The organism is Pseudomonas sp. HMSC063H08 (assembly GCF_001813645.1).
GTDB lineage: Bacteria > Pseudomonadota > Gammaproteobacteria > Pseudomonadales > Pseudomonadaceae > Pseudomonas > Pseudomonas aeruginosa.
In genome coordinates this window covers 176,864-231,267 of the sequence record NZ_KV813429.1, presented here as the reverse complement: position 1 = coordinate 231,267, position 54,404 = coordinate 176,864, and the positions used below count along the sequence as shown (strand labels likewise).

The 54,404-nt window shown below is 65.0% G+C and carries 60 protein-coding genes (1 of these 60 cut by a window edge); 44 read left to right on the top strand and 16 right to left on the bottom strand.

Features of this window, described 5'->3' with window-relative positions:
* The 8 genes from HMPREF2924_RS13165 to sthA all read left to right on the top strand — a co-directional run.
* Nucleotides 1–869, top strand: partial view of an NADH:ubiquinone reductase (Na(+)-transporting) subunit B gene (locus tag HMPREF2924_RS13165; protein ID WP_003109478.1) — the 3' portion only. The gene continues 343 nt to the left of window position 1, outside the view; the window shows 869 of its 1,212 coding nt (coding positions 344–1,212); its start codon lies beyond the left edge, outside the window; its stop codon occupies nt 867–869.
* Nucleotides 862–1,647: a Na(+)-translocating NADH-quinone reductase subunit C gene (locus tag HMPREF2924_RS13160; protein WP_003091184.1), complete on the top strand. Its 786-nt coding sequence runs from the start codon at nt 862–864 to the stop codon at nt 1,645–1,647. Before HMPREF2924_RS13165 ends, HMPREF2924_RS13160 begins: the two co-directional genes overlap by 8 nt.
* Nucleotides 1,644–2,318, top strand: coding sequence for an NADH:ubiquinone reductase (Na(+)-transporting) subunit D (gene nqrD / locus HMPREF2924_RS13155; RefSeq protein WP_003119802.1), 675 nt, complete (start codon nt 1,644–1,646; stop codon nt 2,316–2,318). The genes HMPREF2924_RS13160 and nqrD overlap by 4 nt, the downstream gene beginning before the upstream one ends.
* Nucleotides 2,318–2,926: an NADH:ubiquinone reductase (Na(+)-transporting) subunit E gene (gene nqrE / locus HMPREF2924_RS13150; RefSeq protein ID WP_003091182.1), complete on the top strand. Its 609-nt coding sequence runs from the start codon at nt 2,318–2,320 to the stop codon at nt 2,924–2,926. Before nqrD ends, nqrE begins: the two co-directional genes overlap by 1 nt.
* Before the next feature lie 10 nt (nt 2,927–2,936).
* Nucleotides 2,937–4,160 (top strand): NADH:ubiquinone reductase (Na(+)-transporting) subunit F, encoded by a 1,224-nt coding sequence (gene nqrF, locus HMPREF2924_RS13145; RefSeq protein WP_003091181.1) that lies wholly within the window; start codon nt 2,937–2,939, stop codon nt 4,158–4,160.
* Nucleotides 4,153–5,181, top strand: a complete 1,029-nt coding sequence (locus HMPREF2924_RS13140) for an FAD:protein FMN transferase (protein WP_003130678.1) — start codon at nt 4,153–4,155, stop codon at nt 5,179–5,181. Before nqrF ends, HMPREF2924_RS13140 begins: the two co-directional genes overlap by 8 nt.
* Complete coding sequence (gene nqrM, locus HMPREF2924_RS13135) at nt 5,178–5,405, top strand: (Na+)-NQR maturation NqrM (protein WP_003091178.1); 228 nt, start codon at nt 5,178–5,180, stop codon at nt 5,403–5,405. The genes HMPREF2924_RS13140 and nqrM overlap by 4 nt, the downstream gene beginning before the upstream one ends.
* A 178-nt stretch (nt 5,406–5,583) precedes the next feature.
* Nucleotides 5,584–6,978: a Si-specific NAD(P)(+) transhydrogenase gene (gene sthA / locus HMPREF2924_RS13130; RefSeq protein WP_003130681.1), complete on the top strand. Its 1,395-nt coding sequence runs from the start codon at nt 5,584–5,586 to the stop codon at nt 6,976–6,978.
* Between the two features lie 42 nt (nt 6,979–7,020).
* Here the strand turns inward: sthA and HMPREF2924_RS13125 are convergent, their stop codons facing one another.
* The 3 genes from HMPREF2924_RS13125 to HMPREF2924_RS13115 are packed head-to-tail and all read right to left on the bottom strand — an operon-like array spanning nt 7,021 to nt 8,657.
* Nucleotides 7,021–7,743, bottom strand: a complete 723-nt coding sequence (locus HMPREF2924_RS13125) for a glycerophosphodiester phosphodiesterase (RefSeq protein WP_003130683.1) — start codon at nt 7,741–7,743, stop codon at nt 7,021–7,023.
* Entirely contained in the window at nt 7,740–8,048 is a 309-nt protein-coding gene (locus HMPREF2924_RS13120; protein ID WP_003091175.1) for a hypothetical protein, read from the bottom strand. Before HMPREF2924_RS13120 ends, HMPREF2924_RS13125 begins: the two co-directional genes overlap by 4 nt.
* A 9-nt stretch (nt 8,049–8,057) precedes the next feature.
* A complete protein-coding gene (locus HMPREF2924_RS13115) occupies nt 8,058–8,657 on the bottom strand; it encodes a PilZ domain-containing protein (RefSeq protein ID WP_003091172.1) in 600 nt (199 codons plus the stop codon).
* A gap of 102 nt (nt 8,658–8,759) precedes the next feature.
* Here HMPREF2924_RS13115 and HMPREF2924_RS13110 point away from each other — a divergent pair, with 102 nt between their 5' ends.
* From HMPREF2924_RS13110 to HMPREF2924_RS13100, 3 genes are all read left to right on the top strand, one after another.
* Nucleotides 8,760–10,010 (top strand): lipoprotein-releasing ABC transporter permease subunit, encoded by a 1,251-nt coding sequence (locus HMPREF2924_RS13110; protein ID WP_003091170.1) that lies wholly within the window; start codon nt 8,760–8,762, stop codon nt 10,008–10,010.
* Nucleotides 10,003–10,686 (top strand): lipoprotein-releasing ABC transporter ATP-binding protein LolD, encoded by a 684-nt coding sequence (gene lolD / locus HMPREF2924_RS13105; RefSeq protein ID WP_003091168.1) that lies wholly within the window; start codon nt 10,003–10,005, stop codon nt 10,684–10,686. Before HMPREF2924_RS13110 ends, lolD begins: the two co-directional genes overlap by 8 nt.
* Nucleotides 10,687–10,755: 69 nt before the next feature.
* Nucleotides 10,756–12,000 carry a lipoprotein-releasing ABC transporter permease subunit gene (locus tag HMPREF2924_RS13100; RefSeq protein ID WP_003105198.1) on the top strand — a complete coding sequence of 415 codons (1,245 nt, stop codon included), beginning with the start codon at nt 10,756–10,758 and terminating at the stop codon, nt 11,998–12,000.
* An 87-nt stretch (nt 12,001–12,087) separates the two neighbouring features.
* Here the strand turns inward: HMPREF2924_RS13100 and HMPREF2924_RS13095 are convergent, their stop codons facing one another.
* The gene (locus HMPREF2924_RS13095) at nt 12,088–12,621 is read right to left on the bottom strand and encodes a DUF2062 domain-containing protein (protein ID WP_003091165.1); all 534 of its coding nucleotides are present in this window, start codon (nt 12,619–12,621) and stop codon (nt 12,088–12,090) included.
* A 130-nt stretch (nt 12,622–12,751) separates the two neighbouring features.
* On the opposite strand from HMPREF2924_RS13095, the gene HMPREF2924_RS13090 reads away from it, so the two are divergent.
* The 8 genes from HMPREF2924_RS13090 (at nt 12,752) to murB (ending at nt 19,587) form a co-directional block, all read left to right on the top strand.
* A complete protein-coding gene (locus tag HMPREF2924_RS13090; protein WP_003130690.1) occupies nt 12,752–14,977 on the top strand; it encodes a DNA internalization-related competence protein ComEC/Rec2 in 2,226 nt (741 codons plus the stop codon).
* A 72-nt stretch (nt 14,978–15,049) separates the two neighbouring features.
* Nucleotides 15,050–15,685, top strand: coding sequence for a MotA/TolQ/ExbB proton channel family protein (locus tag HMPREF2924_RS13085; protein WP_003091163.1), 636 nt, complete (start codon nt 15,050–15,052; stop codon nt 15,683–15,685).
* Nucleotides 15,682–16,122 (top strand): ExbD/TolR family protein, encoded by a 441-nt coding sequence (locus HMPREF2924_RS13080; protein ID WP_003091161.1) that lies wholly within the window; start codon nt 15,682–15,684, stop codon nt 16,120–16,122. The genes HMPREF2924_RS13085 and HMPREF2924_RS13080 overlap by 4 nt, the downstream gene beginning before the upstream one ends.
* Entirely contained in the window at nt 16,122–17,120 is a 999-nt protein-coding gene (gene lpxK, locus HMPREF2924_RS13075) for a tetraacyldisaccharide 4'-kinase (protein WP_003130692.1), read from the top strand. The genes HMPREF2924_RS13080 and lpxK overlap by 1 nt, the downstream gene beginning before the upstream one ends.
* 37 nt (nt 17,121–17,157) lie before the next feature.
* The gene (locus tag HMPREF2924_RS13070) at nt 17,158–17,343 is read left to right on the top strand and encodes a Trm112 family protein (protein WP_003091157.1); all 186 of its coding nucleotides are present in this window, start codon (nt 17,158–17,160) and stop codon (nt 17,341–17,343) included.
* Nucleotides 17,343–18,107: a 3-deoxy-manno-octulosonate cytidylyltransferase gene (gene kdsB / locus HMPREF2924_RS13065; RefSeq protein ID WP_003130694.1), complete on the top strand. Its 765-nt coding sequence runs from the start codon at nt 17,343–17,345 to the stop codon at nt 18,105–18,107. Before HMPREF2924_RS13070 ends, kdsB begins: the two co-directional genes overlap by 1 nt.
* On the top strand, nt 18,107–18,571 hold the full coding sequence (locus HMPREF2924_RS13060; protein ID WP_003091154.1) for a low molecular weight protein-tyrosine-phosphatase: 465 nt from the start codon (nt 18,107–18,109) through the stop codon (nt 18,569–18,571). Before kdsB ends, HMPREF2924_RS13060 begins: the two co-directional genes overlap by 1 nt.
* On the top strand, nt 18,568–19,587 hold the full coding sequence (murB, locus tag HMPREF2924_RS13055) for a UDP-N-acetylmuramate dehydrogenase (protein WP_003124431.1): 1,020 nt from the start codon (nt 18,568–18,570) through the stop codon (nt 19,585–19,587). The genes HMPREF2924_RS13060 and murB overlap by 4 nt, the downstream gene beginning before the upstream one ends.
* 157 nt (nt 19,588–19,744) lie before the next feature.
* Here the strand turns inward: murB and rne are convergent, their stop codons facing one another.
* The gene (rne, locus tag HMPREF2924_RS13050) at nt 19,745–22,918 is read right to left on the bottom strand and encodes a ribonuclease E (protein WP_003130697.1); all 3,174 of its coding nucleotides are present in this window, start codon (nt 22,916–22,918) and stop codon (nt 19,745–19,747) included.
* 576 nt (nt 22,919–23,494) lie between these two features.
* Between rne and rluC the strand changes: the two genes are divergently transcribed.
* The 3 genes from rluC to sppA are packed head-to-tail and all read left to right on the top strand — an operon-like array spanning nt 23,495 to nt 26,109.
* Nucleotides 23,495–24,451, top strand: a complete 957-nt coding sequence (gene rluC, locus HMPREF2924_RS13045; RefSeq protein WP_003104143.1) for a 23S rRNA pseudouridine(955/2504/2580) synthase RluC — start codon at nt 23,495–23,497, stop codon at nt 24,449–24,451.
* Complete coding sequence (locus HMPREF2924_RS13040; protein ID WP_003130699.1) at nt 24,444–25,136, top strand: HAD-IA family hydrolase; 693 nt, start codon at nt 24,444–24,446, stop codon at nt 25,134–25,136. The genes rluC and HMPREF2924_RS13040 overlap by 8 nt, the downstream gene beginning before the upstream one ends.
* A complete protein-coding gene (gene sppA / locus HMPREF2924_RS13035; protein WP_003091146.1) occupies nt 25,129–26,109 on the top strand; it encodes a signal peptide peptidase SppA in 981 nt (326 codons plus the stop codon). The genes HMPREF2924_RS13040 and sppA overlap by 8 nt, the downstream gene beginning before the upstream one ends.
* Before the next feature lie 97 nt (nt 26,110–26,206).
* On the opposite strand, the gene HMPREF2924_RS13030 is transcribed toward sppA, so the two are convergent.
* Nucleotides 26,207–26,785, bottom strand: coding sequence for a Maf family protein (locus HMPREF2924_RS13030; RefSeq protein WP_003130701.1), 579 nt, complete (start codon nt 26,783–26,785; stop codon nt 26,207–26,209).
* Nucleotides 26,786–26,894: 109 nt separating this feature from the next.
* Between HMPREF2924_RS13030 and HMPREF2924_RS13025 the strand changes: the two genes are divergently transcribed.
* The 13 genes from HMPREF2924_RS13025 to HMPREF2924_RS12965 all read left to right on the top strand — a co-directional run bounded on the left by HMPREF2924_RS13025 (nt 26,895) and on the right by HMPREF2924_RS12965 (nt 36,947).
* Nucleotides 26,895–27,431 (top strand): YceD family protein, encoded by a 537-nt coding sequence (locus tag HMPREF2924_RS13025; protein WP_003091144.1) that lies wholly within the window; start codon nt 26,895–26,897, stop codon nt 27,429–27,431.
* Between the two features lie 13 nt (nt 27,432–27,444).
* Nucleotides 27,445–27,627, top strand: a complete 183-nt coding sequence (gene rpmF, locus HMPREF2924_RS13020; protein ID WP_003091143.1) for a 50S ribosomal protein L32 — start codon at nt 27,445–27,447, stop codon at nt 27,625–27,627.
* A gap of 3 nt (nt 27,628–27,630) precedes the next feature.
* Nucleotides 27,631–28,641, top strand: coding sequence for a phosphate acyltransferase PlsX (plsX, locus tag HMPREF2924_RS13015; RefSeq protein WP_071533934.1), 1,011 nt, complete (start codon nt 27,631–27,633; stop codon nt 28,639–28,641).
* Between the two features lie 105 nt (nt 28,642–28,746).
* The gene (gene fabD, locus HMPREF2924_RS13010) at nt 28,747–29,685 is read left to right on the top strand and encodes an ACP S-malonyltransferase (protein WP_003104134.1); all 939 of its coding nucleotides are present in this window, start codon (nt 28,747–28,749) and stop codon (nt 29,683–29,685) included.
* Between the two features lie 22 nt (nt 29,686–29,707).
* Nucleotides 29,708–30,451, top strand: coding sequence for a 3-oxoacyl-ACP reductase FabG (gene fabG, locus HMPREF2924_RS13005; protein WP_003091137.1), 744 nt, complete (start codon nt 29,708–29,710; stop codon nt 30,449–30,451).
* 195 nt (nt 30,452–30,646) lie between these two features.
* Entirely contained in the window at nt 30,647–30,883 is a 237-nt protein-coding gene (gene acpP, locus HMPREF2924_RS13000; protein ID WP_003091135.1) for an acyl carrier protein, read from the top strand.
* A gap of 128 nt (nt 30,884–31,011) precedes the next feature.
* Nucleotides 31,012–32,256 (top strand): beta-ketoacyl-ACP synthase II, encoded by a 1,245-nt coding sequence (fabF, locus tag HMPREF2924_RS12995; RefSeq protein ID WP_003104132.1) that lies wholly within the window; start codon nt 31,012–31,014, stop codon nt 32,254–32,256.
* Nucleotides 32,256–33,071, top strand: coding sequence for an aminodeoxychorismate lyase (gene pabC, locus HMPREF2924_RS12990; RefSeq protein WP_003110198.1), 816 nt, complete (start codon nt 32,256–32,258; stop codon nt 33,069–33,071). Before fabF ends, pabC begins: the two co-directional genes overlap by 1 nt.
* Before the next feature lie 5 nt (nt 33,072–33,076).
* Nucleotides 33,077–34,126 carry an endolytic transglycosylase MltG gene (mltG, locus tag HMPREF2924_RS12985; protein WP_023124678.1) on the top strand — a complete coding sequence of 350 codons (1,050 nt, stop codon included), beginning with the start codon at nt 33,077–33,079 and terminating at the stop codon, nt 34,124–34,126.
* A 28-nt stretch (nt 34,127–34,154) separates the two neighbouring features.
* On the top strand, nt 34,155–34,787 hold the full coding sequence (gene tmk, locus HMPREF2924_RS12980; protein ID WP_003091125.1) for a dTMP kinase: 633 nt from the start codon (nt 34,155–34,157) through the stop codon (nt 34,785–34,787).
* Nucleotides 34,780–35,766, top strand: coding sequence for a DNA polymerase III subunit delta' (locus tag HMPREF2924_RS12975; protein ID WP_003110200.1), 987 nt, complete (start codon nt 34,780–34,782; stop codon nt 35,764–35,766). The genes tmk and HMPREF2924_RS12975 overlap by 8 nt, the downstream gene beginning before the upstream one ends.
* Nucleotides 35,767–35,799: 33 nt before the next feature.
* Nucleotides 35,800–36,156 (top strand): PilZ domain-containing protein, encoded by a 357-nt coding sequence (locus HMPREF2924_RS12970; protein ID WP_003091119.1) that lies wholly within the window; start codon nt 35,800–35,802, stop codon nt 36,154–36,156.
* Nucleotides 36,157–36,170: 14 nt separating this feature from the next.
* Nucleotides 36,171–36,947: a TatD family hydrolase gene (locus HMPREF2924_RS12965; protein WP_003091117.1), complete on the top strand. Its 777-nt coding sequence runs from the start codon at nt 36,171–36,173 to the stop codon at nt 36,945–36,947.
* 225 nt (nt 36,948–37,172) lie between these two features.
* Here the strand turns inward: HMPREF2924_RS12965 and HMPREF2924_RS12960 are convergent, their stop codons facing one another.
* Complete coding sequence (locus tag HMPREF2924_RS12960) at nt 37,173–38,306, bottom strand: aminotransferase class V-fold PLP-dependent enzyme (protein WP_003110201.1); 1,134 nt, start codon at nt 38,304–38,306, stop codon at nt 37,173–37,175.
* An 85-nt stretch (nt 38,307–38,391) separates the two neighbouring features.
* On the opposite strand from HMPREF2924_RS12960, the gene HMPREF2924_RS12955 reads away from it, so the two are divergent.
* The 4 genes from HMPREF2924_RS12955 to HMPREF2924_RS12940 all read left to right on the top strand — a co-directional run bounded on the left by HMPREF2924_RS12955 (nt 38,392) and on the right by HMPREF2924_RS12940 (nt 41,352).
* A complete protein-coding gene (locus HMPREF2924_RS12955; RefSeq protein ID WP_003091114.1) occupies nt 38,392–39,030 on the top strand; it encodes a TetR/AcrR family transcriptional regulator in 639 nt (212 codons plus the stop codon).
* 166 nt (nt 39,031–39,196) lie between these two features.
* Entirely contained in the window at nt 39,197–40,093 is an 897-nt protein-coding gene (locus HMPREF2924_RS12950) for a radical SAM protein (protein WP_003091113.1), read from the top strand.
* Between the two features lie 64 nt (nt 40,094–40,157).
* Nucleotides 40,158–40,790, top strand: a complete 633-nt coding sequence (locus tag HMPREF2924_RS12945) for a DUF4823 domain-containing protein (RefSeq protein ID WP_003130722.1) — start codon at nt 40,158–40,160, stop codon at nt 40,788–40,790.
* Complete coding sequence (locus HMPREF2924_RS12940) at nt 40,783–41,352, top strand: DUF1285 domain-containing protein (protein WP_003091111.1); 570 nt, start codon at nt 40,783–40,785, stop codon at nt 41,350–41,352. The genes HMPREF2924_RS12945 and HMPREF2924_RS12940 overlap by 8 nt, the downstream gene beginning before the upstream one ends.
* A 49-nt stretch (nt 41,353–41,401) precedes the next feature.
* On the opposite strand, the gene HMPREF2924_RS12935 is transcribed toward HMPREF2924_RS12940, so the two are convergent.
* On the bottom strand, nt 41,402–43,057 hold the full coding sequence (locus tag HMPREF2924_RS12935) for an electron transfer flavoprotein-ubiquinone oxidoreductase (protein WP_003091109.1): 1,656 nt from the start codon (nt 43,055–43,057) through the stop codon (nt 41,402–41,404).
* A 320-nt stretch (nt 43,058–43,377) separates the two neighbouring features.
* On the opposite strand from HMPREF2924_RS12935, the gene HMPREF2924_RS12930 reads away from it, so the two are divergent.
* The 5 genes from HMPREF2924_RS12930 to radC all read left to right on the top strand — a co-directional run bounded on the left by HMPREF2924_RS12930 (nt 43,378) and on the right by radC (nt 48,394).
* A complete protein-coding gene (locus HMPREF2924_RS12930) occupies nt 43,378–44,127 on the top strand; it encodes an electron transfer flavoprotein subunit beta/FixA family protein (RefSeq protein ID WP_003091107.1) in 750 nt (249 codons plus the stop codon).
* Nucleotides 44,127–45,056 carry an electron transfer flavoprotein subunit alpha/FixB family protein gene (locus tag HMPREF2924_RS12925; RefSeq protein ID WP_003091099.1) on the top strand — a complete coding sequence of 310 codons (930 nt, stop codon included), beginning with the start codon at nt 44,127–44,129 and terminating at the stop codon, nt 45,054–45,056. Before HMPREF2924_RS12930 ends, HMPREF2924_RS12925 begins: the two co-directional genes overlap by 1 nt.
* Before the next feature lie 224 nt (nt 45,057–45,280).
* On the top strand, nt 45,281–46,483 hold the full coding sequence (locus tag HMPREF2924_RS12920) for a tyrosine-type recombinase/integrase (RefSeq protein ID WP_008643195.1): 1,203 nt from the start codon (nt 45,281–45,283) through the stop codon (nt 46,481–46,483).
* Complete coding sequence (locus tag HMPREF2924_RS12915; protein ID WP_008643197.1) at nt 46,480–47,544, top strand: PDDEXK nuclease domain-containing protein; 1,065 nt, start codon at nt 46,480–46,482, stop codon at nt 47,542–47,544. Before HMPREF2924_RS12920 ends, HMPREF2924_RS12915 begins: the two co-directional genes overlap by 4 nt.
* A 340-nt stretch (nt 47,545–47,884) precedes the next feature.
* Nucleotides 47,885–48,394, top strand: a complete 510-nt coding sequence (gene radC, locus HMPREF2924_RS12910) for a RadC family protein (RefSeq protein WP_008643200.1) — start codon at nt 47,885–47,887, stop codon at nt 48,392–48,394.
* Between the two features lie 41 nt (nt 48,395–48,435).
* On the opposite strand, the gene arsH is transcribed toward radC, so the two are convergent.
* From arsH to HMPREF2924_RS12870, 8 genes are read right to left on the bottom strand one after another with little or no spacing between them, the layout of a single operon-like run.
* Nucleotides 48,436–49,158, bottom strand: coding sequence for an arsenical resistance protein ArsH (gene arsH / locus HMPREF2924_RS12905; protein ID WP_008643201.1), 723 nt, complete (start codon nt 49,156–49,158; stop codon nt 48,436–48,438).
* A complete protein-coding gene (gene arsC, locus HMPREF2924_RS12900) occupies nt 49,151–49,573 on the bottom strand; it encodes an arsenate reductase (glutaredoxin) (protein ID WP_020203139.1) in 423 nt (140 codons plus the stop codon). Before arsC ends, arsH begins: the two co-directional genes overlap by 8 nt.
* A 14-nt stretch (nt 49,574–49,587) precedes the next feature.
* The gene (gene arsB / locus HMPREF2924_RS12895) at nt 49,588–50,667 is read right to left on the bottom strand and encodes an ACR3 family arsenite efflux transporter (RefSeq protein ID WP_021204056.1); all 1,080 of its coding nucleotides are present in this window, start codon (nt 50,665–50,667) and stop codon (nt 49,588–49,590) included.
* A 29-nt stretch (nt 50,668–50,696) separates the two neighbouring features.
* On the bottom strand, nt 50,697–52,463 hold the full coding sequence (gene arsA / locus HMPREF2924_RS12890) for an arsenical pump-driving ATPase (RefSeq protein WP_023124803.1): 1,767 nt from the start codon (nt 52,461–52,463) through the stop codon (nt 50,697–50,699).
* 13 nt (nt 52,464–52,476) lie between these two features.
* On the bottom strand, nt 52,477–52,836 hold the full coding sequence (gene arsD, locus HMPREF2924_RS12885; protein ID WP_008643208.1) for an arsenite efflux transporter metallochaperone ArsD: 360 nt from the start codon (nt 52,834–52,836) through the stop codon (nt 52,477–52,479).
* Nucleotides 52,837–52,877: 41 nt separating this feature from the next.
* Nucleotides 52,878–53,375, bottom strand: a complete 498-nt coding sequence (locus tag HMPREF2924_RS12880) for an arsenate reductase ArsC (RefSeq protein WP_008643209.1) — start codon at nt 53,373–53,375, stop codon at nt 52,878–52,880.
* An 11-nt stretch (nt 53,376–53,386) separates the two neighbouring features.
* Nucleotides 53,387–53,833 (bottom strand): ArsI/CadI family heavy metal resistance metalloenzyme, encoded by a 447-nt coding sequence (locus HMPREF2924_RS12875; protein ID WP_023124804.1) that lies wholly within the window; start codon nt 53,831–53,833, stop codon nt 53,387–53,389.
* A 12-nt stretch (nt 53,834–53,845) separates the two neighbouring features.
* Nucleotides 53,846–54,175: an ArsR/SmtB family transcription factor gene (locus HMPREF2924_RS12870; RefSeq protein WP_008643211.1), complete on the bottom strand. Its 330-nt coding sequence runs from the start codon at nt 54,173–54,175 to the stop codon at nt 53,846–53,848.
* Nucleotides 54,176–54,404 lie beyond the last annotated feature (229 nt).

Below are 54,404 nucleotides of genomic sequence, written 5' to 3'. Positions count from 1 at the left end.
GCCTGGTCCAGGGCGCCGCGTACTTCCTGCCGGTGTACCTGACCACCTTCATCGTCGGCGGTTTCTGGGAGGTGCTGTTCGCCAGCATCCGCCGCCACGAGGTCAACGAAGGCTTCTTCGTCACCTCGGTGCTGTTCGCCCTGACCCTGCCGCCGTCCGTCCCGCTGTGGCAGGTAGCCCTGGGGATCAGCTTCGGCGTGGTGCTGGGCAAGGAAGTGTTCGGCGGCACCGGGAAGAACTTCCTCAATCCGGCACTGGTCGGCCGGGCCTTCCTGTTCTTCGCCTACCCGGCGCAGATGTCCGGCGACGCGGTATGGACCTCGGTGGACGGCTTCGCCGGCGCCACCTCGCTGAGCCTGGCCGCCGCCGGCGGGGTGGACAACATCCTCGGCCACGGCCTGACCTGGATGGATGCCTTCCTCGGCCACATGCAGGGGTCGATGGGCGAGACCAGCACCCTGGCGATCTTCATCGGCGGCGCCGTGCTGCTGCTGACCCGCATCGCCTCCTGGCGCATCGTCGCCGGGGTGATGCTGGGGATGGTCGCCATGAGCTACCTGTTCAACGCCATCGGCTCGGCCAGCAACCCGATGTTCGCCATGCCCTGGTATTGGCACCTGGTCACCGGCGGCTTCGCCTTCGGCATGATCTTCATGGCCACCGACCCGGTCTCGGCGTCCATGACCGATACCGGCAAGTGGCTGTTCGGCGCCCTGATCGGAGTGATGGTCATGCTGATCCGGGTGGTCAACCCGGCGTTCCCGGAAGGCATGATGCTGGCGATCCTGTTCGCCAACCTGTTCGCACCGCTGATCGACCATTTCGTCGTTCAGGCCAACATCAAGCGGAGGCTGGCGCGCAATGGCTAATCAAGAATCCACCACCCGCACACTGCTGGTAGCCCTGGTGGTGTGCCTGGTCAGCTCGGTGTTCGTCGCCGGCGCGGCGGTGGCGCTGAAGCCGACCCAGGCGGAAAACCGCCTGCTCGACAAGCAGCGCAGCATCCTCGCCATCGCCGGTCTCGGCGAGCCGGGCATGTCCGGCAAAGAGGTCAAGGCGCTGTTCGACAGTCGCATCACCGCCAAGGTGGTCGACCTGCAGAGCGGCACCTTCAGCGATGCCCAGGACCCGCTCGGCTACGACCCGCTGAAAGCGGCCAAGGACCCGGCGCTGTCGGAGGCGCTGCCCGCCGCCGAGGACATCGCCTCGATCAAGCGCCGCGAGCGCTACACCACGGTCTACCTGGTGGAGACCGACGGCAAGCTCGACACCCTGATCCTGCCGGTGCGCGGCTACGGTCTGTGGTCGACCCTGTACGGCTTCCTGGCGCTCAAGGGCGACCTCAATACGGTCGCCGGCTTCGGCTTCTACCAGCATGGCGAGACCCCCGGTCTCGGCGGTGAGGTCGACAATCCGAAATGGAAGGCGCTGTGGGTCGGCAAGACCCTCTACGACGCCCAGGGCGATCTTGCCGTACAGATCATCAAGGGCTCGGTGGACCCGCAGTCGGCGAAGGCGACCCACCAGGTCGACGGCCTGGCCGGCGCCACCCTGACCAGCAAGGGTGTCGACAACCTGCTGCATTTCTGGCTCGGCAAGGACGGTTTCGACGCCTTCCTCGCCAATCTGCGCAAAGGGGAGGCGTGATGGCTGCTCAACCCACGATCCGCGAAGTCCTGTTCAATCCGGTCTTCCAGAACAATCCGATCGGCCTGCAGATCCTCGGGATCTGCTCGGCGCTGGCGGTAACCTCGAACCTGAAGACCGCTACCGTCATGGCCATCGCCCTGACCCTGGTGACCGGCTTCTCCAACCTGTTCATCTCGATGATCCGCCGGCAGATTCCCAGCTCGATCCGGATGATCGTGCAGATGGTGATCATCGCCTCGCTGGTGATCGTCGTCGACCAGGTGCTCAAGGCCTATGCCTATAGCCTGAGCAAGCAGCTCTCGGTGTTCGTCGGGCTGATCATCACCAACTGCATCGTGATGGGCCGCGCCGAAGCCTTCGCCATGGCCAACCCGCCGCTCGTGTCGTTCTTCGACGGCATCGGCAACGGTCTCGGCTACAGCGCCATGCTGCTGGTGCTGGGCTTCGTCCGCGAGCTGTTCGGCGCCGGCAAGCTTTACGGCATCAGCGTGTTGCCGACGGTCAACGATGGCGGCTGGTACCAGCCGAACGGCCTGCTCCTGCTGCCGCCTTCGGCGTTCTTCCTGATCGGCCTGATCATCTGGGCCCTGCGGACCTGGAAGAAAGACCAGGTCGAGGCCCCGACCTACAAGATGGCCCCGCAGGTATCCAGCAAGGAGGCTTACTGATGGAGCACTACATCAGCCTGTTCGTGAAGGCCGTGTTCGTCGAGAACATGGCGCTGGCGTTCTTCCTCGGCATGTGTACCTTCATCGCCATCTCGAAGAAGGTGGAGACCGCCATCGGCCTGGGTATCGCGGTGATCGTGGTGCAGACCATCACCGTGCCGGCCAACAACCTGATCTACACCTACCTGCTCAAGGACGGCGCGCTGGCCTGGGCCGGGCTGCCCGAGGTGGACCTGAGCTTCCTCGGCCTGCTCAGCTACATCGGGGTGATCGCCGCCATCGTGCAGATCCTCGAGATGCTCCTCGACAAGTACGTACCCAGTCTCTACAACGCGCTGGGCGTGTTCCTGCCCCTGATCACGGTGAACTGCGCGATCATGGCCGGCTCGCTGTTCATGGTCGAGCGCGACTACAACCTTGCCGAGAGCACGGTGTACGGCGTCGGCTCGGGCTTTTCCTGGGCGCTGGCGATCGCCGCGCTGGCGGGTATCCGCGAGAAGCTCAAGTACAGCGACGTCCCCGAGGGCCTGCAGGGCCTGGGGATCACCTTCATCACCATCGGCCTGATGTCGTTGGGCTTCATGTCGTTCTCCGGCGTGCAGTTGTAAGGAGAGGCCCGTGATCGGATTCGAGATTTTCCTGGCCATCGGCATGTTCACCGCCATCGTCCTGGGCCTGGTGGCGATCATCCTGGTCGCCCGCGCCAAGCTGGTGTCGAGTGGCGACGTGACCATCCAGATCAACGGCGAGCACAGCCTGACCGTGCCGGCCGGCGGCAAGCTGCTGCAAACCCTGGCGACGAACAACGTGTTCCTGTCTTCCGCCTGCGGCGGCGGCGGCACCTGCGCGCAGTGCAAGTGCGTGGTGGTCGAGGGCGGCGGCGAGATGCTGCCCACCGAGGAGTCGCACTTCACCCGGCGCCAGGCGAAGGAGGGCTGGCGCCTGTCGTGCCAGACCCCGGTCAAGCAGGACATGCAGATCCGCGTGCCTGAAGAGGTCTTCGGGGTGAAGAAGTGGGAATGCACGGTGGAGTCCAACCCCAACGTCGCCACCTTCATCAAGGAACTCACCCTGCGCCTGCCGGACGGCGAGAGCGTGGATTTCCGCGCCGGCGGCTACGTGCAGCTGGAATGCCCGCCGCACGTGGTCGAGTACAAGGACTTCGATATCCAGCCGGAATATCGCGGCGACTGGGACAAGTTCAACATGTGGCGCTACGTGTCGAAGGTCGACGAGACGGTGATCCGCGCCTACTCGATGGCCAACTACCCGGAAGAGCAGGGCGTGGTCAAGTTCAACATCCGCATCGCCTCGCCACCGCCGGGCAGCGACCTGCCGCCGGGGCAGATGTCGTCCTGGGTGTTCAACCTCAAGCCGGGCGACAAGGTCACCGTGTACGGGCCGTTCGGCGAGTTCTTCGCCAAGGACACCGAGGCCGAGATGGTCTTCATCGGCGGCGGCGCCGGCATGGCGCCGATGCGTTCGCACATCTTCGACCAGTTGCGCCGGCTCAAGTCGAACCGCAAGATCAGCTTCTGGTACGGCGCGCGCTCGCTACGCGAGGCCTTCTATACCGAGGAGTACGACCAGCTGCAGGCGGAGAACCCCAACTTCCAGTGGCACCTGGCGCTGTCCGACCCGCAGCCGGAGGACAACTGGACCGGCCTGACCGGCTTCATCCACAACGTGCTGTTCGAGAACTACCTGAAGGACCACCCGGCGCCCGAGGACTGCGAGTTCTACATGTGCGGCCCGCCGATGATGAATGCCGCGGTGATCAAGATGCTCACCGACCTGGGCGTGGAGCGCGAGAATATCCTGCTGGACGATTTCGGTGGCTGAGCCTTTCCGTCCGCTTGCCAAGGCCGGACTGGCAGCGCTGGCGCTGGTCCTGGCCGGTTGCGGCGACACCCTGGAAAGCTTCGGCGGCCCGACCATGGGCAGCACCTATTCGATCAAGTACGTGCGCGGCGCCTCGGCGCCCGACGTCCAGACGGCGAAAGCCGCGGTGGAAGCGATCCTCGCCGAGGTCGACCGGCAGATGTCCACCTACCGCGACGACTCCCTGGTCTCGCGTTTCAATGCGCTGCCGGCGCAGTCCTGCATGGAGCTGCCGCCACCGATGCTGGAGTTGCTGCGCTACGGCGGCGAGTTGTCGGAACAGAGCCAGGGCGCCTTCGACATGACCGTCGAGCCGCTGATGAACCTCTGGGGCTTCGGTCCGCAGGCGCGGGTGGAGAAGGTTCCCAGCGCCGAGCAGATCGCCGCGGCGCGCCGTGACGTCGGCCATCGACACCTGCGCATCGACGGCCAGCGCCTGTGCAAGGACGCCGCCGTACAGCTGGACTTCGACAGCATCGCCGCTGGCTATACGGTGGACGCGGTAGGCGAACGCCTGAAGGAGCTTGGCGTGCGCAGCTACCTGGCGGAAATCACCGGCGAGTTGAAAGCCGAAGGGCGCAAGCCGGACGGCACGCCCTGGCGCATCGCTATCGAAGCGCCGCGCGAGGGCCAGCGGGTCGCCCAGCAGGTGCTGGCGCTGGACGGCTACGGCGTCTCGACCTCGGGCGATTACCGCAACTATTTCGAAGAGAACGGCCAGCGCTATTCGCACACCTTCGACCCGCGCACCGGCGCGCCGATCGACCATCACCTGGCTTCGGTCACGGTGCTCGATCCGTCGACGCGCAACGCCGACGGCCTGTCGACCCTGCTGATGGTGCTCGGTCCGGAAGAGGGCTACCGTTTCGCCGAGAAGCACCGACTGGCGGCGCTGTTCGTCAGTCGCCAGGGCAACGGTTTCGACAGCCGCACCACGCCACGCTACGAGCAACTGTTCGGCAACCAAGGAGAACGTCCATGACCTGGCTACTGGTCTTCGTCATCATGCTGCTGGTGGTCTTCGGCATGTCCATCGGGGTCATCATGGGCCGCAAGCCGATCGCCGGTTCCTGCGGCGGCATCGCCAACCTGGGGATCGAGAAGGAATGCTCGATCTGCGGCGGCGACCGGCAGAAATGCGAGGAAGCCAACCGCGACGAATCTGTAGTGCCCGGAAAACTCGCCTACGACGCGACCAAACGCTAATGTGCGACATTTCGCACGGGGCGTAACATATGCCCGCCTCGAGGTCGGACCGAGCCTTGCCCGGCGAATGCCGTCGTTCGCACCGACCCGATGATCGAATCGATCCGCCGCGCACATGTTGTGCAGCGGCTTTGCCGGAGGCGCCAGTGGGCGCCTCGGCCTGTTCTGAGGAGTACGCATGGCTGTCTACAACTACGACGTGGTGATTTTGGGCACGGGTCCGGCGGGCGAAGGGGCGGCGATGAACGCCTCCAAGTACGGACGCAAGCTGGCGGTAGTCGACAGTCGTCGCGTGGTCGGAGGCAACTGCACGCACCTCGGCACCATTCCTTCCAAGGCCCTGCGCCACTCGGTGAAGCAGATCATCGAGTTCAACACCAACCCGATGTTCCGCCAGATCGGCGAGCCGCGCTGGTTCTCCTTCCCCGACGTGCTGAAGAGCGCCGACCGGGTGATCTCCAAGCAGGTCGCCTCGCGTACCGGCTACTACGCGCGCAATCGCATCGACATGTTCACTGGCACCGCCAGCTTCGTCGACGAACGCACCGTCGAAGTGGTGACGCCGAGCGGCGCGGTGGAGCGCCTGGTCGCCGACCAGTTCGTGATCGCCACCGGCTCGCGCCCGTATCGTCCTTCGGACATCAATTTCAACCACCCGCGGGTCTACGACAGCGACACCATCCTGTCCCTGAGCCACACCCCGCGCCGGCTGATCATCTACGGAGCCGGGGTGATCGGCTGCGAATACGCGTCGATCTTCAGCGGCCTGGGCGTGCTGGTGGACCTGATCGATACGCGCGACCAGTTGCTCAGCTTCCTCGATGACGAGATTTCCGATGCGCTGAGCTACCACCTGCGCAACAACAACGTGCTGATCCGCCACAACGAGGAGTACGAGCGCGTCGAGGGGCTGGACAACGGTGTCATCCTGCACCTGAAGTCGGGCAAGAAGATCAAGGCGGACGCGCTGCTCTGGTGCAACGGCCGGACCGGCAACACCGACAAGCTCGGCCTGGAGAACATCGGCATCAAGGTCAACAGCCGTGGCCAGATCGAGGTGGACGAGAACTACCGCACTTCGGTGAGCAACATCTTCGCCGCCGGCGACGTGATCGGCTGGCCGAGCCTGGCCAGCGCTGCCTACGACCAGGGCCGCTCGGCCGCCGGCAACATCGTCGAGAGCGACAGCTGGCGCTTCGTCAACGATGTGCCGACCGGCATCTACACCATTCCGGAGATCAGCTCGATCGGCAAGAACGAAAGCGAACTGACCGCGGCGAAGATTCCCTACGAAGTGGGCAAGGCGTTCTTCAAGGGCATGGCCCGGGCGCAGATTTCCAACGAGCCGGTGGGCATGCTGAAGATCCTGTTCCATCGCGAGACCCTGGAGATCCTCGGCGTGCACTGCTTCGGCGACCAGGCTTCGGAAATCGTCCACATCGGCCAGGCGATCATGAACCAGCCGGGCGAGCTGAATACCCTGAAGTACTTCGTCAACACCACCTTCAACTACCCGACCATGGCGGAAGCCTATCGGGTAGCGGCGTTCGACGGCCTCAACCGGCTTTTTTGAAGGACTCCGGCCGGCGGCCTGAGCCGGCCGGAGGGGATGTGCTCAGCGATTCCCGAGGGTGGCGCTGGCCAAACCGGGAAAGTCTGTGATCAGGCTGTCCACGCCGAAGTCGGCGAGCCGGCGCATCAGCGCCGGTTCGTTGACCGTCCACACCGAGACGTGAAGCCCCTGGCGCTGGGCCTTGAGCAGGCGTTCCGGTGTGCATAGGGTCCAGTTCAGGGCGAGCAGGGCACAGCCATAGTGCTGGGCGACCTTCAGCGGGTCGAGCCAGGCGTATTCGGCGACCAGCCCGCGCGACAGCTCCGGGGTCAGTTCGTTGAGGGCCTTGAGCACGGTCCGCGAACCGCTGGTGACGGTGACCTTGTCGCGGTTGCCGAAGCGCTCGGTCAGCTCCCTGATCCGCGTTACCGTCCGCGCCGCGCGTTCGCGCGAGGCGCTCTTCACTTCCAGTTGCCAGTGCTCGAACGAGCACTTCTCGAACAACTCCTCCAGCCGCGGGATCGGCGTCGGCCGTACCCAGCCGGGGCCGCCTTCGCGCGCGTCGTAGGTGACCAGGGTGGCCGCGTCGTGTTCGGCGACCTTGCCGCGGCGGCCGGTGGTGCGCTTCAGGGTCGGGTCGTGGATCACCATCAGTTCGCCGTCGCGGGACAGGTGCAGGTCCAGTTCGCAACGGTTGACGCCATGCTCCAGGCAGCGCTGGAAGCTGGCCAGGGTGTTTTCCGGCGCTTCGCCCTTGGCGCCGCGATGTCCATAGATGAGAGTCACTGTGGCTCCTTGTTCGAGGGTTGCGCGGGATTCCGCGGCCGATGATGGCGAACGCTGTCGATCACCCGGCCGCTTTCGAAATATACCGAGAAGTCGCGGTAATCCCAGCGCACGATGGGCGGCTGGCCGACCGCGGGATGTTCCTCGTCGGCCAGGCCGAAGCGTTGCAGCACGGCTTCGCGGCTTTCGCCGCGCGCGGGCAGGGCGACCCGGGTATCGCCCTGGGCGCCCAGCGGAATGCTCAGGGTGTCGGCGAACAGCGGCGGGGCGAGGAGGAGGGAGCACAGCAGTAGCGAACGGAGCATCGGCACATCTCAGGTCGAAGAAGGTTGGCCCGGCTCGCCGAGCGGGCCTTGTCCGGCCCGTGCCAGGCGGCGCTGCTGGGCCTGCTTCTGGAGGATATGCCGGGCCAGCAACTGGCGCTGTGCGTCGCTCAACGCTTCGAACTCGGTGCCGATCTCGAATTCGTCGTCGTGTGGCTGGGCGTGGATTACCCGGGCCCGCAGTTCGAGGCCGAACCCCTGCGGCAACAGGACCATGCGCAGGACGAGCAACTGGCCGACCGGCAATGCGCGGTCGTGGTGGAAGCTGACGCCCCCCTCGGACAGGCTGACCTTGCGCGGTTCGCCGATCTCCTTGAGCAGGCTCTGCACCATGACCTGGCCAAGCAGGTCGATGCGCTTGTTCATCACCTTCAGGTAGTTGGCCAGCGTGCGGTCGCGTTCGCTGATGTGGCGCAGCAGGTGCTGCGACTCGTAATCCATCAGGTGGAGGTCGCTGAGCAGGCTGAACAGGGTGGCCCCCGGCTCGCTCTCCAGGCCGTCTTCGACGGCCCCGGCAGGGCGAAATTCCAGTGCGAGGGTATCTTCGATACGGTAGTATTCGCGGCGGTCATCCGCGTCACGAGTGGACATGGCGAACCCACGGCGGCAGTGATGGTCAGAGTGTAAGGCCGCCGGCGATGCCTCGCCACTTCGCCATCCCGACGCATCCATTTTCTGCCAGCTAAGGGCGACATGTTCAGACCCCTGTCCGTTTTCATCGGCACGCGCTATACGCGGGCCAAACGTCGCAGCCATTTCGTCTCCTTCATTTCGCTGACCTCGATGATCGGCCTGGCACTGGGCGTGCTGGTGATGATCGTGGTGCTCTCGGTGATGAACGGCTTCGATCGCGAAATGCGTACCCGCATCCTCGGCATGGTGCCGCAGGCCACCGTCGAGTCGTACCAGCCCATCGATGACTGGCGCGCCCTGGCCGAGAAGGTCAAGGCCCACGAGCATGTCACCGCGGTAGCGCCGTTCACCCAGATGCAGGGCATGCTCAGCGCCAATGGCGCGGTGCAGACGGTGATGGTCGATGCGGTCGATCCGCTGGAAGAGGCCAAGGTCTCGATCATTCCCGATTTCTTCAAGCAGGGCTCGCTGGCGGAACTCAAGGCCGGCGGCTTCGGCATCGTCATCGGCCAACTGGCGGCGCAGAAGCTCGGCGTCGGCATCGGCGACAAGGTCACCCTGATCCTCCCCGAGGTGGCGGTCACCCCGGCCGGGGTGTTCCCGCGGATGAAGCGTTTCACCGTGGTCGGCACCTTCCGCGTCGGCGCCGGCGAACTGGATGGCGGCCTGTCGCTGATCCACCTGGAAGACGCCGCGCGCCTGCAGCGCTGGAAGACCAACCAGGTACAGGGGCTGCGCCTGAAGCTCGACGACCTGTTCCAGGCGCCGCGGGTGGCCTGGGAGATCGCCCGGACCCTGACCGACAATGACTTCTACGCCCGCGACTGGACGCGCAGCCACGGCAACCTGTACCAGGCCATCCGCATGGAAAAGACCATGATCGGCCTGTTGCTGCTGCTGATCGTCGCGGTCGCCGCGTTCAACATCATTTCCACCCTGGTGATGGTGGTCACCGACAAGAAGTCGGACATCGCCATCCTTCGTACCCTCGGCGCCACGCCGGGGCAGATCATGGCTACCTTCATGGTCCAGGGTACGGTGATCGGGGTGATCGGCACGCTGGTCGGCGGGGTCCTCGGGGTGGTCGCGGCGCTCAACGTCAGCGCCTGGATTTCCGCCCTGGAAAAGCTGCTGGGCCACCAGTTCCTCGCGTCCGACGTGTACTTCATCGATTACCTGCCGTCGCAACTGATGCTCGACGATGTCGTGCTGGTCTGCGGCGCGGCCCTGGTCCTCAGCTTCTTCGCCACTTTGTATCCAGCCTGGCGTGCGGCTCGCACCCAGCCTGCGGAGGCTTTGCGTTATGAATGACAAGTCGGTGCTGAGTTGCCGCAACCTGAGCAAGAGCTACGACGAGGGACCGCAATCGGTGCAGGTGCTGTCCGGCGTCGAGTTGAACCTGCTGCCTGGGGAGCGGGTGGCTATCGTCGGCAGCTCCGGTTCGGGCAAGAGCACCTTGCTGAACATGCTTGGCGGCCTGGACACGCCCTCCGCCGGCAGCGTCTGGCTCGCCGGCGAGGAACTCTCGGCGCTGAACGAGACGGCCCGCGGGCTGCTGCGCAACCGCGCGCTGGGCTTCGTCTACCAGTTCCACCACCTGTTGCCGGAGTTCACCGCCCTGGAGAACGTCTGCATGCCGCTGTTGATCGGCCGCACGCCGATCGCGGAAGCCCGCCAGCGGGCGGCCGAGCTGCTGGAGCGGGTCGGGCTGGGGCATCGCCTGTCGCACAAGCCGGCCGAGCTGTCCGGCGGCGAGCGCCAGCGGGTGGCGATCGCCCGCGCGCTGGTCAACCGTCCGCAGCTGGTACTGCTCGACGAGCCCACCGGCAACCTCGACCAGCATACCGCCCAGGGTATCCAGGAGCTGATGCTGGAACTGAGCCGTTCGTTGCAGACCTCGTTCCTGGTGGTAACCCACGATCTCCAGCTGGCCGGGCACATGGATCGCATCCTGCGCCTGGAAGAAGGCCGACTGATCGCCGCGTAGCGGGGCGACGGCGTGCCCGCCGTCCGCTCCCGTCCGGCGAATCCCCCATCGACTCGGTGCATCCGCGACATGTTCAGACCGTTACCGTTCTTCATAGGCCTGCGCTACACCCGCGCCAAACGCCGCAACCACTACATCTCGTTCATCTCGCTGACCTCGATGATCGGCCTGGCGCTGGGCGTGCTGGCGATGATCATCGTGCTCTCGGTGATGAACGGCTTCCAGAAGGAAATGCGCACGCGGATCCTCGGCATGGTGCCGCATGCCACCATCAGCGCGACGCAGCCGCTGGACGACTGGCAGACCGTCGCCAACGCGGCGCTGCGGCACCGCGAGGTGGTCGGCGCGGCGCCGTTCGCCGAACTGCAGGGCATGCTGTCGTACAAGGGCAACATGCTGCCGGTGCTGGTCAACGGCATCGACCCGCAGGAGGAGCGCAAGGTTTCCATCATCGGCGAGCACATCGTCCAGGGCAGCCTGGACGACCTCAAGCCTGGCGAGTTCGGCATCGTCCTCGGCGAGATCACCGCGCGGCGCTTCCATGTCAATGTCGGCGACAAGCTGACCCTGATCGTCCCGGAAGCCACCAGTGCGCCGGGTGGCATCACTCCGCGCATGCAGCGCTTCACCATCGTCGCCCTGTTCAAGGTCGGCGCCGAACTGGACAACTCGCTGGCGCTGATCGACATCGCCGATGCCGGACAGTTGCTGCGCCTGCAACCGGGCCAGGTGCCGAGCGTGCGCCTGGAACTGAAGGATCTCTACCAGTCGCCGCAGGTCGCCGCCAAGGTGGTCAAGGAGTTGGGGCAGGGCTTCAGGTCCAGCGACTGGACCAGGACCCAGGGCAGCCTGTTCAACGCGATGAAGATGGAAAAGACCATGATCGGCCTGCTCCTGCTGCTGATCATCGCGGTCGCCGCCTTCAACATCATCGCCACCCTGATCATGGTGGTCGCCGACAAGCGCACCGACATCGCGATTCTTCGTACCCTCGGCGCCACGCCGCGGCAGATCATGGCGATCTTCATGGTCCAGGGCACCGTCATCGGCGTGATCGGGACGGTCATCGGCGGGGTGCTCGGGGTGTTCGCGGCGTTGAACATCACCGGGATGATCGACCGCATCGAACGGTTGGTCGGACACAAGGTCTTCAGCTCGGATGTGTACTTCATCAACTACCTGCCTTCCGACCTGCAGGTGCTGGACGTGGTGCTGATCTGCAGCGCTGCATTGCTGATGAGCTTCCTCGCCACCCTGTACCCATCCTGGCGCGCGGCGCGGACACAACCGGCCGAGTCGCTGCGCTACGAGTGAGCGAGAAGGCCTGCGCCAGTCCCTGCACGGGGCGGACAAGGCCCACGAAAAAGCCGCCTTCGAGGCGGCTTTTTCATGTCAGGCGGATCACTTCGCGGCGACCCGTTCGCGACGTTGCCGGCAGCGTCGGCTCCAACTGCGCTGCACCCACCAGCGCCAGTAGAGCATCGTCAGCGCGTAGCCGAGGATGGCGGCGATGATGCCGCACACCACCGAACCGAGCAGGAAGGGCTGCCAGAGGCTGGACAGCTCCTGGCTGATCCATTCCCAGGTGAGATGGTCCGGCAGGGTGCGCGGCGGCACCTGCATCAACCAGGCGCCCAGCTTGTAGGTGCAATAGAAGACCGGGGGCATCGTGATCGGATTGGTCAGCCAGACCAATCCGACGGAGATTGGCAGATTGCTCCGAATCCACACCGCCAGACCGGCCGCCAGCAGCATCTGCATCGGCATCGGGATGAAGGCGGCGAACAGCCCGGCGGCCATGGCGCGCGATACCGAGTGGCGATTGAGATGCCAAAGGTTGGGATCGTGCGTCAACTTGCCGAGAAAGCGCAGCGACTTCTGCGAGCGGATGCTTTCCGGATCGGGCATGTAGCGCTTGAACAGGCGACGCGGCATGTGGGCTCTCGGTGGATATAGGCTTGCGTATTATGCCAAGCAAGATGACAGGATTTCGTTGCCCATTGTATGACCCCATGTGACATGTCGGGGAGCGGAGGGCACGCCACGGGGATGGGAGGAACCGTTCATGCGCCTGGGATTGCCAGCCCTCGCCGCGGGGCTGCTGGCCCTGCGCTTCCTGGCGGAATTGCCGTCGGTCGGCTGGCTGCTGGGCATGGCCGCCGCCGGACTGTTGCTGCTGTTCGGCCGGCTGTACTGGCTGGGGTTGTTCCTGCTCGGGTTCGCCTGGGCCTGCGGCTCGGCGCAAGTCGCCCTGGACGGACGCCTGGCCGCCGAGCTGGATGGTCGCACCCTTTGGCTGGAGGGGCGTGTGGTCGATCTGCCGGCGAGCGGCGAGGGCGACACGCGCTTCCGGCTGGAGGAGGTCAGCGCTGCGCGGGGCGTGCTTCTTCCCGAGCGTCTGCGCCTGAGCTGGCGCGGCGCGCCGCCGCTGATGGGCGGCGAACGCTGGCGCCTGGCGGTGACCCTGAAACGCCCCCGCGGCCTGGTGAACGCGGCGGGGTTCGACTACGAGGCCTGGTTGTTGGCGCAGCGGGTCGGTGCCGTGGGCACGGTGAAGGCGGGCCAACGCCTGCAGCCGGCCAGCGGCCTGGATGCCTGGCGCGACGCCTGGCGCCAACGCCTGCTGGCGGTCGACGCACAGGGGCGCGGCGCCGCCCTGGCGGCGCTGGTGCTGGGGGATGGCTCGGGATTGAGCGCGGCCGAGTGGCGCATGTTCCAGGACACCGGCACCGTGCATCTGATGGTCATCTCCGGTTCGCATATCTCGTTGCTGGCAGGGATGCTCTATGGCCTGGTGGCGGCCTTGCATCGCCTGGGCTGCTGGCCGCGGCGCCTGCCCTGGCTGCCCTGTGCCTGCGCCCTGGGTTTGCTTGGTGCCTGGAGCTACGGGTTGATGGCGGGTTTCGAGGTCCCGGTGCGGCGTGCTTGCCTGATGGTCAGCCTGGCGCTGGTCTGGCGCCTGCGTTTCCGCCACCTGGGCTTGCTGACCCCGCTGCTGGGAACGCTGGTGCTGGTCTTGCTGGTCGAGCCGCTGGCCAGCCTGCAGGCGGGGTTCTGGCTGTCGTTCCTGGCGGTTGCCCTGCTGCTCTGGCTGTTCGCCGGGCGCCTTGGGCGCTGGCGCTGGTGGGCGGCCTGGGGGCGGGCGCAGTGGGGGATGGCGCTGGGGCTGGCGATGCCGCTGCTGGCGCTGGGCCTGCCGTTGAGCCTGAGCGGAGCGCCGGCCAACCTGCTGGCGGTGCCTTGGATCGAACTGCTGGTAGTGCCCCCGGCCCTGGCGGGGAGCCTGCTGCTATGGGTGCCCGGGCTGGGCGAGGGGCTGCTTCGCGCCGCTGGCGTTTCGCTGGACCTGCTGTTTCGTGCACTTGGCCTGCTGGCGGGCCTGGCCGAGGCCTGGCAGCCACCCGCCGCAGCGGCCTGGAGCGTAGCGCTGGGCATGCTCGGCGCGCTCTGCTGGCTGGCGCCGGCTGGCTTGCCGTTGCGTGCCCTCGGTGCCGCGTTGCTACTGCCGGCGTTGTTGCCGTCATCGCCGCCTGTCGAATGGGGGCGGGCGGAAGTGCGGGTGCTGGACGTCGGCCAGGGGCTGGCCGTGCTGGTGCGTACCCGGGAGCATGCCTTGCTCTATGACAGCGGTGCGCGGCAGGGGGCGTTCGACATGGGCGAGCGGGTGGTGGTGCCGGTGCTGCGCAGCCTGGACCTGCGGCGCCTGGACGGCCTGTTGCTGAGCCATGCCGACAACGACCATGCAGGCGGTGCTCCTACTGTCGCTTCCCGATTCCCGCCGGGTTGGCTGGTCAGCGGCGAACCCGCGCGCCTGCCTTCGCCGTTGTTCGCGGACAGCTGCGACGAGCGGAGCTGGTCCTGGGATGGCGTGGTTTTCGAACAGTGGGCATGGGCGCAGGCCGGCGACAGCAACGACCGCTCCTGTGTGCTGAGGGTCGAGGCCGATGGCGAAGTCCTGCTGCTGACCGGGGACATCTCGCGTGCGGCCGAGCATGCCTGGCTGGCGCGACAGGCCGATCCCCGGGTCGACTGGTTGCTGGCGCCGCATCATGGCAGCCGCAGTTCCTCCGGAGTCGCCTTCGTGTTGCGTACGCGACCTCGCCATGTGCTGGTCTCGCGAGGTTGGCGCAACGCCTTCGGCCATCCCCATGGCGAAGTGATGGAGCGTTACGCGAGGGTCGCCGCGCAGGTCCACGACACGGCACGCGACGGTGCCCTGACGTTTCTCCTCGGAAGCCGTGGCGGCGCACGCCGGGAGCGTGATTCGGCGCACTTCTGGCGGGAAAAATGAGAACCGTGGCGGTCGGCGGAAAAGGGTCGCTGTGCTAGAGTGGCGCCACTTTTTTTTCGGGGATATGCCACTGTGTGGGAACTGGTTCAAGCCGGCGGCTGGATGATGCTGCCGATCATTCTGAGTTCGATCGCCGCCACCGCCATCGTCGCGGAGCGCCTGTGGACGCTGCGCAAGAGCCGCGTCGCGCCGCCCGAGCTGCTCGGCCAGGTGTGGAAGCAGATCAAGGGCAAGCAACTGAGCGCCCAGAAGCTCAAGGACCTGCGCGCCAACTCGCCGCTGGGAGAGATCCTCGCCGCCGGTCTGGCCAACTCCAAGCACGGTCGCGAGATCATGAAGGAGTGCATCGAGGAGGCTGCTTCCGGTGTCATCCACGAGCTGGAGCGCTACCTCAACGCCCTCGGCACCATCGCCGCGATGGCGCCGCTGCTGGGCCTGCTGGGTACGGTGTTCGGCATGATCCAGATCTTCGGCGCCTTCATGGACAACGGCATGGCCAACTCGCCGATGCTTGCCGCGGGCATCTCCAAGGCATTGATCACCACCGCCGCCGGCCTGCTGGTGGCGATTCCGGCGGTGTTCTTCCATCGCTACCTGCTGCGGCGGGTCGACGAACTGGTGATCGCCATGGAGCAGGAGGCCATCAAGCTGGTGGAAGTGGTGCAGGGCGATCGTGAAGTCGACTACGTCGAGGAAGGCAAAGCGTGAAATTCCGCCGCAGACGGGCGGGTGCCGCCCGTGAAGACGTCTTCATCAACCTGGCGTCGCTGATCGACGTGATCTTCGTCCTGCTGCTGTTCTTCGTGGTCAGTACCACCTTCACCCGCCCCGAGCAGCTCAACATCGAGCTGCCATCGGCGGAGAGCGGCGAAACCGCCGGCACCGAGCAGAAGCAACTGGAACTCTCGGTGGATGCCGAGGGGCACTACGCCTTGAACGGGCAGGCGCTAGCCAAGAGCGACCTGGCCACCCTGATGGCGGCGATGCAGCGTGAATCGGCGGGCGACAACAACCTGCCGGTGGTGATCAGCGCCGATGCCAAGTCCACCCACCAGTCGGTGGTCACGGCGATGGACGCAGCGGGCAAGCTGGGCTTCGTCCACCTGCGCATCACCACGGTCGAGAACACGGCGGCCAAGCCCTGATGTCGTTCTCCGAGCGACTGCTCGCCGCCTGGTACCAGGGGCATCCGGCGCTGGCGCTGCTGCGTCCGTTGGAGGCTCTCTATCGTCGGGTGGCGAACGGCCGCCGGGCGGACTTCCTGTCCGGGCGCAAGCCCGCCTATCGGGCGCCGCTGCCGGTGCTGGTGGTAGGCAACATCACCGTCGGCGGAACCGGCAAGACGCCGATGATCCTCTGGATGATCGAGCACTGCAGGGCTCGCGGCTTGCGGGTTGGCGTGATCAGCCGCGGCTATGGTGCCCGGCCGCCCACCACGCCGTGGCGGGTGCGGGCCGAGCAGGACGCCGCGGAGGCCGGCGACGAACCGCTGATGATCGTCCGGCGCAGCGGCGTGCCGCTGATGATCGACCCGGATCGTCCGCGCGCCCTGCAGGCGCTGCTCGCCGAAGAGCAGTTGGACCTGGTCCTCTGCGACGATGGCTTGCAGCACTATCGCCTGGCGCGCGATCTGGAGCTGGTGCTGATCGATGCCGCGCGCGGTCTCGGCAATGGTCGTTGCCTGCCGGCCGGTCCGTTGCGCGAACCGGCGGAGCGTCTGCAAAGCGTCGACGCGCTGCTTTACAACGGCGCCGACGAGGATCCTGACGGCGGTTACGCATTCCGCTTGCAGCCTACTGCGCTGATCAACCTGCAGAGCGGCGAGCGCCGACCGCTGGAGCATTTTCCCGCGGGCCAGGAGGTCCATGCCCTGGCCGGGATCGGCAATCCGCAGCGTTTCTTCAGGACGCTCGAGGCGCTACACTGGCGGGCGATTCCGCATGCCTTCCCGGATCACGCGACCTACACGGCGGCCGAACTGGCGTTCAGCCCGCCGCTGCCGCTGCTGATGACCGAGAAGGATGCCGTTAAATGCCGGGCTTTCGCAGCGGCCGACTGGTGGTACCTGGCGGTCGATGCGGTGCCTTCCCCAGCATTCGTCGCCTGGTTCGACGCCCGACTCGAGCATCTCCTGGCGCGCTGACCGGCGGCCGTGCCGCCATTGTATGAAGGACTCCGCCATGGACCCGAAACTCCTCGATATCCTTGCCTGCCCGTTGACCAAGGGCCCGCTGGTGCTCAGCGAAGACAAGACCGAACTGATCAGCAAGCAGGCCGGCCTGGCCTATCCGATCCGCGACGGCATCCCGGTGATGCTGGAGAGCGAGGCTCGCTCCCTGAACGTGGACGAGCGGCTGGACAAGTAATGACCCAGGCGTTCACTGTCGTCATTCCCGCCCGCTACGCCTCTACTCGTCTGCCCGGCAAGCCATTGCAGGATATCGCCGGCCAGCCAATGATCCAGCGCGTCTGGAACCAGGCCCGCAAGAGCGCCGCCAGCCGCGTGGTCGTCGCCACCGACGACGAACGCATCCTGGCGGCGTGCCAGGGGTTCGGCGCCGAGGCGCTGCTGACACGTGCCGAGCACAACTCCGGCACCGATCGCCTGGAGGAAGTCGCTTCCCGGCTCGGCCTGGCCAGCGATGCCATCGTGGTCAACGTCCAGGGCGACGAGCCGCTGATCCCCCCGGCGCTCATCGACCAGGTGGCGGCCAACCTGGCGGCGCACCCGGAGGCCGCCATCGCTACCCTGGCCGAGCCGATCCATGAGGTCTCCGCGCTGTTCAATCCGAACGTGGTCAAGGTCGCCACCGACATCGACGGCCTGGCCCTGACTTTCAGTCGTGCGCCCTTGCCCTGGGCTCGCGACGCCTTCGCCCGCGATCGCGACAGCCTGCCGGAGGGCGTGCCCTATCGTCGCCACATCGGCATCTACGCCTATCGCGTGGGTTTCCTTGCCGATTTCGTCGCCTGGGGACCGTGCTGGCTGGAGAACGCCGAAAGCCTCGAGCAATTGCGCGCGCTCTGGCACGGGGTGCGAATCCATGTGGCCGATGCCCGCGAAACCATGCTTCCGGGCGTGGATACGCCGGAAGACCTCGAACGCGTTCGCCGCGTGCTGGGGGACTGATGCGCGTCCTGTTCGTCTGCCTGGGCAACATCTGCCGGTCGCCCACCGCCGAAGGCGTGTTCCGGCGCAAGGTCGAGGAGGCCGGGCTGGCCTCCCGTATCCATGTCGATTCCGCCGGCACCGCCGGCTGGCATGTCGGCAAGGCACCTGACCAGCGCACCCGCCTGGCCGCGCAAAGGCGCGGCTACGATCTGTCGGCACTGCGTGGACGCCAGGTCGGCATCGAGGATTTCTCCTGCCATGACCTGATCCTGGCCATGGACCTGTCCAACCTGGCCGACCTCGAGACCCTGCGTGCCGGGCGCGGTGCCGCCGAGCTGGATCTGTTCCTGCGTCGCTACGGATCCGAGCGGGACGAAGTACCCGATCCCTACTATGGCGGCGAAGAAGGCTTCGAGCAGGTCCTCGACCTGATCGAACATGCCTGCGACCGTCTGTTGATCGAAGCCAAGGGGCGACTGTGAGCCTGGAACTGCAAGAGCATTGCTCGCTGAAGCCCTATAACACCTTCGGCATCGACGTGCGCGCCCGCCTGCTGGCCCACGCCCGGGACGAGGCTGATGTGCGCGAAGCCCTGGCCCTGGCTCGGGAGCGTGGATTGCCGCTGCTGGTGATCGGTGGTGGCAGCAACCTGCTGCTGACCCGTGACGTCGAGGCGCTGGTATTGCGCATGGCCAGCCAGGGGCGGCGAATAGTTTCCGATGCCGCGGATTCGGTGTTGGTCGAGGCGGAGGCGGGCGAGGCCTGGGACCCATTCGTGCAATGGAGCCTGGAACGGGGCCTGGCCGGTCTGGAAAATCTCAGCCTGATTCCCGGCACCGTGGGTGCGGCGCCGATGCAGAACATCGGCGCCTACGGCGTGGAGCTGAAGGACGTCTTCGACAGCCTGACGGCGCTGGATCGCCAGGATGGAACCCTGCGTGAGTTCGACCGCCAGGCCTGCCGTTTCGGCTACCGCGACAGCCTGTTCAAGCAGGAGCCGGATCGCTGGCTGATCCTCCGCGTGCGCCTGCGCCTGACACGGCGGGAGAGGCTGCACCTGGACTACGGGCCGGTACGCCAGCGCCTGGAGGAGGAGGGCATCGCCAGTCCGACGGCCAGGGACGTAAGCCGGGTAATCTGCGCCATTCGCCGGGAAAAGCTGCCCGACCCCGCCGTATTGGGCAATGCCGGCAGCTTCTTCAAGAACCCGCTGGTGGATGCGGCGCAGGCCGAACGCTTGCGTCAGGCCTTCCCGGATCTGGTCGGCTATCCGCAGGCGGACGGTCGGCTGAAGCTGGCTGCAGGCTGGCTCATCGACAAGGGTGGCTGGAAGGGTTTCCGCGATGGCCCGGTGGGGGTACACGCGCAGCAGGCGCTGGTCCTGGTCAACCATGGCGGTGCCACCGGTGCCCAAGTCCAGGCATTGGCGGAGCGTATCCAGGAGGACGTCCGTCGGCGTTTCGGCGTCGAATTGGAGCCTGAACCCAATCTCTACTGAGGGTGCGGCTGGAGAATGAAAAAGGGATGCCGGCGGCATCCCTTTTTCATTGTGCGTGTTCGGCGGCTCTGGTCATGACGGGCGGTATGCCGGAGTGCCGCGGAATGGCGCGCAAAAAAAGGGGATGCCATGGCATCCCCTTTTTTCAGCCTGTCACTCAGGCATGCGGGCGCGAGGTTTCGCTTTCCTCGGTCTTTTTCGCGTGCTCTGTGTCGGCGGCGTCTTCGCCGGAAGCTTCAGGCTCGGCCTGTACCGCTTCCTGGGCTTCGTCCGCCTGAGACGGAACGTCGGCCTGGGCGATTTCTTCAGCCTGGGGTGCAGCAGGTTCCTCCTGGGCCGACGCTTCCTCGCTCGCTACAGCCGGGATCTCCTCGACGGCGGGAGCGGCCTGAGCTGCCGCTTCGGCTGCTGCTGCGGCTTCGCGTGCCAGACGCTCGGCTTCGCGTTGCAGGCGACGTTTTTCCCGTGGGTCGTTGAGGGCACGGCCGGTCGCGTTGGCCGGCACCGCCGCGATGGCCGGGGTCGGCTCCTCGGTGGCTGCGGGCTCGCTAGGGGCTGCTACCTCGACGGGCGCCGGGGCGGCAACTTCTTCGGCCGCTTCCGTTGCCGGTTGCACGGCGCTCTCGGCGTCTTCGCGGCTTTCCACGCTTTCGCTGGCGAAGGGAGCTTCTTCAGTGACTTGCGCGACCAGCAGGGTGCTCTGGTCGGCTTCGTCCCGGACCACGCTGACGGTCACCGGCGCTTCGATGTCGGCGGTTTCGCCGGCATTGGCCTCGCTGTCCGCGCCCTGGGTTTCCACGGCTTCGCTGGTCGGTGCGTCGGTTTCATCGCTTGCCGTGGTTTCGCTGGCAGCCTCGCTGGTAGTGGCCGGGGCTTGCTCCACGTTTGCTTCTACGGCTTCGCTGGCGACAGCGATACCGGCAGCAGCGGCGGCTGCGACGGTGTTCAGCGGCGCGGCGGCGTTATCGGTCGCCTCGCTGCCTTCCAGCTCGCCGCTGACCTCGCGCTGGCGTTCGCGGCGGTTGCTGCGACGACGCTGGCCGCGGGAGCGGCGGCGCGGGCGCTCGCCATCGGTATCGTCCTGCTCGTCCTGCTCCAGGCTCTCGTCGTTCGGCAGCGCCTCGGCTTCCAGGGCCGCGGCGTCGCGAGCCTGGCGATCCTCGCGCGGCTGGCGCTCTTCGCGGGCCGGGCGCTCGGCGCGTTCTTCACGGCCTTCGCGGGGTTGGCGCTCTTCGCGAGCCGGGCGTTCGGCGCGCTCTTCGCGGCGGCGTTCGCTGCGTTCCTCGCGACCTTCGCGGCCTTCGCGCGGCTGGCGTTCTTCGCGGGGCGTCCGCTCGGCGCGCTCTTCACGGCCTTCGCGCGGCTGGCGCTCCTCGCGAGCCGGGCGCTCGGCGCGCTCTTCGCGGCGGCGTTCGCTGCGCTCTTCGCGGTTCGGGCGTTCGGCGCGCTCTTCGCGCGGTTGGCGCTCTGCGCGTTCCTCGCGGGGTTTGCGCTCTTCGTCGCGGCGATTGCCATCGCGGCCATCGCGGCGGCGGTTCTGCTGGCGGCCGTTGCGACGCTCGTCCTGGCGGGTTTGGCGCTCGGCAGCCGGCTTGCTGGTTTCAGCAGGCTTGGCGGCAGGTTGATCCTTGCCTGCGAACAGGCCGACCAGGGACTTCACCAGGCCCTGGAACAGGCTCGGCTCGGGCATCGGCTTGGCCGGCTCGACCGGTGCTTCGGTGTGTTGCGGTGCGGGCTGCTGGGGAGCGACGGTCTTGACTGCTGCTTCCTGGCGGACCAGGGTGCGGGTCGAGCTGACCGGCTGGGCTTCTTCGTGCTCGACGGTGGCCATTTCGTAGCTAGTCTGGCCGGCAACCAGTTCGGGGCTGTCATCGCGCAGACGCTGGACTTCGAAATGCGGGGTTTCCAGATGATCGTCCGGCAGGATGAAGATGCGCGCGCGGGTACGCAGTTCGATCTTGGTGATGGCGTTGCGCTTCTCGTTGAGCAGGAAGGCGGCGACCTGGAAGGGCACGCGGGCGCGGACTTCCGCGGTGCGGTCCTTCAGGGCTTCTTCCTCGATCAGGCGCAGGATGGCCAGCGACAGCGACTCGACATCGCGGATGATGCCCTGGCCGTTGCAGCGCGGGCAGACGATGCCGCTGGTCTCGCCGAGGGACGGACGCAGGCGCTGGCGGGACATTTCCAGCAGGCCGAAGCGCGAGATGCGACCGACCTGGACGCGCGCGCGGTCGGCCTCGAGGGCTTCGCGGACACGCTCTTCCACGGCGCGCTGGTTCTTCGCCGGGGTCATGTCGATGAAGTCGATGACGATCAGGCCGCCGATGTCACGCAGGCGCAGCTGGCGGGCGATTTCCTCGGCCGCTTCCAGGTTGGTCTGCAGGGCGGTTTCCTCGATGTCGCCGCCCTTGGTGGCGCGCGCCGAGTTGATGTCGATGGAAACCAGGGCCTCGGTCGGGTCGATGACGATGGAGCCGCCGGACGGCAGCTTCACTTCACGCTGGAAGGCGGTCTCGATCTGGCTCTCGATCTGGAAGCGATTGAACAGCGGAACGCTGTCCTGGTACAGCTTCACCTTGCTGGCGTACTGCGGCATCACCTGGCGGATGAAGTTCAGGGCTTCTTCCTGGGCGTCGATGCTGTCGATCAGCACTTCGCCGATGTCCTGGCGCAGGTAGTCGCGGATGGCGCGGATGATGACGTTGCTTTCCTGGTAGATCAGGAAGGGCGCGCCACGTTCGCCGGACGCTTCCTTGATCGCGCTCCACAGTTGCAGCAGGTAGTCGAGGTCCCACTGCAGTTCCTCGGTGCTGCGGCCGAGGCCGGCGGTGCGCACGATCAGGCCCATGTCGGCCGGTGCGTTGAGGCCGTTCAGGGCCTCGCGCAGCTCGTTGCGTTCTTCGCCTTCGATACGGCGGGAGATGCCGCCGGCGCGCGGGTTGTTCGGCATCAACACCAGGTAACGGCCGGCCAGGCTGATGAAGGTGGTCAGGGCGGCGCCCTTGTTGCCGCGCTCTTCCTTCTCGACCTGGACGATGACTTCCTGGCCTTCGCTCAGGACTTCCTTGATGTTGATCCGGCCTTCGGGGGATTTCTTGAAGTATTCGCGGGAGATTTCTTTGAGGGGGAGGAAGCCGTGGCGTTCGGCGCCGAAGTCGACGAAGGCGGCTTCGAGGCTGGGTTCGACGCGAGTGATGCGGCCTTTGTAGATGTTGGCCTTCTTCTGCTCGCGGGCGCCCGACTCGATGTCGAGGTCGAACAGGCGTTGGCCGTCGACCAGTGCAACACGCAACTCCTCGGGTTGAGTCGCGTTGATCAGCATTCTTTTCATGTAGTACCAATGGTTTCCGGGGCTACCGGAAACGGCGATCGGCACACACGACTCTCACGGTCGGTGCTCGGGCGCGTATTCAGGAATGGCGGGCCATTCCCGTGTCCAGCGGCGCTCGGCACTGGGTGCCGGTCCGCGACTACGTCTCCTGCTTCCTGTGTTTCAGAAGCACTTGAGTCAGGAGGAGGAATCGGCTGTCGGAGGCGGACGAAAAATGCGTCTGGATCAAGCTAGAAGCTACGCAGTCCAACAGCCGTACATCTCCACCCTACACATGTTCCTTAAGAATCGGGCGCCGCTCGCAGTATCCGGAGCGGGTTGGCATCTCGCGCTCACCGAAGTGGTCGCGGCTCATGTTTCAAGGCTTTGGTTTCGAGTCGTTAGCGGGTTGGAAATTTTCGTATTTCCGCTGAAACGCCTCTGTAGGACGGCCTGACGTCCGTTCAAAGTGTTTGCAGGCGAGGGGGAAATGCAGGTTGGCAATCATCCGCAGGCCAGGCCGCTTATGGCGGCTTCCCGACTATAGCAGCAATGATTAAGTGCTTCAATTGAATGAAAAATTGTTATGATGTACGGATGACTACTCCCGCCTCTCCGACCACCGGTGTCCAGCTGCTCGATGTGCCGCCGGAACTGGCTGGTCAACGTATCGACAATTTCCTTATCGCCCGTCTCAAGGGTGCGCCCAAGACCCTGATCTATCGCATCCTGCGTAAGGGCGAAGTGCGCGTGAACAAGGGGCGGATCAAGCCCGACTATCGGCTCCAGGCCGGAGACCAGGTGCGCGTGCCGCCGCTGCGCCTGGCCGAGCGTGATGAGCCGGCGCCGCTGGCGCAGGGGCTGCTGGAGCGGATGGAGGCGGCGATCGTCTACGAGGACAAGGCGCTGATCGTGGTCAACAAGCCCGCCGGGATCGCCGTGCATGGCGGCAGCGGCGTGAGCGCCGGGGTCATCGAGGTGTTTCGCCAGTTGCGCCCCGATGCCAAGGATATCGAATTGGTGCATCGTCTCGATCGCGATACCTCCGGCCTGCTGATGATCGCCAAGAAGCGCAGCATGTTGCGTCACCTGCATGAGGCCCTGCGGGGCGAGAAGATCGTCGACAAGCGCTATCACGCCCTGGTCCGTGGCCACTGGCCGGCTGGCAAGAAGAACGTGCGCGCGCCGCTGCTGAAGAACAACCTGCGTTCGGGCGAGCGAATGGTAGAGGTGAACGTCGAGGGCAAGGACGCGCTGACCGAGTTCCGGGTGCTGCGTCGCTTCGGCGATTTCGCCACCCTGGTGGAAGCGCGCCCGATCACCGGGCGGACCCACCAGATCCGCGTGCATGCCAAGCACGCCGGGCATGCCATCGCCGGCGACCCGAAGTATGGCGACGAGGATTTCTCCCGCGAGATCCGCGAGCTGGGCGGCAAGCGCCTGTTCCTGCATGCCGCGCAGTTGCGCGTGCCGCTGCCCGACGGGCAGGTGCTGGAGCTGGAGGCGCCGGTGGACGAGATGTGGCAGCGTTCGCTGGAGCGTTTGAATGACTGACTACGCGTTGCTGGTATTCGATTGGGACGGCACCCTGGTCGACTCGATCGCGCGCATCGTCGATTCGATGAAGGCAGCGGCGCGGGAAACCGCTCTGCCGGAGCGGGACGATACCCGGATCAAGGGCATCATCGGCCTCGGCTTGCCCGAGGCGATCGCTTCGCTCTATCCGGAGGTTGGCGATCCTGCTCTGGTCGAGCGTTTCCGGCGTGCCTACAGCGAGCATTACCTGGCGCAGGAGGTGCAGCCGTCGCGGTTGTTCCCCGGCGTGGCCGAAGCCATGGTGCATTTTCGCGAGGCAGGGTTCCGCCTGGCGGTCGCCACCGGCAAGAGTCGGCGCGGCCTGGACCGGGTGCTGGCGGGGCATGGCTGGAGCGATTTCTTCGATATCACCCGCTGCGCCGACGAAACGGCCAGCAAGCCGGACCCGTTGATGCTCCACGAGATCCTGGCGCACTGCCGGGTCGAGCCGGGGCGGGCGCTGATGATCGGTGATTCGCCGTTCGACCTGGAAATGGCGCGACGGGCGGGGATGGATTCGGTTGCGGTGGCCTATGGCGCCCAATCGCTGGAGCAGTTGCGGCCTTATGCGCCGCGGCTGGAAGTTGAGCATTTCACCGAGTTGCGCGCCTGGTTGGGCGGTGCTCGACGTGAGGCGGTTTCAGGAGTGGTTGAGCATGTCTGACGAGTGGAAGTCGGAAACGCCGAAGGCGAATGACGACAAGAGCTGGAAGCTGCTGGAGAAGGCGGTTCTCGCCGGGGTCCAGGAGCAGCGGCGGGCGCGGCGCTGGGGGATATTCTTCAAGTCGCTGACCTTCATCTATCTCTTTGTCGTGCTGCTGGCCTTCAGTCCGTTCGGCAGCCTGGAGAAATCGGCCTCGCGCAGCGGTAGCCACACGGCACTGATCGAGGTGAAGGGCATGATCGCCGACGATGAGCCGGCCAGCGCCGACAATATCGTCACGGCCCTGCGCGCGGCGTTCAAGGATGAGGGGACCAAGGGGATCGTCCTGCGGATCAACAGTCCGGGCGGCAGTCCGGTGCAGTCGGGCTATATCTATGACGAGATTCGTCGCCTGCGCGGCGAGCACCCGAACGTCAAGGTCTATGCGGTGATCAGCGACCTGGGTGCCTCCGGCGCCTACTACATCGCCAGCGCCGCCGACCAGATCTACGCTGACAAGGCCAGTCTGGTCGGTTCCATCGGCGTGACGGCGGCCAGCTTCGGTTTCGTCGGCACCATGGAGAAGCTCGGTGTCGAGCGACGCGTCTATACCTCCGGCGAGCACAAGTCGTTCCTCGATCCTTTCCAGCCGCAAAAGCCCGAGGAGACTCAGTTCTGGCAGCAGGTGCTGGATACTACCCACAAGCAGTTCATCGACAGCGTGAAAAAAGGGCGCGGCGACCGGCTCAAGGTCGAGGGGCATCCGGAGCTGTTCTCGGGTCTGGTCTGGTCCGGCGAACAGGCATTGCAGCTCGGTTTGATCGACGGTCTGGGCAATGCCAGCTATGTGGCGCGCGAAGTGGTGAAGGAGAAGAAGATCGAGGATTACACCGTGCAGGAGTCGCCTTTCGATCGCTTCGCCAAGAAGTTCGGTGCCAGTGTGGCGGAGCGCCTCGCGCTGTGGATGGGCTGGCAGGGCCCGGTATTGCGCTGAGAGCGTTTCCCTTCCTTATATAAAGAAGCCCGGCCGAAGCCGGGCTTCTTTATATGGGAATGCCGGATATGGGAATGCCGGATATGGGAATGCCGGCTCAGGGGATTTCGACGCCTTCCTCGAGGAGCATGTCGACCAGGCGGATCAGGGGCAGCCCTACCAGGCTGGTGGCGTCCTCTCCTTCGGTGGCGCGGAACAGGCTGACGCCTAGGCCTTCCGCCTTGAAGCTGCCGGCGCAGTCCAATGGGCGTTCCGCTTCGATGTAGCGGCGGATGCGGCTCTCGTCGAGGTGGCGGAAGTGCACGGTGAACGGCACGCATGCCACCTGGATGCGCCGGCTGGCGCTGTTGAGGAGGGCCAGTCCGGTGAGGAAGGTCACGCTCTTGCCGCTGGCGTCCCGTAGCTGCTGGATGGCGCGTTCGGGGGTGTGCGGCTTGCCGAGGATGTCGCCGTCGAGTACGGCGACCTGGTCGGAGCCGATCACCAGGTGTTGCGGATAGCGTCCGGCCAGCGCTTCGGCCTTGCTGGCGGAAAGGCGGCGCACCAGTTCCTCGGCACTTTCCCCGGGGCGATGGCTTTCGTCGATATCGGGGCTGGCGCTTTCGAAGGGAAGGCGCAGGCGGGTCAGGAGTTCGCGTCGGTAGGGGGAGCTGGAGGCGAGGATCAGGTCGGGCATGAGGTTCTCCATGGCGAGCGGCCGATTTTAACGAAAAGACTCGTCCTTACAGCGGTTTATGGCTAATTTCCTTTGACAGGCGCGGGGGCGTCCCTATAATGGCGCGCTTATGTTGAATGGGCCGATTCCACCTCATATCGATCCGCGCAAGTTGGTCGACCGCGGCGCCACCCTCGAGGGTGTGTACGCGCTCGCCGATATGCCGCGTGTATGCGAGCAACTGACCAGCGATGCCGGTGAGGTGCGCGTGAAGGTTTCCTTCGAGCGCGACCACCAGAAGCTGGCGGTCATGCATATGCAGCTCGATACCGAGGTGAGCATGGTATGCCAACGCTGCCTGGATGCGGCGGCCATTCCCGTGCATGGCGAATATACCTACGCCATTCTTCGGGAAGGTCAGTCCGCCGACGGTCTGCCGAAGGGGTACGATGCGCTGGAAGTGGGGGAGGAACCCCTGGACCTGCTGGCGCTGGTCGAGGACGAGCTGTTGCTCGCCTTACCCATCGTTCCGGCCCATGACCCCGAAGTATGTCAGCACCCGGCTGGATTCGTCGTCGAAGACGAGCCGGAGTCGAGCGAAGTCGAGGACAAGCGTCCTAATCCGTTCAGCGTACTGGCACAGTTGAAGCGTGACCCAAACGTTTAGGAGTTAATCAATCATGGCTGTTCAGCAGAACAAAAAGTCTCGTTCCGCTCGTGACATGCGTCGTTCCCACGATGCGCTCGAGTCCAATGCTCTGTCCGTGGAAAAGAGCACAGGTGAAGTCCACCTGCGCCACCACGTATCCCCGGACGGCTTCTATCGCGGCCGTAAGGTAGTAGACAAGGGCTCCGACGAGTAATCCTTGTCCGCACCAATCATCGCGATTGATGCAATGGGTGGGGACTTCGGTCCCCACTGCGTTGTTCCGGCCTCTATTGCCTTCCTGGCCGAGAATTCCTCTTCGCAACTGATCCTCGTCGGTCAGCCTGCACTCCTCGAAGAACTCCTTTCCCGCTATCCGTCGCTCGACCGGCAGCGCCTGCGCGTGCATGCGGCCAGCGAAGTGATAGGTTCAGACGAACGTCCCTCCCAGGCCTTGCGTGGCAAGCCGGACGCTTCCATGCGCGTGGCGCTGGAGCTGGTCCGCGACGGCCGGGCGCACGCGTGTGTCAGCGCCGGCAATACCGGGGCGTTGATGGCGCTGTCGCGGCACCTGCTGAAGACCCTGCCCGGTATCGACCGCCCTGCGATGGTGACGGCGGTTCCGACCGAGAAGGGGCATTGTCATCTGCTCGACCTCGGCGCCAACGTGGATTGCAGTGCCGAGCATCTCTATCAGTTCGCGGTGATGGGCGCGGTGGCGGCAGAGGCCTTGGGCTGCGTCTCGCCCCGGGTCGCCCTGCTCAACGTGGGGACCGAGGAGATCAAGGGCAACCAGCAGGTCAAGCTGGCGGCGAGTCTGTTGCAGAAGGCGCAGGGGTTGAATTTCAGCGGATATATAGAGGGCGATGGCCTGTATCGCGGCGAGGCCGACGTGGTGGTCTGCGACGGTTTCGTCGGCAACATCCTGCTGAAAGCCAGCGAAGGCCTGGCTGCCATGGTGTCGGCGCGGATCGAACAGCGCTTCCGCGATGGACTGGCGGCGAAGCTGGTCGGTGCGCTGGCGTTGCCGCTGCTGCGCCGGCTGCGCGGCGATATCGCTCCGGCACGCTATAACGGCGCCAGTTTCCTCGGATTGCAGGGGATAGTGGTGAAAAGCCATGGGTCTGCCGCCGAGGAGGGTTTCCAGAGCGCCTTGCGTCGCGCGGCACTGGAAGTCCGGGAAAACCTGCCGCAACGATTGCATGGCCGTCTCGAGCATCTGCTGCTCTAATGTGTGACCGGGCGGTCCAGGCAGCCATCCAACACTCAGTTTCCTGCGCCAGTCGCGGCTGGCGCGTTATCTCCGACGAGCAAAAGACCACAAGGGACCTATTCAATGTCTGCATCCCTCGCATTCGTCTTCCCCGGCCAGGGTTCGCAATCCCTCGGCATGCTGGCCGAGCTGGGCGCCCAGCAGGCGCTGGTGCGCGATACCTTCGCCGAGGCCTCCGAGGCGCTCGGTTACGACCTTTGGGCGCTGGTCCAGAATGGTCCTGAAGAGCACCTGAACCAGACCGACAAGACCCAGCCGGCCATCCTCACGGTTTCGATCGCGCTCTGGCGCCTCTGGCTGGCCGAGGGCGGTGCGCGCCCGGCGTTCGTCGCCGGGCACAGCCTGGGCGAATATTCCGCGCTGGTCGCGGCCGAAAGCCTGGCGTTCGCCGATGCGGTCAAGCTGGTCGAGCGTAGGGGCCAACTGATGCAGCAGGCGGTTCCGGCGGGGCAGGGCGGCATGGCCGCGATCCTTGGCCTGGAAGACGCCGATGTATTGGCGGCCTGTGCCGAGGCGGCCCAGGGCGAGGTGGTCAGCGCGGTCAACTTCAACGCGCCGGGGCAGGTAGTGATCGCCGGTGCCGCGGCTGCCGTTGAGCGTGCCATCGAGGCATGCAAGGCACGCGGCGCCAAGCGCGCGGTGGCGCTGCCAGTCAGCGTGCCGTCGCATTGCGAACTGATGCGTCCGGCCGCCGAGCAGTTCGCCGCCTCGGTCGAAAGCCTGCAGTGGCAGGCGCCGAAGATTGCGCTGGTGCAGAACGTCAGCGCCGCCGTGCCGGCTGATCTCGATACGCTGCGCCGCGACCTGCTGGCACAGCTGTACAGCCCGGTTCGCTGGGTGGAGAGCATCCAGCTGCTGGCGGAAAAGGGCGTCACCGAGCTGGTCGAGTGCGGGCCGGGCAAGGTCCTGGCAGGCCTCAACAGGCGCTGCGCGAAGGGCATCAATACCCATGGCCTGGATGGCGTCGAGGCGTTCGCCGCCACGCGCGCCGCCCTGGCCTGAGAGAGAGAAAGGAGAGAATCCCATGAGTCTGCAAGGTAAGGTCGCATTGGTAACCGGCGCCAGCCGTGGCATCGGCCAGGCGATTGCGCTGGAACTGGGGCGCCTGGGTGCCGTGGTCATCGGCACCGCGACCAGCGCGTCCGGCGCCGAGAAGATCGCCGAAACCCTCAAGGCCAATGGCGTCGAGGGTGCGGGCCTGGTCCTGGACGTTTCCAGCGACGAATCCGTAGCCGCGACCCTGGAGCACATCCAGCAGCATCTCGGCCAACCGCTGATCGTGGTCAATAACGCCGGCATCACCCGCGATAATCTGCTGGTGCGCATGAAAGACGACGAGTGGTTCGATGTGGTCAACACCAACCTGAACAGTCTCTACCGTCTGTCGAAAGCCGTTCTGCGCGGTATGACCAAGGCCCGCTGGGGGCGCATCATCAACATCGGTTCCGTGGTCGGCGCCATGGGCAATGCCGGGCAAACCAACTATGCCGCGGCGAAGGCCGGCCTGGAGGGCTTCACCCGTGCGCTGGCCCGGGAAGTCGGTTCGCGTGCCATTACCGTGAATGCGGTGGCGCCGGGCTTCATCGACACCGACATGACCCGCGAGCTGCCGGAAGCCCAGCGCGAAGCGCTGCTGGGCCAGATTCCGCTGGGTCGCCTGGGGCAGGCGGAAGAGATCGCCAAGGTGGTCGGCTTCCTCGCTTCGGACGGCGCAGCCTATGTGACCGGGGCCACCGTGCCGGTCAATGGTGGGATGTACATGAGCTGAATGTGACGTTACCTTTCTCGGGTCTGTCATAAGCGCTGTCTAGAATTCGTTGCGGAATTGCAGCCGGGTTATTAGATAGAATTATCGAAGTGGCCGTGGGAAGGTGAGGCGTTCAGCTTGAAAAGCAGAAAACCCTTTCTATACACTTACCCGCAGCCCAGCTGCTCGGATTTTCCATAGGAGTGAAAACAAGGTATGAGCACCATCGAAGAACGCGTTAAGAAGATCGTCGCTGAACAACTCGGCGTGAAGGAAGAAGAAGTCACCAACAGCGCTTCCTTCGTCGAAGACCTGGGCGCCGACTCCCTTGACACCGTCGAGCTGGTGATGGCTCTGGAAGAGGAATTCGAGACCGAAATCCCTGACGAGAAAGCTGAAAAGATCACCACCGTTCAGGAAGCCATCGACTACATCGTTGCTCACCAGCAATAAGTAGTCGTCGGATTTTCCGACGTGGAAAAGCCGCACAGCCTGTAAGGGCGTGCGGCTTTTCTTTAGCGCCTTACCTACTCTGGTAGTCTGTCGGCGCAACCCCGTGAAATGAGAAAGAGGAAGTCGTAGTGTCGCGTAGACGCGTCGTCATTACTGGCATGGGCATGCTGTCGCCGCTGGGCCTGGATGTCCCGAGCAGTTGGGAAGGTATTCTCGCCGGTCGCAGCGGGATCGCCCCGATCGAGCATATGGACCTGTCCGCCTATTCCACCCGCTTCGGTGGTTCGGTCAAGGGTTTCAATGTCGAGGAATACCTGTCCGCCAAGGAAGCCCGCAAGCTCGACCTGTTCATCCAGTACGGTCTCGCCGCCAGCTTCCAGGCCGTTCGCGATTCCGGCCTGGAGGTCACCGACGCCAATCGTGAGCGTATCGGCGTATCCATGGGTTCCGGTATCGGCGGCCTGACCAATATCGAGAACAACTGCCGATCCCTGTTCGAGCAGGGGCCGCGGCGCATCTCGCCGTTCTTCGTGCCCGGTTCGATCATCAACATGGTTTCCGGCTTCCTGTCGATCCACCTGGGTCTGCAGGGGCCCAACTACGCCCTCACCACCGCCTGCACCACCGGTACCCACAGCATCGGCATGGCTGCTCGCAACATCGCCTATGGCGAGGCCGACGTGATGGTCGCCGGCGGTTCCGAAATGGCTGCCTGCGGTCTCGGCCTGGGCGGTTTCGGCGCGGCTCGCGCGCTCTCCACTCGCAACGACGAGCCGACCCGTGCCAGCCGTCCGTGGGACCGGGATCGCGACGGCTTCGTCCTGTCCGACGGTTCCGGCGCCCTGGTGCTCGAAGAACTGGAGCACGCCCGTGCCCGCGGCGCGCGGATCTATGCCGAGCTGGTTGGCTTCGGCATGAGCGGCGACGCTTTCCACATGACCGCGCCGCCGGAAGACGGCGCCGGTGCCGCCCGCTGCATGAAGAACGCGCTGCGCGATGCCGGCCTGGATCCTCGGCAGGTCGATTACATCAACGCCCATGGCACCTCCACCCCGGCCGGCGACATCGCCGAGATCGCCGCGGTGAAGAGCGTGTTCGGCGAGCATGCCCATGCGCTGTCGATGAGTTCGACCAAGTCGATGACCGGCCACCTGTTGGGTGCCGCCGGTGCGGTGGAGGCGATCTTCAGCGTGCTGGCCCTGCGCGACCAGGTCGCCCCGCCGACCATCAACCTGGACAACCCGGACGAAGGTTGCGACCTCGACCTGGTGGCCCACGAAGCCAAGCCGCGCAAGATCGACGTGGCCCTGTCGAACTCGTTCGGTTTCGGCGGGACCAACGGCACCCTGGTGTTCCGCAGGTTCGCCGACTGATGCTGGACTGGGTCGACGGCCGGCCCGCCGCCGAGCTGTCCGTGCGCGATCGCGGACTGGCCTATGGCGACGGGCTGTTCGAGACCCTGGCGGTGCGCGCCGGCACGCCGCGTCTCCTGGAACGCCACCTGGCGCGCCTGGAAGAGGGGTGTCGACGCCTGGCGATCCCTCTCGACGCCGCAGCGTTGCGCCAGGAGTTGCTGGCGTTCTGCGCGGCGCTGGGCGACGGTGTCGCCAAGCTGATCGTCACCCGCGGCGAGGGTTTGCGTGGCTACGCGCCGCCTGCCGAGGCCTCGCCGCGGCGAATCCTCTCCGGATCGCCGCGTCCGGCCTATCCCGAGCGCCACTGGCAGCAAGGCGTGCGCCTGTTCGCCTGCCGTACGCGCCTGGCCGAGCAGCCCCTGCTGGCCGGCCTCAAGCACCTCAATCGCCTGGAGCAGGTCCTCGCCCGTGCCGAGTGGAGCGACGCCGGGCATGCCGAAGGGCTCATGCTGGACGTGCACGAGCGGGTGGTGGAGGGCGTGTTCAGCAACCTGCTGCTGGTTCTCGACGGCACCCTCGTGGCGCCTGACCTGCGGCGCTGCGGCGTCGCGGGAGTGATGCGCGCGGAATTGCTCGAGCGCGCCGAAGGAATCGGCGTCCCGCTGGCGATACGGGATGTTTCCATGGCTGAACTGGCGACGGCCGACGAGGTCTTTCTGTGCAACAGCCAGTTCGGCATCTGGCCGGTCCGGGCATTGGACGAGCACGTCTGGCCGGTCGGCGAGCTGACCCGTAAACTGCAAGACCAACTTCGCGACGACCTGGATTTCTGACTTTGATGCGCAAACTGCTGGTGCTGCTGGAGAGTGGCCTGTTGTTCGTTGGCCTCTGCGTCGGCCTGGCTGCATGGCAGCAGCATCGGGCGCTGGAGCAGCCCCTGCAATTGACCGAGGAGCGCCTGCTGGACGTTTCCTCGGGCTCCACGCCGGGCGGCATGCTCGCACGTCTGGAGCAGGAAGAGGTGCTCCATGGCGCGTTCTGGCTGCGCCTCTACTGGCGTTTCAACCTGCCGGGCCAGGCCCTGCACAGCGGTGAATACCGCCTCTTGCCGGGGATGACGGGCGCCGACCTGCTGGAACTCTGGCGTGAAGGCGAGGTGGTGCAGTACAGCCTGACCCTGGTCGAGGGCTGGAGTTTCCGCCAGGTGCGCGAAGCGCTCGCCAGGCAGGGCAAGCTGGAGCAGACCCTGGCCGGCCTGAGCGACGGCGAGATCATGCAACGCCTCGGCAAGCCCGACGAAGTGGCCGAAGGGCGCTTCTTCCCCGATACCTACCGCTACACCCGTGGCATGCGCGACATCGACATACTGCGCAAGGCCTACCAGCGCATGCAGACCATCCTCGCCAAGGAATGGGATGGCCGCAGCCAGGACCTGCCTTATCGCGACGCCTACCAGGCGCTGATCATGGCCTCGCTGGTGGAAAAGGAAACCGGCGTGCCGGAAGAGCGTTCGCAGATCGCCGGCGTCTTCGTCCGCCGCCTGCAGCGCGGCATGCTGTTGCAGACCGATCCGACGGTGATCTATGGCATGGGCGAGCGCTACAACGGCAAGATCACCCGCGCCGACCTGCGCGAACCGACCCCTTACAATACCTATGTGGTGCCGGGCATGCCGCCGACCCCGATCGCCCTGGCCGGGCGCGAGGCGATTCGCGCCGCGCTGCATCCGGCCGAGGGCGAGACCCTGTATTTCGTGGCGCGCGGCGATGGCAGCCATGTGTTCTCCAGCAGCCTGGACGAACACAACAAGGCGGTCCGCGAGTACCAGTTGAAGCGTCGCTCGGACTATCGCTCCAGCCCCGCGCCTATCACCCCGCCGCCACAATGAGCGGCGCAGCCAAGATAAGGAGTGCCGTGTGACCGGCCTGTTCGTCACCCTGGAGGGCCCGGAAGGGGCCGGCAAGAGCACCAACCGCGACTACCTGGCCGAGCGCCTGCGCGAGCGCGGCATCGAGGTGCAGTTGACCCGCGAGCCTGGCGGCACGCCTCTCGCCGAGCGCATCCGTGAACTGCTGCTGGCGCCCAGCGACGAGCCGATGGCCGCCGATACAGAGCTGTTGCTGATGTTCGCCGCGCGGGCCCAGCATCTCGCCGGGGTCATCCGCCCGGCGCTGGCGCGCGGGGCCGTGGTGCTCTGCGATCGCTTCACCGATGCCACCTATGCCTACCAGGGCGGCGGACGCGGTTTGCCGGAGGCGCGCATCGCCGCGCTGGAAAGCTTCGTCCAGGGCGACCTGCGGCCCGACCTCACGCTGGTCTTCGACCTGCCGGTGGAAATCGGCCTGGCGCGGGCGGCGGCGCGTGGCCGGCTCGACCGTTTCGAGCAGGAGGACCGACGCTTCTTCGAGGCCGTGCGTCAGACCTACCTGCAGCGCGCCGCGCAGGCCCCGGAGCGTTACCAGGTGCTCGATGCCGGGTTGCCGCTGGCCGAGGTGCAGGCTGGCCTGGATCGGCTGCTGCCGAATCTGCTGGAGCGTCTGAATGGCTGATATCTATCCCTGGCAGCAGGCGCTCTGGAGCCAACTGGGCGGCCGCGCCCAGCACGCCCACGCCTATCTGCTCTACGGTCCCGCCGGGATCGGCAAGCGTGCCCTGGCCGAGCATTGGGCCGCCCAACTGCTCTGCCAGCGGCCTGCCGCCGCTGGCGCATGCGGCGAGTGCAAGGCCTGCCAGTTGCTGGCCGCCGGTACCCATCCGGACTACTTCGTGCTGGAGCCGGAGGAGGCGGAGAAACCGATCCGGGTCGACCAGGTCCGCGACCTGGTTGGCTTCGTGGTGCAGACCGCGCAACTGGGCGGGCGCAAGGTCGTATTGCTCGAGCCCGCCGAGGCGATGAACGTGAACGCCGCCAACGCCCTGTTGAAAAGCCTTGAAGAGCCGTCGGGCGATACCGTGCTGCTGCTGATCAGCCACCAGCCCAGCCGCCTGTTGCCGACCATCAAGAGCCGCTGCGTGCAGCAGGCCTGCCCTTTGCCGGGCGCGGCGGCGAGTCTGGAATGGCTGGCGCGGGCCCTGCCCGACGAGCCGGCCGAGGCCCTGGAGGAACTGTTGGCGCTTTCCGGCGGCTCGCCGCTCACCGCCCAGCGCCTGCACGGCCAGGGCGTGCGCGAGCAGCGCGCGCAGGTGGTCGAGGGGGTGAAGAAGCTGCTCAAGCAGCAGATCGCCGCCAGCCCACTGGCCGAAAGCTGGAACAGCGTGCCGCTGCCATTGCTGTTCGACTGGTTCTGCGACTGGACGCTGGGCATCCTGCGCTACCAGTTGACCCGCGACGAGGAGGGGCTGGGGCTGGCCGACATGCGCAAGGTGATCCAGTACCTGGGCGACAAGTCCGGGCAGGCCAAGGTGCTGGCCATGCAGGACTGGCTGCTGCAACAGCGGCAGAAAGTGTTGAACAAGGCCAACCTCAACCGTGTCCTGCTTCTCGAAGCCCTGCTGGTGCAGTGGGCAAGCCTGCCCGGGCCGGGCTAGAATCCCGCTGATATTCGACTGGCAGGAACCTGCATGAGTTTGCCACCCAATCTGGGGCCGCGTAACGGCATCCTGTCCTTGACCATCAAGGACAAGTCCGTGCTTTACGCCGCCTACATGCCGTTCATCAGGAACGGCGGGCTGTTCATTCCCACCAACAAGAACTACAAGCTTGGCGACGAGGTCTTCATGCTGCTCAACCTGATGGAAGAGCCGGAGAAGATCCCGGTGGCCGGCAAGGTCGTCTGGATCACCCCGAAGGGCGCTCAGGGCAACCGTGCGGCGGGCATCGGCGTGCAGTTCAACGACGGTGACAACACCGCCCGCAACAAGATCGAAACCTACCTGGCCGGGGCGCTGAAGTCGGACCGGCCGACCCACACGATGTAACGCTAGACAGGATCATGCTGGTCGATTCCCACTGCCACCTCGATCGCCTCGACCTGGCCGCCCATGGCGGCTCGCTCGATGCGGCGCTGGATGCCGCGCGAGCGCGTGGCGTCGGTCAATTCCTCTGCATCGGCGTCAGCGCCGACAATGCCCAGGCGGTGAAGGCCCTGGCCGAGCGCTATGCCGACGTGCACTGTTCGGTCGGCGTGCACCCGCTGGACCTGGAGCCCGGAAGCGCGCCAGCGCTGGACTGGCTGCTAGGCGAACTGGCGCATCCGCGGGTGGTGGCGATCGGCGAGACCGGCCTCGACTACCACTACGAACCGGAAGCCGCCGAGTTGCAGCAGGAGGCGTTTCGCCTGCACCTGGAAGCCGCGCGGATCACCGCCAAGCCAGTGATCGTGCACACCCGTGAGGCGCGCGCCGATACGCTGGCGCTGCTGCGCGAGGCGGCGTTGCCGCAGGCCGGCGTGCTGCATTGCTTCACCGAGGACTGGGAGATGGCGCGATCGGCGCTGGACCTGGGCTTCTACATTTCCCTGTCCGGCATCGTCACCTTCCGCAATGCCGATGCCCTGCGCGAGGTGGCTCGCCAGGTACCGGCCGACCGGCTGCTGGTGGAGACCGACTCGCCCTACCTGGCGCCGATTCCCCATCGCGGCAAGCCGAACCTGCCGGAATACGTGCGCGATGTCGCCGAATTCCTCGCGACGTTGCGTGGCGTCAGCCTGGAAACCCTGGCGGAGCAGACTACCGCCAATTTCCATCGGCTGTTTCCGTTGGCCCGCTAGGCCGGCAAACGGATAAAAAAAACCCGGGTTCTGGGGGATGAATCCGGGTCAAGACCATTAGGAGTGGAACAAAGGTACGCATTCCTCGGTACCTTCACTGGCTGGGTACTTGGGGGGAGATACCGCGCGCCAGTACCTTTCAGTATTGGTCATGTTCGTGGGGCGTCCAGACAGGGCTGGCGGTTTTTTAAACAGATTTGGAATACCCTCGCCGTCCTTGAGCACCTAGGTGCCTGCGACCTGGCGCAAGATCGCCAGGGTGTCGTCGATCACCGTCGAACTCGTGTAGAAGTGCGGGGAAAAACGGATACCTCCGCCACGCTGGGCGCAAATGACCCGCTCCTGGCGAAGCGTTTCGAAGAGTGTCCGGCTGTCCTGGCCGTCCAGGCTGAAGGTCAGGATACCCGCGCGTCGGCTCGGGTTCCGCGGACTGTGCAGGCGTACCCCGGGAATTCCCGACAGACCGTCCTGTAGCCACTGGACGCGCTCGGCGATGTCTCTGCCGACCCGCTCCATGCCGACCTCCTCCAACAGCCCCAGGCTGGCCTCCAGGGCCATCGCGCCGAGCATGTTCGGGCTGCCGCATTCGAAGCGCCGGGCGCTGCGCGCCGGCCGCCAGTCGCGACGCTCGTAATCGAGGGCATGTTCCAGCATGTGCCAGCCATATTCGTGCAGCGCCAGGCGCTCGCGCTGCTCGGGATGGCAATAGAAGACGCCCAGCCCTTCGGGGCCGAGCATCCACTTGTGCCCATCGGCCATGGCGAAGGCACAATCGTAGGCCTGTACGTCGAAGGGCAGGGCGCCGAGCTGCTGGATCGCGTCGATGCAGAACAGCACGCCGCGGCGGCGACATCCCGTGCCGATGCGCTCCAGGTCAAGGCGCAGGCCGCTGGCGTACTGCACCGCGCTGATCGACAGCAGGCGGGTGCGTGGGCCGCAGGCGGCGAGCAGGGCGCCCTCGGGGTCGTCGCCGGCGAGACTGACCTCGACCACTTCGACGCCGCGCGGGCGCAAGGCTTCCCAGACCACTCTATTGGAGGGGAACTCCTCGTTGCCGATGACGACCTGGTCGCCCTCTCGCCAATCCAGGCCGAAGGCTACGAAGGAAAGCGCCTCGGAGGTGTTCTTGACCAGTGCGAGGTCGCTGCCGGCGCGCGCATTGAGCAGTCGGGCAAGGCGCTCGCGCAGGCGATGTTCTATCTTCAGCCATTCCGGATAGTCGCTGGCGCCGTGGGCGACGTTCTCCCGGGCGAAGGCGCTCACCGCGTCGGCGGCGCGTCTAGGCCAGGGTGCGACCGCTGCGTGGTTGAGGTAGCGCAGACCGTTGGTCTGGTCGAATTCGTCCTGGTAACAATTCATCGTCGGATGTTCCGTGCATTTTCGTGCTGAATAGGCATAATACGCGGCTTCGATTTTTGACTCATTTTGACCTGACAGTCTTTTTATGCAGAAAGAGCCTCGCAAAGTTCGTGAATTTCGTCGCCGTGAACAGGAGATTCTCGATACCGCCCTCAAGCTGTTCCTCGAACAGGGGGAAGACAGCGTAACGGTCGAGATGATCGCGGATGCCGTCGGCATCGGCAAAGGCACGATCTACAAGCACTTCAAGTCCAAGGCGGAGATCTACCTGCGCCTGATGCTGGACTACGAGCGCGATCTCGCCGCCCTGTTCCATTCCGAAGACGTAGCCCGCGACAAGGAAGCCCTGTCGCGCGCCTACTTCGAGTTCCGCATGCGCGATCCGCAGCGCTACCGCCTGTTCGACCGCCTGGAAGAGAAGGTGGTGAAGACCAGCCAGGTGCCGGAGATGGTCGAGGAGCTGCACAAGATCCGCGCCTCCAACTTCGAACGCCTGACCCAACTGATCAAGGAGCGTATCGCCGACGGCAAGCTGGAGAACGTTCCGCCGTACTTCCATTATTGCGCTGCCTGGGCGTTGGTGCATGGCGCCGTGGCGCTGTACCACTCGCCGTTCTGGCGCGAGGTGCTGGAAGACCAGGAAGGTTTCTTCCACTTCCTGATGGATATCGGCGTGCGCATGGGCAACAAGCGCAAGCGCGAAGGCGACGCTCCCAGCGCCTGATACCTGTGGTGCCGGGACGCAGTCACTGCGCCCCGCGCACTCTTTGCCGGCAGGGATATACTCGTCGCCCATCGATCCGCCGGCGGGACGTCGGCTGCCCATTTCCGGCGAATCCGCCGGTGGCACCGTCCCGGTGGCGGCTCCACGTTCGTTCAGGAGTTCTCCGATGAGTGTCCGTGAATTCCCCATCCACTACATCGAACCGGTGTTCCGGCCCCCGAGCGAGGCGCATTCGCTGATCCTCCCGGTGACCAATGGCTGTTCCTGGAACAAATGCGGCTTTTGCGAGATGTATACCCAGCCGCAAAAGAAATTTCGCGCCCGCGACGAGAACGAGGTACTGGAGGAGATCCGCCGCTGCGGCGAGCGCCTGATCGTCAAGCGGGTGTTTCTCGCCGATGGCGACGCCCTGGTATTGCCGACCCGCCGGCTGCTCGCGGTGCTGCAGGCGATTCGCGAGCACTTGCCGGAGGTGGAGCGGGTATCCAGCTACTGCCTGCCGCGCAACCTGCGCAGGAAGTCGGTCGACGAGTTGCGCGAACTGGCCGACGCCGGGCTGCGAATGGCCTATGTCGGCGCCGAGTCCGGCGACGACGAAGTGCTGGCACGGGTCAACAAGGGCGAGACCTATTCTTCTACCCTGGATGCGCTGGAAAAGCTTGGCGAGGCGGGGATCAGTCGTTCGGTGATGATCCTCAACGGTCTGGGCGGAATGACCCTGAGCGCGCAGCACGCGGACAACTCCGCGCGCCTGATGAACGCCGCCCAGCCGGAGTACCTGTCGACCCTGGTGGTGAGTTTCCCTACCGGCGAGCAGCGTTTCCGTGCTGGCTTCGCCGATTTCGAGGCGCTGGATCGGCGTGCCCTGTTCGTCGAGGTCGAACGCCTGTTGCAGGGATTGGAGCTCGAAGACACGGTATTTCGCAGCGACCACGCTTCCAACTATCTGGTGCTCAAGGGCGAGCTGGGTGCCGACAAGGCGCGCCTGCTGGCCGAGGTCCGCCAGGCCATCGAGCAGCCGCAGCACGCTGCCCTGCGCCAGGAGTGGCAGCGTGGCCTGTGATGGCGCGGAAGCTGCATCGGCTCGTCATTCGCCGGTTTTCCGACGCCGGCAGGGGAGATGACCGATGTTGCACCTGTTCCGTATCGCCCTGGCGATGCTCCTCCTGGGCAGCCTGTCCGCCTGCATGAAGCCCAGCGACCTGGCCGACGGCGCCGACTACTACCTGCGCGACGCCGGGGTGCTCGATCACAGCGCCAGCCAGCGCAGCAACAACCGGCGGATCCAGGCCGACTCCTTCATCTACATCGGCCAGGGCCCGTTCGTGCCGCCGGGCTACCGGTACGCGCGGCCGAACGTGGTGGCCGAGCAGGCCTTCGAAGGTTTCGTCGAGTATTTCCCGCTGGTGCGCCGCGCCAAGGCGCCGCTCGGCCTGGACGACGCGATGCGCGAGGCGCGTGCCGCCGGCGCCCACTACCTGCTGTACTGCCGTTTCGCCCGGGGCGACAACAGGATCGGCAACTGGGAGGAGTGGGAAGACGAAGAGGAACTCGGCCGGGTCGGGCGCGATCGCAGTGTCATCCAGGTCATGCTGATCGAGACCAGCCCCCGTTTCCTGGTGGACAGCGCGACCATTCGCAGCCGCGGCGGTTTCCTGACGTTCTACGACGCCACCCCGGAAGACCTGCTGCGTCCGCCGCTGGAGCAATACGCCCAGGAATTGCTGGGCCTGAACAGTCGAGGAACAGGCTATGAGTGATACCGGCAAGGCCAACGACCTGCTGGCGCAGATCCCCAGGGGCGAAAAGAAGGGCCTGCCGCCCGTGCACCTGTGGAATCCGCCGTTCTGCGGCGACATCGACATGCGCATCGCCCGCGACGGTACCTGGTTCTACCTGGGCACGCCGATCGGACGCAAGCCGATGGTGAAGCTGTTCTCCAGCATCATTCGCCGCGACGGCGACGACTATTTCCTGGTGACTCCGGTGGAAAAGGTCGGTATCCGCGTCGACGATGCGCCCTTCGTCGCGGTGACCCTGCAGGTGCAGGGCGAGGGCGGGGCGCAGGTACTGCGCTTCGCCACCAACGTCGAGGACGAGGTCGAGGCGGACGCCGGGCATCCGCTGCGCGTCGAGATCGACCCCGGCACCCAGGAACCCACGCCTTACCTGCGGGTGCGCGACAACCTCGAGGCGCTGGTGCATCGCAACGTGTTCTACCAACTGGTCGAGCTGGCGGTGCCGCGCCGGATCGACGGCATCGAATGGCTCGGCGTCTGGAGCCACGGCGAGTTCTTTCCCATCGGCCCGCAGCCGGACTGACAGGCGCAGCATGAAAAAAAGGCTCCCGAGGGAGCCTTTTTCGTTTGCCTTACATGTTGGGGTAGTTCGGCCCGCCGGTACCTTCCGGCGCCACCCAGGTGATGTTCTGCGCCGGGTCCTTGATGTCGCAGGTCTTGCAGTGCACGCAGTTCTGCGCGTTGATCTGGAAGCGCTTGCTGCCGTCGTCGTTGGCCACCACTTCGTACACGCCTGCCGGGCAGTAGCGCTGGGCCGGCTCGTCGTAGAGCGGCAGGTTCTTCTCGATCGGAATGCTCGCGTCGGCCAGCTTGAGGTGGATCGGCTGGTCTTCCTCGTGGTTGGTATTGGAGAGGAACACCGAGGACAGCTTGTCGAAGCTGAGCTTGCCGTCCGGCTTCGGGTAGTCGATCTTCGGCGCTTCGCTGGCCTTCTTCAGGCAGGCGTAGTCCGGCTTGTCGTCATGCAGGGTGACGGGGATCTTGCCGCCGAAGATGTTCTGGTCGATGAAGTTGAACGCGCCGCCGCCGATAGCGCCGAACTTGTGGATGGCCGCGCCGAAGTTGCGGCTGCGGAACAGTTCGTCGTACAACCAGCTGGCCTTGAACGCATCGACGTAGTTGGACAGCTCGTCGCCGCCTTCGCGGCCGGCGGCCAGGGCCTCGGCGATCGCGTCGGCGGCGAGCATGCCGGACTTCATCGCGGTGTGGCTGCCCTTGATCTTGGCGAAGTTCAGGGTGCCGAGGTCGCAACCGATCAGCGCGCCGCCGGGGAAGACCATCTTCGGCAGCGAATTCAGGCCGCCCTTGCAGATGGCCCGGGCGCCGTAGGCCACGCGCTTGCCGCCTTCCAGGTACTGCTTGACCACCGGGTGGTGCTTGTAGCGCTGGAACTCGTCGAACGGCGACAGGTGCGGGTTGCTGTAGGACAGGTCGATGATCAGGCCGACGAACACCTGGTTGTTCTCCAGGTGGTAGAGGAACGAGCCGCCGGTATTTTCGTCGTTCAGCGGCCAGCCGGCGGTATGGACCACTAGGCCGGGCTTGTGCTTGGACGGGTCGATGTCCCAGATTTCCTTGATGCCGATACCGTAGTGCTGGGCATCGGCCTCGCTGTCCAGGTTGTATTTCTTGATCAGTTGCTTGCCGATGTGCCCGCGGCAGCCTTCGGCGAACAGGGTGTACTTGGCCCGCAGCTCCATGCCGGGGGTGTAGTAGCCTTCTTTCGGGTTGCCTTCGCGGTCGACGCCGAGGTCGCCGGTGACGATGCCGCGGACCACGCCGTTCTCGTCGATCAGCGCTTCCTGGGCGGCGAAGCCCGGGTAGATCTCCACGCCCAGTCCTTCGGCCTGCTGGGCCAGCCAGCGGCAGAGGTTGCCCAGGGAGATGATATAGTTGCCCTCGTTGTGCATGGTCTTGGGCACGAAGAAGTTGGGCACCTTGGTAGCGCTCTCGGCGCTCTTCAGGACGTAGATGTCGTCGCCGGTCACCGGAGTATTGAGCGGCGCGCCGAGTTCCTTCCAGTCGGGGAACAGCTCGTTCAGCGCGCGCGGCTCGAACACCGCGCCGGAGAGGATGTGGGCGCCCACTTCGGAACCCTTCTCGACCACGCAGACGCTGATCTCTTGACCGGCTTCGGCGGCCTTCTGCTTCAGTCGGCATGCGGCGGACAGACCGGCGGGGCCGGCGCCGACGATGACGACGTCGAATTCCATGTATTCGCGTTCCACTATCGATCTCCTACTCAAGGCTCACGGTATCTGTTTATTGGTGGCTGAGATCTTTCCCTGATCAGAGCGGGCGCATTATATATAGCTGCATGGGCAGGTCCAATACAAACGTTTGTTTGAATTCTTTGGAAGCCTGATAGAATCGGCATTCGAGGGGGGGAAACCACCCTTTTGCCGTATTGACCGAAAAGGGTGATCCGGTCAAGATACGGGCGGTTTTGCGGTCGCTGTCTAGCAGAGTGTCGGTTTCCGGCCGGCGAGCATCACCGGCCAGGCCTGTCTGGCGACATCCTTATTCACCGGAGAATAACGAGGAATCCATGAAGGTTCTTGTAGCAGTCAAACGAGTGGTCGACTACAACGTCAAGGTCCGCGTCAAGGCGGACAACTCCGGCGTCGACCTCGCCAACGTCAAGATGTCCATGAACCCCTTCTGCGAAATCGCCGTGGAAGAAGCCGTACGCCTGAAAGAGAAAGGCGTGGCTACCGAGATCGTCGCTGTCTCCGTCGGCCCGACCGCCGCCCAGGAGCAACTGCGCACCGCGCTGGCGCTGGGCGCTGACCGTGCGATCCTGGTGGAGAGCAACGACGAGCTGAACTCCCTGGCCGTGGCCAAGCTGCTCAAGGCCGTGGTCGACAAGGAGCAGCCGCAGCTGGTGATCCTCGGCAAGCAGGCCATCGACAGCGACAACAACCAGACCGGCCAGATGCTCGCCGCGCTGACCGGCTACGCTCAGGGCACCTTCGCCTCCAAGGTCGAGGTCGCTGGCGACAAGGTCAACGTGACCCGCGAGATCGATGGCGGTCTGCAGACCGTCGCGCTGAACCTGCCGGCCATCGTCACCACCGACCTGCGCCTGAACGAGCCGCGCTACGCGTCGCTGCCGAACATCATGAAAGCCAAGAAGAAGCCGCTGGACGTGGTGACCCCGGACGCCCTGGGCGTTTCCACCGCTTCCACCGTGAAGACCCTGAAGGTCGAGGCGCCGGCTGCACGCTCCGCTGGCATCAAGGTCAAGTCCGTGGCTGAACTGGTAGAGAAACTGAAGAACGAGGCGAAGGTAATCTAATGGCTATCCTGGTTATCGCTGAGCACAACAACGCGGCCCTGGCGGCTGCCACCCTGAACACCGTTGCCGCTGCCAAGGCCATTGGCGGCGACATCCACGTGCTGGTCGCCGGACAGAACGTTGCCGCCGTGGCCGAAGCCGCCGCCAAGGTCGAGGGCGTCTCCAAGGTGCTGGTCGCCGACAACGCCGCCTACGCCCACCAGCTGCCGGAAAACGTCGCGCCGCTGATCGCCGAGCTGGGCAAGAACTACAGCCACGTGCTGGCCCCGGCTACCACCAACGGCAAGAACTTCCTGCCGCGCGTCGCCGCGCTGCTGGACGTCGACCAGATCTCCGAGATCGTCGAAGTGGTCAGCCCCGACACCTTCAAGCGTCCGATCTACGCCGGTAACGCCATCGCTACCGTGCAGTCCTCGGCTGCGGTCAAGGTGATCACCGTGCGTACCACCGGCTTCGACGCCGTCGCCGCCGAAGGCGGTTCGGCTGCCGTCGAGCAGGTTTCCGGCCCGGCCGATGCCGGCAAGTCCGCCTTCGTCGGCGAAGAGCTGGCCAAGTCCGACCGTCCGGAACTGACCGCTGCCAAGATCGTGGTCTCCGGCGGCCGCGGCATGCAGAACGGCGACAACTTCAAGATCCTCTACGCCCTGGCCGACAAGCTGGGTGCCGCAGTCGGCGCTTCCCGCGCCGCGGTCGACGCCGGTTTCGTGCCGAACGACATGCAGGTCGGCCAGACCGGCAAGATCGTCGCCCCGCAGCTGTACATCGCGGTAGGTATCTCCGGTGCCATCCAGCACCTGGCGGGCATGAAGGACTCGAAGGTGATCGTCGCGATCAACAAGGACGAAGAGGCGCCGATCTTCCAGGTCGCCGACTACGGCCTGGTCGCCGACCTGTTCGACGCCGTACCGGAGCTGGAAAAGGCCGTCTGAGCCCGATTCCAAGCCGACAAGACCCGCTCCCCGGAGCGGGTTTTTTTATTTCAGGATGACTCCAGTACCGCACTTTGCTGGACTACGCCACAGCCATATACAGCAAGTTTATCAATGACTTAGGCGAGTTCAACATATGCCGGTGCTTTCTGAAACTTGACCCGGCTTCCCTTCTACTGGCTCCTACGAGGCTCCTGGGAATCGGGTCTTTCCGAGGAGTCATCATGGCTAAGATCAAGCTCACCAAGTCCGCAGTAGATGCGGCACAACCCCAAGCGCAAGCCATCGAGCTGCGCGATACCCTTGTTCCCGGCTTCCTGTGCAAGATTACGCCGGCCGGTCGCAAGGTGTTCATGCTCCAGTACCGAACCAACGCCGGCGAGCGACGCAAGCCGGCCCTGGGCCTGTTCGGCGAGCTGACCGTTGAACAGGCCCGCTCGCTGGCGCAGGAATGGCTGGCCCAGGTGCGCCGGGGCGGCGATCCGGCAGCGGACAAGGCCGAGGCACGCCAGGCACCCACCGTTGAGGAATTGTGCAAGAAGTTCATGGAGGACTACTCCAAGAAGCGCAACAAGCCCAGCACCCGAGTCGGCTATCAAGGCGTCATCGACCGCTGCATCATCCCGCTGCTGGGCCGCAAGAAGGTTCACGACGTGAAGCGGCCGGACGTTGCCGGGCTGATGGAGAAACTTTCATACAAGCAGACCGAGGCGAACAAGGCGTTCAGCATCCTGCGCAAGATGTTCAACATGGCGGAGGTGTGGGGCTATCGGCCAGACGGCACCAATCCTTGCCGCCATGTCCCGATGTTCCCTGCCGGCAAGTCCACCCATCTCATCAGCGACGACGACATGGGCAAGCTGTTCCGGCAGCTCGACAAGATCGAGGTCGAAGGGCTTGAGAACTACGTCATCCCTCTGGCGATTCGCCTGCAATTCGAGTTCGCCGCCCGCCGCTCCGAAATCGTCACGCTCGAATGGGAATGGGTCGATCTGGAGAATCGGCGCGTCGTCTGGCCCGACAGCAAGACCGGCGGCATGTCCAAGCCCATGAGCGAGGAAGCCTACCGGCTGCTTTCGACGGCACCGAGACAGGAAGGCAATCCCTATGTGCTGCCGTCGCCACGCCATCCGGCGCAGCACCTGACCACAGGCGAATATTACGGCGGCTGGTGCCGCGTGCTCAAGGCGGCGGGTGCGACGCACGTGGGGACGCATGGCATCCGCCATCGCTCTGCGACCGACATTGCCAATTCAGGTATCCCGGTCAAGGTCGGCATGGCGCTGACGGCGCACAAGACCGTCGTGATGTTCATGCGCTATGTCCACACCGAGGACGATCCAGTGCGCGAGGCGGCCGAACTGGTGGCGAACCGGCGCAAGGCGATTACCGGCGCCAAGCAGCCTCCTGCGGAGGCGACAGCATGACCAGGCGCCGGTCATCTGTGGCATCGCCCGCAGCGCCGTCGGCGCTGCTGGGCGACATTCGGGCACTGATCGAGGCGGCGCGTAAGCACGCCGCCTCGACGGTGAATAGCGAGCTGACGATGCTCTACTGGCGCATCGGCCAGCGCATCCACACGCAGGTCTTGGACGGGCGCCGGGGCGCTTATGGCAAGGAAGTCTTGCCTACCCTGGCGGCGCAGTTGGTGAAGGAGTACGGCAGCAGCTTTGCCGAGCAAAACCTGCGCCGCATGGTGCAGTTCGCCACCACCTTCCCCGACGAGCAGATTCTCGTATCACTGATACGAGAATTGAGCTGGACGCACTTCATTGCCCTGATCCCGCTGAAAGACCCGCTCCAGCGGGACTACTACGCGCAGATGGCGAGCGCCGAGCGCTGGAGCGTGCGCACGCTGCGCGAGCGCATCGACTCGATGCTGTACGAGCGCACGGTACTGTCCCAAAAGCCGGGCGAGACGATCGCGCAGGAGCTGGCGACGATGCGCGATGCGCAGCGCATGTCGCCCGCCCTGGTCATGCGTGACCCGTACATCCTCGACTTCCTGGGACTGCGGGACACATGGCAGGAAGGCGACTTGGAGGCGGCGATCATCCGCGAAATGGAATCCTTCCTGTTGGAGCTGGGCGCAGGTTTCAGCTTCGTGGCTCGGCAGAAGCGCATCCAAATTGACGGCGAAGATTTCCACCTTGACTTGCTGTTCTACAACCGCAAACTGCGGCGGCTGGTGGCAGTGGAGTTGAAGGTCGGCGAGTTCAAGGCGGCTTTCAAGGGACAGATGGAGCTTTACCTTCGCTGGCTGGACAAGCACGAACGGGAGCCGGAGGAAGCCTCGCCGCTGGGAATCATCCTTTGCACCGGCAAAAAGCGCGAGCAGATCGAATTGCTGGAGCTGGACAAGTCGGGCATCCACGTCGCCGAGTACCTGACCGCCTTGCCGCCGAGGGGCGTGCTGGTGGAGCGGCTACAACAGGCAACGCAGCGGGCGCAGTTGCAGATCGAGCAGCGCAAGACCGACAACGAGTAGCCCTGCCCCAAGCAGTCGGGCGTCCCGGCGTGCCGCCGTCGGGTTCGCGGGCTGCGCCCCGCGCTTCGTGCCGAATCGCGGCCATCCGGCTTTGACCCCTGACGCCTCCGGCCCTCTCGGGCCTGCGTGCTTCGCTTGCCCAAAAGACGACAGTGTGCAGTGGGCGGGGTGTGGGCGGTCTTGCTGTTCCCTTCACCGTATCACGGCGTTCTCGCCGTCAAGGGCGGCGCGTGCCATGCACGCTTGCGTCCTGGCGGCCGTCTGCGACCCCTGACTGCTTGCGCTGCGCCGTGCTGGCCACGGTTCCGGGCAATTCCGCCCGAGCAACCGGAGCACGATCATGTCGCAACTGTCCTTTTCCTCGTTCGATGCCTCGCTGATGGTGCGCGATGCACAGGGCCGCTACCTGCTGGCGACGGCCGACCAAATTCTGGAGGCCGCGCGCCAGGCCATCGAGTACAAGATGCAGCGCGGTGCGTCGTTCAGTTCGCCGGTGGCGGTCAAGGAGTACCTGAGCGCCAAGTTGGCTGGTTTCGAGCATGAAGTCTTCGCTGTGCTGTTCTTGGATACGCAGCATCGCCTGATCGAATACAGCGAGCTTTTCCGAGGCACCATCGACAGTGCATCGGTGTATCCACGCGAGCTGGTCAAGGAGGCGCTGCGGCTCAATGCGGCAGCGGTCATCGTTTCGCACAACCATCCGAGCGGCAACCCCGAACCGAGCGGCGCCGACAAGGTACTGACCCAGCGGCTCAGGGAGGCGCTGGCGCTGGTGGATGTCCGCACGCTGGATCACATCATCGTGGCGGGTGGCAGCACCATATCCTTCGCCGAACGCGGTCTGATTTGACCGAGGGGGCTTCGGCCCCCATTTTGCTGCGATGGCGGCTCTCAGATCGCTGCTTGATTGACGCGCCGGCTCAGGGCTTCGGCGCTTTCCTTGCGTTCGCTGTAGCGATCTACCAGATATGGCGCCACGTCGCGCGTGAGCAGCGTGAACTTCATCAGCTCTTCCATCACATCCACGATGCGGTCGTAATAGGCCGAGGGCTTCATGCGTCCCGCTTCATCGAACTCCTGGTATGCCTTGGCGACCGAAGACTGGTTTGGGACGGTCAGCATCCGCATCCAGCGGCCCAACACGCGCATTTGGTTAACGGCGTTGAAGGACTGCGATCCACCCGACACCTGCATCACCGCCAACGTCTTGCCCTGTGTCGGGCGCACCGCGCCGACCGACAGAGGAATCCAGTCTATTTGGGTCTTCATCAAGCCGGTCATGGCACCGTGGCGCTCGGGCGAACTCCACACCATGCTTTCGGCCCATTGCACCAGTTCGTGCAGTTCCCTGACCTTTGGGTGATCGTGAGGCGCGTCATCCACCAACGGCAGGCCCGAGGGGTTGAACATCCGTGTCTCGCCGCCGAGCGCGCTCAGGATGTGTGCCGCTTCTTCAGCAGCCAGGCGGCTGAACGAGCGTTCGCGCAGCGAGCCATAGAGCAGCAGGAAGCGCGGCGCGTGGGTGGCACGCTCGGGTGCCATTAACCGCTGGGCATCGGGTTGCTGGAACAGCGCGGTGTCGATATTGGGTAGGTCGATTCTGGATTCAGACACGGCGGCCTTCCGCATTCACGACGGCTTCGCCGTCTTCCTTGCTGAATGCACCGCGCTGCGGCTGGGGCAGGATGTCCAGCACCGCTTCCGAAGGTCTGCACAGCAGTGCGCCCAGCGGCGAGACCACGATGGGGCGGTTGATGAGGATGGGGTGCTGGAGCATGAAGTCGATTAAATGTTCGTCGCTCCATTTGGAATCATCCAGGCCCAATTCCGCATAAGGTGTGCCTTTCTCGCGCAGCACCGCACGCACTGGCACACCCATCGCAGCGATCAGCGTTTTCAGCGTCTCGCGGTCGGGCGGTGTTTTCAAGTATTCGATGATGGTCGGCTCTTCGCCGCTGTTGCGAATCAAGCCCAGCACGTTGCGCGACGTACCGCAGTCGGGGTTGTGATAGATGGTGATCTGGCTCATGCCATTGCCTCGGTTCAGGGATTCGTGGGGTTGGCGGAATACATGCTGGCGCCCTTGAGCCGCCACCGGCGGCCCAACCGCAAGGCGACATGCACCAGCAGGATGAGCACCGGCACTTCCACCAGCGGCCCGATCACCGTGGTGAAGGCGACAGGCGAAGCCAGGCCGAACGACGCAATAGCCACGGCGATGGCCAGCTCGAAGTTGTTGCCTGCGGCAGTGAAGGCGATGGCGGTGGTGCGTGGGTAGTCGGCCTGGATCAGCCGGCCCATAAAGAAACTGATGAGGAACTGGATCACGAAGTAGAGTGTCAGCGGCACGGCAATCTTTAGCGCGTCCATCGGCAGGCGCACCACGTCGGCACCTTTGAGGCTAAACATGGCCACGATGGTGAACAGTAGCGCCGCCAGCGTGATGGGACTGATCCGCGGCAGGAATGCACGCTCGTACCAGTCCTGGCCCTTGCGTCGAATCAGCGAGCGCCGGGTCAGGTAGCCGGCCAGGAACGGGATGCCCAGGTAAATCAGTACCGCCTCGGTGATCGTCCAAAAGCCCACGTCAATGACGCTGCCTTGCAGGCCGAACACAGGCGGCAGCACCGACAGGAAGAACCAGGCATAGGTCGAGAAGAACAGGATCTGGAAGATCGAATTGAAGGCGACCAGGCCCGCGACATACTGGTTATCACCACGCGCCAACTGGTTCCACACAAGCACCATAGCGATGCAGCGTGCCAGTCCAATCAGGATCAGGCCGGTCATGTATTCCGGCTGGTCGCGTAGGAAAATCACCGCCAGCACGAACATCAGCACCGGCCCGATGATCCAGTTTTGCACCAGTGACAGCAACAGCACGCGCCGGTCGGCGAAGACCTCGTGTAGCGTCTCGTAGCGCACCTTGGCCAGCGGCGGGTACATCATCAGGATCAGGCCGATGGCGATCGGGACGTTGGTCGTGCCGATCGAGAGCGCATTGAGCGCATCGGGCAAACCGTCGAAGAACGTACCCAATGCAACACCCAGCGCCATCGCGGCGAAAATCCAGACGGTGAGATAGCGATCTAGGAAGGACAGGCGCGATGGCGTGTTCAGCATCGAATGCCCGCTTTGGGGGCTGTCGTGATTCATGAGGTTTTCCTGTTTGCCAAAGCCCGCAGACGCTCCACTCCCACCGGCTCTTCGGTCAGAAGCGGCACGACAGCATGGCGTTGGGCATGTTGTGTGGCCACGGCGTCGATTTCCCGCAACTCGTTGCGTGCACGCTGGCGCAGCAGCGGGGAATGCGGATGTGCGGCCGCCACGCTGTTGTTAACGATCCAGGCCCACGGCTCGATGCCCGCGCGGCGCAGGTCGTCTTGCAGGTTGGCCGCTTCCAGCACGGGCGTGGTTTCGGCCAGGGTGACAATGAGCACCTTGGTCTGCTTCGGATCTTGCAACTGCATCATCGGCGTCGTGAAATGAACGCCCGTCTCACCCATCTGCCGGGCGATGTCGCGGTGGTATGCGCCGGTGGCGTCGAGCAGCAGCAAGGTGTGGCCTGTGGGCGCGGTGTCCATCACCACGAACTTTCTGCCCCCTTCGCGGATGGCACGGGAGAATGCCTGGAACACCGCGATTTCCTCGGTGCAGGGCGAGCGCAGGTCTTCTTCCAGCAAGGCGCGGCCTTCGGCATCGAGCTGCGCGCCCTTGGTGTCCATCACATGCTGGCGATAGCGTGCCGTGGCTTCCTGGGGGTCGATGCGGCTGAGAGCCAGATTGGGAAGCGAACCTTCCAGCGTGTCGGCCAGATGCGCAGCCGGGTCGGAGGTGGTCAGATGCACGGGCAGGCCCCGGCCCGCCAGCTCCACGGCAATGGCAGCGGCCAGCGTGGTCTTGCCCACGCCGCCTTTGCCCATCACCATGACCAGACCGTGCCCATCGGCAGCGACTTCATCGACCAGGGCGGATAAGTCCGGCGCATTGATCTGGTCGGGCAGCTCGATGGCATCGGCGCCATATGTGGCGTCGGTATCGACCAGCAGATGGCGCAGAGCGTCGAGGCCCACGAGGTTGAACGGCTTGAGCGCGATCTGATCCCGAGGCAACGCCTGGAGGACAGACGGAATGGCGGCCAGCGTAGCCTGCTCTTTTTCGTAGATGGCAGCGGCAAGCGTATCGGTTTCGGCCTCGCTGGCAGGAAATACGCCGTTGATGACCAGGTGTTGCTGTGACAGGCCGATAGCGGCCAGTTCTTCATGGGTGCGGGCCGCCTCGCGCAGCGTGGGGCGCTGCGCACGGGCAACCAGCACTAGACGAGTGCGCAAGGGATCGGCCAACGCCTCTACCGCAGCCTTGTACTGACTGCGCTGTTTTTCCAGGCCCGCCAGCGGCCCCAGGCACGACGCATCGCCTTTGCCTGCTTCCAGAAAGCCACTCCATGCGCCCGGCAGTTGCAGCAGGCGGATGGTGTGGCCGGTAGGGGCTGTGTCGAAAATGATGTGCGCGTAATCCTGCGTCAGCGCCGCATCGGTCAGCAGGGCCGTGAACTCATCGAAGGCGGCGATTTCCGTGGTGCAGGCACCCGACAGGGATTCTTCGATGCCATCCACTACCGCATCGGGCAACACGCCTCGCACTGGGCCGACTATGCGGTCACGGTACGCTTGCGCGGCTGCCTGCGGGTCGATTTCCAGTGCCCATAGATTCGGCACGGCGGCAATCATCGTGATGTGGTTTCCGATGCGTTCGCCGAAAACCTGCCCCACGTTGGAAGCCGGGTCGGTACTGACGAGCAGCACACGCTTGCCCTGGGTCGCCAGTTGCACGGCCGTTGCGCAGGCGATGGAGGTCTTGCCGACGCCCCCTTTGCCGGTGAAAAACAGGAAGCGAGGCGGCTGGGTCAGGAAGTGCATGGGATCTCCTTGTTCAGCAGCAGCGGCCGCCAGAGCAGCAGGCGTTTTGGGCTGGCGAGGCTTCGGGCGCCTCGATGCCAGCCCAGCGGGTCAATTCGCTTCGGCTGGGGTAGCGACCGGCCAAGGCCACCTCACCATCGACCAGAACCAGGGGCAGCGCCTCTTGGCCCGAGCGTTGTAAAAAGCCTTTCACTGTCGGGTTTTCGGCGAAAGCGAGGGGTTGCTGTGCCAGGTTGAAGCGTTCGACCTGAGCACCGTGTTGCTTGGCCCAATCCACATCGGCGGCGAAGTTCACCAAGTTTTGATCCACTTCAACGCCACATACGCCGGTGCTACAACATAGCGCCGGGTCGAAAATCTGGATGCTTGGCATGGGGTGTCCTTTCAAATTGGTTGTTGATGAAGTGACGCTCTTCACTCTTGGCCGATGTTTCGCAACTCGCGTTGCAGCGACATGGCGTCCAGGCGTTGCAGTGGCAGCGAGAGAAACAGCTCGATGCGGCGGCGCAAAATCAGCGCGGCATCCTTGAACGCTTTGAGTCGTTGTTCTTCGCTACCTTCGACGGCTGCCGGATCGGGCACGCCCCAGTGAGCCGATACCGGCTTGCCCGGCCAAAACGGGCAAGCCTCGCCGGCGGCGTTGTCGCAGACGGTAAAAATGAAGTCGAACACCGGCGCCCCCGGCGCTACGAACTCATCCCAGCTTTTGCTGCGGTAGCCAGTCGTTGGCATGTGCAGCCGCTCCAGCGTGGCGAGCGCCAGCGGATGCACTTCGCCCTTGGGCTGGCTACCTGCCGAGTACGCCCGAAAGCGCCCTTGGCCCAGTTTGTTGAGGATGCCTTCGGCGAGGATGGAACGTGCGGAATTGCCCGTGCAGATGAACAGTGCGTTGTATGCGGCCTCTGTGGTCATGGTGTGCTTTCTCAACAGCAGGAAGAACGGGGGCTTGCTGTGCAGCAAGCCGGTGCGGTGATCGGTGTCGTGACTGAAGCCGCTTCATGGAAGACCGGGATGCTGCCTAACGTGTGGAAGTGCTCCCAGGCAATACCCTGCGGGTCGGTGACCCAATGCTTCTCGCTGCGTGCGTAGCAGCAGGTGGTCGTGCCTTCGTCGAGCAACGCCATGTCGGCGGCTTGTGCGCGGAGTTTCAGGGCGGCCAGTTCCTCGGCGTCGTCGGTCTGGATACCCAGGTGGTCGATGCCCGGCTTGCTGCCGCGCGTGGAGATGGCGAAGTTGACCGGCGGGTCTTCGAGCATCCACTTCGCGTAGTCGCCTTCGACGCGCGCAGGCTGCGCCGCGAATAGTTGGGAATAGAAGCCGATGCTGCGGTTCAAGTCATCGACGTGCAGGTGGACGTGGAAGCGCTTCATGGAGAGTTCCTTTCAGCAGGAGGCACAGGTGGAGGGAGATTCAGTGACTTCGCATACGCCGCCCTGGCAGCAGTGCTCGGTCATGTAGCCAAGCAGACTGTTCATCTGCGCGAAGTCAGCGCGATAGATCAGGTTGCGCCCTTGCTGTTCGATGGTGACGAGGCCAGCGTGAGCCAGCTCCTTCAGATGGAAGGACAGAGAGTTGCGGGCCACGTCGAGCTGGTCGGCCAAGACGCTGGGCGTCAGCCCCTCGGGGCCTGCGACGACCAGGGCGCGGAACACGCGCAGGCGTTGGGTGTGGGCCAGGGCGCCGAGGGCGGAAACAGCTTGATCTTCGTTCATAGTTCGATAATACAACATTTATTGAATCATTGCGCAAGAAACCAGCAAACAGAACCTCGTAGCGCCCCGGCGTGCCGCCGTCGGGTTCGCGGGCTGTGTCCCGCGCTTCGTGTCGAATCACGGCCATCCGGCTATGCCCCCTGGCGCCTCCGACCTGGGTGCTCTGCTCGCCTAAAACCGACGCATATGGAGGTGCAAGGGAGGCGGTCTTGCTGTTCCCTTCATCGTG

Bases quoted from the DNA above. Each gene is read 5' to 3' on its own strand.
- HMPREF2924_RS12950 (WP_003091113.1), top strand. From the start codon at position 39,197: ATGAGTGTCCGTGAATTCCCCATCCACTACATCGAACCGGTGTTCCGG.
- HMPREF2924_RS12880 (WP_008643209.1), bottom strand. From the start codon at position 53,375: ATGACCACAGAGGCCGCATACAACGCACTGTTCATCTGCACGGGCAAT.
- HMPREF2924_RS12875 (WP_023124804.1), bottom strand. From the start codon at position 53,833: ATGAAGCGCTTCCACGTCCACCTGCACGTCGATGACTTGAACCGCAGC.
- acpP (WP_003091135.1), top strand. From the start codon at position 30,647: ATGAGCACCATCGAAGAACGCGTTAAGAAGATCGTCGCTGAACAACTC.
- HMPREF2924_RS12945 (WP_003130722.1), top strand. From the start codon at position 40,158: ATGTTGCACCTGTTCCGTATCGCCCTGGCGATGCTCCTCCTGGGCAGC.
- HMPREF2924_RS13115 (WP_003091172.1), bottom strand. From the start codon at position 8,657: ATGTCCACTCGTGACGCGGATGACCGCCGCGAATACTACCGTATCGAA.
- arsD (WP_008643208.1), bottom strand. From the start codon at position 52,836: ATGCCAAGCATCCAGATTTTCGACCCGGCGCTATGTTGTAGCACCGGC.
- HMPREF2924_RS12925 (WP_003091099.1), top strand. From the start codon at position 44,127: ATGGCTATCCTGGTTATCGCTGAGCACAACAACGCGGCCCTGGCGGCT.
- HMPREF2924_RS13160 (WP_003091184.1), top strand. From the start codon at position 862: ATGGCTAATCAAGAATCCACCACCCGCACACTGCTGGTAGCCCTGGTG.
- rne (WP_003130697.1), bottom strand. From the start codon at position 22,918: ATGAAAAGAATGCTGATCAACGCGACTCAACCCGAGGAGTTGCGTGTT.
- HMPREF2924_RS12915 (WP_008643197.1), top strand. From the start codon at position 46,480: ATGACCAGGCGCCGGTCATCTGTGGCATCGCCCGCAGCGCCGTCGGCG.
- sppA (WP_003091146.1), top strand. From the start codon at position 25,129: ATGTCTGACGAGTGGAAGTCGGAAACGCCGAAGGCGAATGACGACAAG.
- HMPREF2924_RS13060 (WP_003091154.1), top strand. From the start codon at position 18,107: ATGCGCGTCCTGTTCGTCTGCCTGGGCAACATCTGCCGGTCGCCCACC.
- HMPREF2924_RS12970 (WP_003091119.1), top strand. From the start codon at position 35,800: ATGAGTTTGCCACCCAATCTGGGGCCGCGTAACGGCATCCTGTCCTTG.
- mltG (WP_023124678.1), top strand. From the start codon at position 33,077: ATGCGCAAACTGCTGGTGCTGCTGGAGAGTGGCCTGTTGTTCGTTGGC.
- lpxK (WP_003130692.1), top strand. From the start codon at position 16,122: ATGTCGTTCTCCGAGCGACTGCTCGCCGCCTGGTACCAGGGGCATCCG.
- HMPREF2924_RS12920 (WP_008643195.1), top strand. From the start codon at position 45,281: ATGGCTAAGATCAAGCTCACCAAGTCCGCAGTAGATGCGGCACAACCC.
- HMPREF2924_RS13040 (WP_003130699.1), top strand. From the start codon at position 24,444: ATGACTGACTACGCGTTGCTGGTATTCGATTGGGACGGCACCCTGGTC.
- pabC (WP_003110198.1), top strand. From the start codon at position 32,256: ATGCTGGACTGGGTCGACGGCCGGCCCGCCGCCGAGCTGTCCGTGCGC.
- HMPREF2924_RS13100 (WP_003105198.1), top strand. From the start codon at position 10,756: ATGTTCAGACCGTTACCGTTCTTCATAGGCCTGCGCTACACCCGCGCC.
- HMPREF2924_RS12960 (WP_003110201.1), bottom strand. From the start codon at position 38,306: ATGAATTGTTACCAGGACGAATTCGACCAGACCAACGGTCTGCGCTAC.
- nqrE (WP_003091182.1), top strand. From the start codon at position 2,318: ATGGAGCACTACATCAGCCTGTTCGTGAAGGCCGTGTTCGTCGAGAAC.
- rpmF (WP_003091143.1), top strand. From the start codon at position 27,445: ATGGCTGTTCAGCAGAACAAAAAGTCTCGTTCCGCTCGTGACATGCGT.
- kdsB (WP_003130694.1), top strand. From the start codon at position 17,343: ATGACCCAGGCGTTCACTGTCGTCATTCCCGCCCGCTACGCCTCTACT.
- HMPREF2924_RS13025 (WP_003091144.1), top strand. From the start codon at position 26,895: ATGTTGAATGGGCCGATTCCACCTCATATCGATCCGCGCAAGTTGGTC.
- HMPREF2924_RS13120 (WP_003091175.1), bottom strand. From the start codon at position 8,048: ATGCTCCGTTCGCTACTGCTGTGCTCCCTCCTCCTCGCCCCGCCGCTG.
- sthA (WP_003130681.1), top strand. From the start codon at position 5,584: ATGGCTGTCTACAACTACGACGTGGTGATTTTGGGCACGGGTCCGGCG.
- HMPREF2924_RS13090 (WP_003130690.1), top strand. From the start codon at position 12,752: ATGCGCCTGGGATTGCCAGCCCTCGCCGCGGGGCTGCTGGCCCTGCGC.
- HMPREF2924_RS12955 (WP_003091114.1), top strand. From the start codon at position 38,392: ATGCAGAAAGAGCCTCGCAAAGTTCGTGAATTTCGTCGCCGTGAACAG.
- HMPREF2924_RS13095 (WP_003091165.1), bottom strand. From the start codon at position 12,621: ATGCCGCGTCGCCTGTTCAAGCGCTACATGCCCGATCCGGAAAGCATC.
- HMPREF2924_RS13110 (WP_003091170.1), top strand. From the start codon at position 8,760: ATGTTCAGACCCCTGTCCGTTTTCATCGGCACGCGCTATACGCGGGCC.
- lolD (WP_003091168.1), top strand. From the start codon at position 10,003: ATGAATGACAAGTCGGTGCTGAGTTGCCGCAACCTGAGCAAGAGCTAC.
- HMPREF2924_RS13070 (WP_003091157.1), top strand. From the start codon at position 17,158: ATGGACCCGAAACTCCTCGATATCCTTGCCTGCCCGTTGACCAAGGGC.
- arsB (WP_021204056.1), bottom strand. From the start codon at position 50,667: ATGCTGAACACGCCATCGCGCCTGTCCTTCCTAGATCGCTATCTCACC.
- HMPREF2924_RS12965 (WP_003091117.1), top strand. From the start codon at position 36,171: ATGCTGGTCGATTCCCACTGCCACCTCGATCGCCTCGACCTGGCCGCC.
- fabG (WP_003091137.1), top strand. From the start codon at position 29,708: ATGAGTCTGCAAGGTAAGGTCGCATTGGTAACCGGCGCCAGCCGTGGC.
- arsA (WP_023124803.1), bottom strand. From the start codon at position 52,463: ATGCACTTCCTGACCCAGCCGCCTCGCTTCCTGTTTTTCACCGGCAAA.
- HMPREF2924_RS13030 (WP_003130701.1), bottom strand. From the start codon at position 26,785: ATGCCCGACCTGATCCTCGCCTCCAGCTCCCCCTACCGACGCGAACTC.
- arsC (WP_020203139.1), bottom strand. From the start codon at position 49,573: ATGAGCCAGATCACCATCTATCACAACCCCGACTGCGGTACGTCGCGC.
- rluC (WP_003104143.1), top strand. From the start codon at position 23,495: ATGACTACTCCCGCCTCTCCGACCACCGGTGTCCAGCTGCTCGATGTG.
- HMPREF2924_RS12930 (WP_003091107.1), top strand. From the start codon at position 43,378: ATGAAGGTTCTTGTAGCAGTCAAACGAGTGGTCGACTACAACGTCAAG.
- HMPREF2924_RS12870 (WP_008643211.1), bottom strand. From the start codon at position 54,175: ATGAACGAAGATCAAGCTGTTTCCGCCCTCGGCGCCCTGGCCCACACC.
- radC (WP_008643200.1), top strand. From the start codon at position 47,885: ATGTCGCAACTGTCCTTTTCCTCGTTCGATGCCTCGCTGATGGTGCGC.
- HMPREF2924_RS12975 (WP_003110200.1), top strand. From the start codon at position 34,780: ATGGCTGATATCTATCCCTGGCAGCAGGCGCTCTGGAGCCAACTGGGC.
- nqrM (WP_003091178.1), top strand. From the start codon at position 5,178: ATGACCTGGCTACTGGTCTTCGTCATCATGCTGCTGGTGGTCTTCGGC.
- HMPREF2924_RS12940 (WP_003091111.1), top strand. From the start codon at position 40,783: ATGAGTGATACCGGCAAGGCCAACGACCTGCTGGCGCAGATCCCCAGG.
- fabD (WP_003104134.1), top strand. From the start codon at position 28,747: ATGTCTGCATCCCTCGCATTCGTCTTCCCCGGCCAGGGTTCGCAATCC.